This is a genomic window from Psychrobacter sp. K31L (assembly GCF_017942195.1).
GTDB classification, from domain to species: Bacteria; Pseudomonadota; Gammaproteobacteria; order Pseudomonadales; family Moraxellaceae; genus Psychrobacter; species Psychrobacter glaciei.
This window is the reverse complement of sequence record NZ_JAGKSC010000005.1, coordinates 115344-173014: the sequence shown is the minus strand read 5'-3', so window position 1 is coordinate 173014 and position 57671 is coordinate 115344. Positions and strand designations below refer to the sequence as shown.

The 57671-nt window shown below is 44.8% G+C and carries 43 protein-coding genes (1 of these 43 only partly in view); 11 read left to right on the top strand and 32 right to left on the bottom strand.

What is annotated here, in order from left to right; translation table 11 throughout:
• The first annotated feature begins 120 nt into the window (after window positions 1-120).
• The 4 genes from J5X94_RS09865 (at window position 121) to J5X94_RS09850 (ending at window position 5123) form a co-directional block, all read left to right on the top strand.
• Entirely contained in the window at window positions 121-879 is a 759-nt protein-coding gene (locus J5X94_RS09865; RefSeq protein WP_210541139.1) for a hypothetical protein, read from the top strand.
• Between the two features lie 274 nt (window positions 880-1153).
• Entirely contained in the window at window positions 1154-3583 is a 2430-nt protein-coding gene (locus J5X94_RS09860) for a YgiQ family radical SAM protein (RefSeq protein WP_210541138.1), read from the top strand.
• Between the two features lie 335 nt (window positions 3584-3918).
• Window positions 3919-4329: a hypothetical protein gene (locus J5X94_RS09855; RefSeq protein ID WP_210541137.1), complete on the top strand. Its 411-nt coding sequence runs from the start codon at window positions 3919-3921 to the stop codon at window positions 4327-4329.
• Between the two features lie 236 nt (window positions 4330-4565).
• Complete coding sequence (locus J5X94_RS09850; protein WP_210541136.1) at window positions 4566-5123, top strand: hypothetical protein; 558 nt, start codon at window positions 4566-4568, stop codon at window positions 5121-5123.
• 154 nt (window positions 5124-5277) lie between these two features.
• Here the strand turns inward: J5X94_RS09850 and J5X94_RS09845 are convergent, their stop codons facing one another.
• From J5X94_RS09845 to J5X94_RS09815, 7 genes are all read right to left on the bottom strand, one after another.
• On the bottom strand, window positions 5278-6903 hold the full coding sequence (locus tag J5X94_RS09845) for an RNA-directed DNA polymerase (RefSeq protein ID WP_210541135.1): 1626 nt from the start codon (window positions 6901-6903) through the stop codon (window positions 5278-5280).
• Between the two features lie 106 nt (window positions 6904-7009).
• Window positions 7010-9088 carry an NAD-dependent DNA ligase LigA gene (ligA, locus tag J5X94_RS09840; RefSeq protein WP_210541134.1) on the bottom strand — a complete coding sequence of 693 codons (2079 nt, stop codon included), beginning with the start codon at window positions 9086-9088 and terminating at the stop codon, window positions 7010-7012.
• A 281-nt stretch (window positions 9089-9369) separates the two neighbouring features.
• Window positions 9370-10386 (bottom strand): cell division protein ZipA C-terminal FtsZ-binding domain-containing protein, encoded by a 1017-nt coding sequence (locus J5X94_RS09835; RefSeq protein ID WP_010201808.1) that lies wholly within the window; start codon window positions 10384-10386, stop codon window positions 9370-9372.
• Window positions 10387-10601: 215 nt separating this feature from the next.
• Window positions 10602-14591 (bottom strand): AAA family ATPase, encoded by a 3990-nt coding sequence (locus tag J5X94_RS09830; RefSeq protein ID WP_210541133.1) that lies wholly within the window; start codon window positions 14589-14591, stop codon window positions 10602-10604.
• Between the two features lie 66 nt (window positions 14592-14657).
• A complete protein-coding gene (locus J5X94_RS09825; RefSeq protein WP_210541132.1) occupies window positions 14658-15599 on the bottom strand; it encodes a hypothetical protein in 942 nt (313 codons plus the stop codon).
• A gap of 378 nt (window positions 15600-15977) precedes the next feature.
• Window positions 15978-16454 (bottom strand): hypothetical protein, encoded by a 477-nt coding sequence (locus tag J5X94_RS09820; protein WP_210541131.1) that lies wholly within the window; start codon window positions 16452-16454, stop codon window positions 15978-15980.
• Between the two features lie 45 nt (window positions 16455-16499).
• Window positions 16500-17303: a sulfite exporter TauE/SafE family protein gene (locus tag J5X94_RS09815; protein ID WP_210541191.1), complete on the bottom strand. Its 804-nt coding sequence runs from the start codon at window positions 17301-17303 to the stop codon at window positions 16500-16502.
• A 157-nt stretch (window positions 17304-17460) separates the two neighbouring features.
• Between J5X94_RS09815 and J5X94_RS09810 the strand changes: the two genes are divergently transcribed.
• Window positions 17461-18474 carry a biotin--[acetyl-CoA-carboxylase] ligase gene (locus J5X94_RS09810; RefSeq protein WP_210541130.1) on the top strand — a complete coding sequence of 338 codons (1014 nt, stop codon included), beginning with the start codon at window positions 17461-17463 and terminating at the stop codon, window positions 18472-18474.
• 83 nt (window positions 18475-18557) lie between these two features.
• Window positions 18558-19286, top strand: coding sequence for a pantothenate kinase (locus J5X94_RS09805; RefSeq protein WP_210541129.1), 729 nt, complete (start codon window positions 18558-18560; stop codon window positions 19284-19286).
• Between the two features lie 81 nt (window positions 19287-19367).
• Here J5X94_RS09805 and J5X94_RS09800 read toward each other — a convergent pair whose 3' ends face one another.
• The 13 genes from J5X94_RS09800 to J5X94_RS09740 all read right to left on the bottom strand — a co-directional run bounded on the left by J5X94_RS09800 (window position 19368) and on the right by J5X94_RS09740 (window position 36787).
• Window positions 19368-19904 carry an energy transducer TonB gene (locus J5X94_RS09800; RefSeq protein WP_210541128.1) on the bottom strand — a complete coding sequence of 179 codons (537 nt, stop codon included), beginning with the start codon at window positions 19902-19904 and terminating at the stop codon, window positions 19368-19370.
• 121 nt (window positions 19905-20025) lie between these two features.
• Entirely contained in the window at window positions 20026-21213 is a 1188-nt protein-coding gene (locus tag J5X94_RS09795) for an isovaleryl-CoA dehydrogenase (RefSeq protein WP_210541127.1), read from the bottom strand.
• A gap of 204 nt (window positions 21214-21417) precedes the next feature.
• Complete coding sequence (locus tag J5X94_RS09790; RefSeq protein WP_210541126.1) at window positions 21418-22338, bottom strand: hydroxymethylglutaryl-CoA lyase; 921 nt, start codon at window positions 22336-22338, stop codon at window positions 21418-21420.
• Between the two features lie 192 nt (window positions 22339-22530).
• Complete coding sequence (locus J5X94_RS09785) at window positions 22531-24648, bottom strand: acetyl/propionyl/methylcrotonyl-CoA carboxylase subunit alpha (RefSeq protein ID WP_210541125.1); 2118 nt, start codon at window positions 24646-24648, stop codon at window positions 22531-22533.
• A 60-nt stretch (window positions 24649-24708) separates the two neighbouring features.
• The gene (locus J5X94_RS09780) at window positions 24709-25518 is read right to left on the bottom strand and encodes an enoyl-CoA hydratase/isomerase family protein (RefSeq protein ID WP_210541124.1); all 810 of its coding nucleotides are present in this window, start codon (window positions 25516-25518) and stop codon (window positions 24709-24711) included.
• A gap of 152 nt (window positions 25519-25670) precedes the next feature.
• Complete coding sequence (locus tag J5X94_RS09775; RefSeq protein ID WP_210541123.1) at window positions 25671-27281, bottom strand: carboxyl transferase domain-containing protein; 1611 nt, start codon at window positions 27279-27281, stop codon at window positions 25671-25673.
• Between the two features lie 276 nt (window positions 27282-27557).
• The gene (locus J5X94_RS09770) at window positions 27558-29333 is read right to left on the bottom strand and encodes an AMP-binding protein (protein WP_210541122.1); all 1776 of its coding nucleotides are present in this window, start codon (window positions 29331-29333) and stop codon (window positions 27558-27560) included.
• Between the two features lie 351 nt (window positions 29334-29684).
• Complete coding sequence (locus tag J5X94_RS09765; protein WP_210541121.1) at window positions 29685-31457, bottom strand: AMP-binding protein; 1773 nt, start codon at window positions 31455-31457, stop codon at window positions 29685-29687.
• Window positions 31458-31889: 432 nt separating this feature from the next.
• Complete coding sequence (locus J5X94_RS09760; RefSeq protein WP_201592742.1) at window positions 31890-33110, bottom strand: FAD-dependent oxidoreductase; 1221 nt, start codon at window positions 33108-33110, stop codon at window positions 31890-31892.
• A gap of 224 nt (window positions 33111-33334) precedes the next feature.
• Complete coding sequence (locus J5X94_RS09755) at window positions 33335-34066, bottom strand: amino acid ABC transporter ATP-binding protein (protein ID WP_037033768.1); 732 nt, start codon at window positions 34064-34066, stop codon at window positions 33335-33337.
• A 239-nt stretch (window positions 34067-34305) separates the two neighbouring features.
• Entirely contained in the window at window positions 34306-34977 is a 672-nt protein-coding gene (locus J5X94_RS09750) for an ABC transporter permease subunit (protein ID WP_194620797.1), read from the bottom strand.
• Complete coding sequence (locus J5X94_RS09745) at window positions 34974-35720, bottom strand: amino acid ABC transporter permease (protein ID WP_201592744.1); 747 nt, start codon at window positions 35718-35720, stop codon at window positions 34974-34976. The genes J5X94_RS09750 and J5X94_RS09745 overlap by 4 nt, the downstream gene beginning before the upstream one ends.
• A 95-nt stretch (window positions 35721-35815) precedes the next feature.
• Complete coding sequence (locus tag J5X94_RS09740; protein ID WP_194620796.1) at window positions 35816-36787, bottom strand: glutamate/aspartate ABC transporter substrate-binding protein; 972 nt, start codon at window positions 36785-36787, stop codon at window positions 35816-35818.
• Between the two features lie 376 nt (window positions 36788-37163).
• Here J5X94_RS09740 and J5X94_RS09735 point away from each other — a divergent pair, with 376 nt between their 5' ends.
• Window positions 37164-38144 (top strand): Hsp33 family molecular chaperone HslO, encoded by a 981-nt coding sequence (locus tag J5X94_RS09735; protein WP_210541120.1) that lies wholly within the window; start codon window positions 37164-37166, stop codon window positions 38142-38144.
• Between the two features lie 124 nt (window positions 38145-38268).
• On the opposite strand, the gene J5X94_RS09730 is transcribed toward J5X94_RS09735, so the two are convergent.
• From J5X94_RS09730 to J5X94_RS09685, 10 genes are all read right to left on the bottom strand, one after another.
• On the bottom strand, window positions 38269-39753 hold the full coding sequence (locus tag J5X94_RS09730) for a hypothetical protein (RefSeq protein ID WP_210541119.1): 1485 nt from the start codon (window positions 39751-39753) through the stop codon (window positions 38269-38271).
• 235 nt (window positions 39754-39988) lie between these two features.
• Window positions 39989-42193 carry a PhoX family protein gene (locus J5X94_RS09725; RefSeq protein ID WP_210541118.1) on the bottom strand — a complete coding sequence of 735 codons (2205 nt, stop codon included), beginning with the start codon at window positions 42191-42193 and terminating at the stop codon, window positions 39989-39991.
• A 259-nt stretch (window positions 42194-42452) separates the two neighbouring features.
• The gene (locus J5X94_RS09720) at window positions 42453-43169 is read right to left on the bottom strand and encodes a fumarylacetoacetate hydrolase family protein (RefSeq protein ID WP_228293222.1); all 717 of its coding nucleotides are present in this window, start codon (window positions 43167-43169) and stop codon (window positions 42453-42455) included.
• Window positions 43170-43446: 277 nt separating this feature from the next.
• Entirely contained in the window at window positions 43447-44172 is a 726-nt protein-coding gene (locus J5X94_RS09715; RefSeq protein ID WP_189582836.1) for an ABC transporter permease, read from the bottom strand.
• A 12-nt stretch (window positions 44173-44184) separates the two neighbouring features.
• Entirely contained in the window at window positions 44185-44919 is a 735-nt protein-coding gene (locus J5X94_RS09710; protein WP_010201853.1) for an ABC transporter permease, read from the bottom strand.
• A 476-nt stretch (window positions 44920-45395) separates the two neighbouring features.
• Complete coding sequence (locus J5X94_RS09705) at window positions 45396-46235, bottom strand: ABC transporter substrate-binding protein (protein ID WP_373299637.1); 840 nt, start codon at window positions 46233-46235, stop codon at window positions 45396-45398.
• 166 nt (window positions 46236-46401) lie between these two features.
• Window positions 46402-47340, bottom strand: coding sequence for a transporter substrate-binding domain-containing protein (locus tag J5X94_RS09700; protein WP_210541116.1), 939 nt, complete (start codon window positions 47338-47340; stop codon window positions 46402-46404).
• 103 nt (window positions 47341-47443) lie between these two features.
• Entirely contained in the window at window positions 47444-48244 is an 801-nt protein-coding gene (locus tag J5X94_RS09695) for a transporter substrate-binding domain-containing protein (RefSeq protein ID WP_189582843.1), read from the bottom strand.
• Window positions 48245-48560: 316 nt separating this feature from the next.
• Window positions 48561-49361, bottom strand: coding sequence for an ABC transporter ATP-binding protein (locus J5X94_RS09690; RefSeq protein ID WP_210541115.1), 801 nt, complete (start codon window positions 49359-49361; stop codon window positions 48561-48563).
• Window positions 49362-49713: 352 nt separating this feature from the next.
• Entirely contained in the window at window positions 49714-50010 is a 297-nt protein-coding gene (locus J5X94_RS09685; protein WP_010201863.1) for a hypothetical protein, read from the bottom strand.
• A gap of 392 nt (window positions 50011-50402) precedes the next feature.
• Here J5X94_RS09685 and J5X94_RS09680 point away from each other — a divergent pair, with 392 nt between their 5' ends.
• The 4 genes from J5X94_RS09680 to gltS all read left to right on the top strand — a co-directional run bounded on the left by J5X94_RS09680 (window position 50403) and on the right by gltS (window position 54394).
• A complete protein-coding gene (locus J5X94_RS09680; protein ID WP_210541114.1) occupies window positions 50403-51704 on the top strand; it encodes a glutamate-5-semialdehyde dehydrogenase in 1302 nt (433 codons plus the stop codon).
• Window positions 51705-51860: 156 nt separating this feature from the next.
• Window positions 51861-52640 carry a ribonuclease domain-containing protein gene (locus J5X94_RS09675; RefSeq protein ID WP_210541113.1) on the top strand — a complete coding sequence of 260 codons (780 nt, stop codon included), beginning with the start codon at window positions 51861-51863 and terminating at the stop codon, window positions 52638-52640.
• Window position 52641: 1 nt separating this feature from the next.
• Window positions 52642-53001, top strand: a complete 360-nt coding sequence (locus J5X94_RS09670; RefSeq protein ID WP_210541112.1) for a barstar family protein — start codon at window positions 52642-52644, stop codon at window positions 52999-53001.
• Window positions 53002-53119: 118 nt separating this feature from the next.
• Entirely contained in the window at window positions 53120-54394 is a 1275-nt protein-coding gene (gltS, locus tag J5X94_RS09665) for a sodium/glutamate symporter (RefSeq protein ID WP_210541111.1), read from the top strand.
• 135 nt (window positions 54395-54529) lie between these two features.
• Here gltS and J5X94_RS09660 read toward each other — a convergent pair whose 3' ends face one another.
• Window positions 54530-56068 carry an alanine/glycine:cation symporter family protein gene (locus J5X94_RS09660; RefSeq protein WP_194620785.1) on the bottom strand — a complete coding sequence of 513 codons (1539 nt, stop codon included), beginning with the start codon at window positions 56066-56068 and terminating at the stop codon, window positions 54530-54532.
• 401 nt (window positions 56069-56469) lie between these two features.
• Window positions 56470-57671, bottom strand: the 3' portion of a protein-coding gene (gene glyA, locus J5X94_RS09655; RefSeq protein WP_210541110.1) for a serine hydroxymethyltransferase. Its footprint extends 55 nt past the window's final position; only the last 1202 of its 1257 coding nucleotides appear in the window; the start codon falls outside the window, past its right edge — the gene reads right to left on this strand; the stop codon is at window positions 56470-56472.

Below are 57671 nucleotides of genomic sequence, written 5' to 3'. Positions count from 1 at the left end.
TTGAGTTAATTAAAAGTAGCTAAGTCGCGGTCAAACAAGTTACGATACCAACGAAAGTTTGGCAATAAATAATAGATACCACCTCAATAGTCCGTCGGTAGTAGACAAGGAAGCCTTAGCATGATTAAAAACACCCGTGCCATTAAAAAAGAAGAAAGTAATAATCCAGCATTAAAAGCATTAAGCTTCAAAACAGTGATAACAGGAGCGTCACTCGCGGCATTGCTCGTCAGCTCAGGCTGTGCAACCAGTTCATTGTTAGGAGACAACAAACATATCAGCACCATAACGACTAAGAGTGTGTTGTCTGAAGATCAAATTGTGGCTTTTGGTCGTCCTGCACAGACATTACCAAAAACGCCAAATGCGACAATGGTAATCGTCGGTGAAAAGAACAGCTATGTGCTGACCCAAGGCGGGACGGAAATGGTCAATTTACTCACCAATCTGACGCCAAAGAACATTCAAGTCGATAATGACATGAGCTTTTCTGTGCCCAATAATGACGGCTATTTTCAAGGAGAAATGAAGCTTTCTTACGCCAAACTAAAAGATGAGTTTAAACGTTCTGATTACCAGTTCTTTTTACAAAATAATGGTCGCGAATGCACCTCCGCCAGTGATCAGCGTATCCAAGCTCAGCGCTTTTGCTTTAGCGTTCCTGTCAAAGGCGCTATCTATCCGCAGGTCAGTAATTTAAGCCTGATACAGTCGAACTATCGCGCCTTAACCAAGCCTTATATGGTTAGCTTTCATACAGAAACACAGCAAGACCAAGTCATTCGTAGTGGCGCAAATACGGCGCAAAAATTGGTCTTATTACCCTTTGCCCTAGCCTTTGATGTTGTGACTTTCCCACTGCAATTGTTAGACAATTAAAAAACTTGTCAGCCAATGCATTGATTACTTCCTGACTCATACTGAAACATAATCTAGAGCAAGAATGGTTCTGCATTTCCCAAAACCATTCTTGTTGATAGGCTGATAGATTGTCTTACACTATCAATAACTTATCGCCAATCGCCCATCATAGAATAGGTCGCATAGTGAAGGCGATTCATGTTAAAATGAGCGCTTTTAAATTCGCCTTTATTATCAGTGAGTAATAAGGGACGTATTTTTAGTGCCAATTTTCTAATTAACAGGTCCGCCCATGTCTGCCGATACCATTGCCCGCACTGCCTTTAAGCAAGGCACCAAGCCACTTTATAATTATGACAAACATTGGGCGAGCTGCTACGAGCCTGCGCCTTATCTACCGATGAGCCGTAAAGAGATGGACGATCTGGGCTGGGATGCTTGTGACGTCATCATCATCTCAGGTGATGCCTACGTCGATCATCCAAGCTTTGGTATGGCGATTATCGGTCGTCTATTAGAGTCGCAAGGCTTCCGTGTTGGTATCATTGCTCAGCCAGATTGGAAGAGCAAAGACGCCTTTATGGAACTGGGTAAGCCTGTCTATGCCTATGGCGTGACGGCGGGTAACATGGACAGCATGATCAACCGCTACACGGCAGATCGTAAAATCCGTAGCGATGATGCTTACTCACCAGGTAATGTCGCTAATAAACGTCCCGACCGTGCTGCTATCGTTTATAGCCAGCGCTGCCGCGAAGCTTATCCTGATGTGCCGATTATCCTAGGCGGTATTGAAGGCAGCTTACGCCGTATCGCGCATTATGACTATTGGTCAGACAAAGTCCGTCGTAGTATTTTGCTGGATGCCCGTGCTGACGTCTTATTGTATGGTAATGCTGAACGCGCTATCGTCGATGTGGTACATGGTCTGTCTAAAGGCTATAGCTTTGAGCAAATGAGTAAATTGCGTGGTACGTCATATCTATTGACGCCAACACGCCGCCATTGGCAAGCTGGCATGACCGAAGTTGCCAGTAATGATGTCGATACCGTCGGCCGTGTCGATCCTATTATTAATCCATATGTGATGACTGAAGATATCGATAGCTGCTCAATCGAGCAAGACAAACCTAGCGACTCACCCGTTGGTCAAGCCATGACTGGAATGTCTGCTCAGTATCAAGGCTTTGTCGCGGAACCTGTCACCAATAAAGTCATCAACGCTGAACAAGTCGATGAAGAAACGCAAGTGGTACAACTGCGTGGTTTTAATAAGCCCATGACGGCGCGTAAACATAAACTCAAAATGCCACCGCGCGAGCAGACTGTCATCCGTCTGCCTGACTATGAGCACGTCAAATCTGACCCTGTGCTTTATGCCCATGCCAGCCGTATTTTGCATCTGGAAACCAATCCAGGGAACGCTCGTGCGCTGGTACAGCGTCATAGTAGCGGTGCTGGTAACTCGCACACTTCGATTGACGTTTGGCTGAATCCACCACCGATTCCACTCTCAACCGAAGAGATGGATTACGTGTTTGACTTGCCGTATGCCCGCCTGCCACATCCAAGCTATGGCGATGCGCGCATCCCTGCTTATGACATGATTAAGTTTTCGGTCAATATCATGCGCGGTTGCTTTGGTGGTTGTACATTCTGCTCGATCACTGAACACGAAGGCCGCATTATTCAAAGCCGCTCAGAAGACTCTATCTTGCGTGAAGTGGAAGCGATTCGTGATACTGCACCTAACTTTACTGGCGTAATATCTGACCTTGGTGGCCCAACGGCTAATATGTATCGTCTCAGCTGTAAAGATGAAACCATTGAAAAGAACTGCCGCAAGCCTTCTTGCGTCTATCCTGATGTCTGCGAAAACTTGATTACCGATCACAGTAATTTAACCAAGCTGTATCGCAAAGCGCGTGATATCAAAGGCGTGAAAAAAATCCTTATTGCCTCAGGTCTGCGTTATGACTTGGCAGTAAAAGACCCTGAATACGTCAAAGAATTGGTCAGTCATCATGTCGGTGGTTATCTAAAAATCGCCCCTGAGCACTCTGAAGAAGGCGTGCTATCGAAGATGATGAAGCCGGGCATGGGCAGCTATGATAAATTCAAAGCCATGTTTGAGCAGTACAGCCAAGAAGCGGGTAAAGAGCAATATCTGATTCCTTACTTTATTGCCGCGCATCCGGGCACGAAAGATGAAGATATGATGAACCTTGCGCTTTGGCTAAAAAGTCATGGCTACCGTGCTGACCAAGTGCAGGCATTTTATCCAAGCCCGATGGCGACAGCGACCACCATGTATCACACCCATAAAGATCCGCTACATAAGGTCAGTCGTGATGAAGGTGACATGGATATTGTCAAGTCTGGCAAGCAGCGTAAATTACACAAAGCTTTCTTGCGCTTCCATGATCCAAAAAACTGGGTGATGTTGCGTAAAGCATTGCAAGATATGGGTCGTAGCGATTTGATTGGTAAAAATCGTGGTTGCTTAATCCCACCATTTAACGCCAGCTTAGAAGGTCGCGATGCCGCACAAGACAGTTATCAATCGGCGCGCAAAAAGAACAGCCGCTTAGGTAATGATTCGGTGAAGCGCAGCAATGGCTCAACCAATAACAATGTCGTTAGTAAGAATACCAAAAAGAAAGTAAGCAAAGGTAATTTCCAGACACAGCATACGGGTCTGCCACCACGCAAAACTAAGTAATTAATTCCGCTGACCAAACTTATAAAGTAAGCTTGGTCAGCGACAGCTTAGGTATCCTTATCAATAAAAATCGCCCACCGGCTCTCAAGCTGGTGGGCGATTTTTATTTGCCTAGCCAACTGTGAGTATCTAACTCGTCCCATAAATGACTTACTATCCGAATAACGTACCACTTAAATTAGAAATTACATTAGTCATCGGTTAAGCAAGAAAGCTAATAGGTAACAAACAATTTCTAACATTGTGCTGACTGTATTTTCGCTACTATGGCGCCATATGCTTAACGCATTATTAAGAACAGTTAAATGAATCAAGTTAATACTTTGGAGAAAACGATGAAAACGATAACTAAAATTGTCACTGCCCTACCAGCCCTTGCCCTACTGAGTGCTTGCGCCACTACTGCACCGACTACCCCAGATGCCATTGATACACCTGCTCCAGAAAAAGTGACAGCTGCTTATGATCGTATGGCATCAGCGCCTTATACTTGTACTGATGACAGCAAAATCATGGCAAAGCAGTCTATCAATAAAAAACAAGTGATGCTAAACGCAACCTTGCCTAAAGCAAATTGGGCAGATCAACCAATCATCTTAAATGGTGAGGTAAAAGGCGATGTAGCAAGTTACGTCAATGAATCAAATCCAGAAGCTGTCTATGCATGGCACATGAAAGGCGACAAAGGTATTTTTGCCATCAAATGGGCAAATGGTAAAGAATACCAAGTGAACTGCCAAATATAATCAGTAGCCACAAGCAAAAGCTATCACAAGTAGTAAATAAATAAGCGAAAAAACAGTCATCCTATGGTGGCTGTTTTTTTGTGCGCATTTTTTAAGAATATGCCAGTTGCTTCGATATTTTTATATTCAATATTTTTACAACAGGCGCTCGTTTGCTGCATTTCGCTAGAGAACCCTACAGAAAGCTGTCAAACTAGGGCATATTAATCATGATCAATAATAAAAAGGATAACTCGATGGCTAAGCGTCTGATAAGTATGATGGTAATTGCAACGGCAAGTATATGGGCGCTGACAGGCTGCAATAACGCTGCCGATTCTGTTGATGCCACCGACCAAACCCCTGAGGCAGCGGCGACAGCAGCAGATTCATCGACGCCAAAAGGCGAACCATCAGTCGATACGATAGACTGGTCGATCATGGACAGTGGTGAAAAGCCTGCTGACCCTACCAATTACAAATACCCGTTTGCCATCGATAGCCAAAATGTCCGTGATTATGCGGATTACTTCAAAGTGGACGCTGCGACTGCTCAACACAACCTCACAATAAGTATGGCAAGTAACGAGGCACTATCGAAAGCCTTGGATCAGCTGAGTGAGACCTATGTCTCACATGAGGTAACCGATGGCAATGAGATGACGCTTATCATTCATACCACGCCCGATGTCGCTGCCAGCAGCTACGATTATGTGCTGTCTGATGACTTTGCTAAAGGATTGGTATTACCAATTGAGATTAAGCCTGATAGTAAGAAAAGTGATGTGAAGGCGCATGGGGAGATGGTGGAGTAATTTAATTTGTAGGCTCGATTAACATATGCATACTAACGTAAAAAACTTGAGATAGAATTTTTATCTTTTAATAGCATTGGTATTAACCTCTGTTCTAATCGTATATTTCATGGGTTATTACCAATGTTATATTTATTCTAAAATAATATTATTATCAAGATAAAAGTTTACTGGTACAATGCCGAGCTACAACTCTCTCAATAGGATGGTGTACTATACCTTCTAAAAATCTTTTTGATTTACTACATTCTTTTGAGAGATAAACTGCGGAACATATCAAATCAGGTCTATAAGCTTCTGGAGCCAACTCCCAGCTTTTTGCAATTAAGCTAAATGGTAGTTCGCCTAGCTTTGAAAGAATCTTAAATCCTTCAGTTCGCTCTAACCAATGTGAATATTGATTTTCACAATTGCTTAAAATCTTAAGCTTAGTTTCAGGCTTCAAACACTCTACACATTCTAACATTACCCTATATATCCAAGCTTTCTGCCATACTGTTAAAAACAATTCTGAGTTAATAATATCTTCTACCTGCAGAGCAACTCTTTCTGGATAATTAGATTCCAAAGCTAATAGGTAATTACATACTAACTCTGTTTTCTCTGGAAATTTAGCTATTAGAGTTGAACAGTATTCTATTGCTTCTTCTGATTTTCCAGCAGACAGTCTAAGAAGCGACATCTTTATTTGAACATGAAACCTATCTTTTGAGAGAGGTGCATCTCCATCAGGCAAACCTATTATTGTTTCATTAAAAAGATTTCTTGCTACCTCTATTTCATCTGGCTGAAGATGCTCTCTCATTTTTTCTATTACATCTTCTAACGTTATTGATCCATGATAAAATAAGTCCCATTTCATTTGTTCATCTAGCTTGGCATCATCCATTGTTTTTTCGAGAGCTTCGTTATCTTCACTCAATCCCTTGACTTTATCTTCATAGAGTTTTTCTGTTATTTTTTCATATACTTTGCTTATCTCATCTAAATGATTTCTATAGCTTTCAGACTTTTTTATTGTGCATTTAGAAGAGTTTAGAACTAATCCTATTTTTCTAAGTTCATTCTCCGACATTGCAATTGATTGACGAGCTAAAGATAAGTTTTCGACACTCATCCTTATGTCATCCCCATGTCGCCAGTAGTTAAAGCCAGATCTAAGCATTGCTGCATCAACAGACTGAAGATATAGCGTAGCTAAAGTATCAGAAGCGAAAACTCCTTGTGGCAGACCTCTATTCGAATCCATAATTTTATTTAAAAACAACTTTATTGCTAAACCGACCTGTTGTTCACCTGTAATTTCCACTATTTTATCTTCTAGAATAGAATGATCAATTGAATCATAAAATGCTGTAACATCTATATTGACTATGTATTCCTCACCTGATAACAGAGGTGCTTTCTCAAACTCACCCCACCTTTTCTTTACGTACTCTGCCCTAGGCCACTTCACATAATCATCACTTATTAGTTTTTTTTCAATCGAAGATTTTATTGAACTCACTAAAGCTTCATACATTATCCTGTCTGATAGCGTTAATAGTGCAGCAGGTCTTGTAGTAAATCCTGGCTTTGGAACAGGAACAAAAGAGGCAATAGAAGGAGTATAAGTACCATCATCAATTTTCTTCTCAAGATAAGCACCAAATTCCTTAGCTAGCTCTCCTCCAACCTTGTCTTCGAATCTTGATGGTAACAAATCATTAGGTCTAGATGCGTCAGAAACAGCCTCTAATAAATTCAACCTGCTTTTGAGCTCTTTAAATAATGCATTCATACATTTACTCATTCCTATTAATTAGATTTACATACTATTATTCATCAGAGTTTAAAGCTTTTATAGCAGAAAATCTGAATGAAAAGGATATTATTCTCAATTTACCCTACTCCCCAACCAACTCTAAAAACTCTTCCTCACCCACGATTTTCACACCCAGTTTCTCCGCTTTGGTTAGTTTAGAGCCAGCTTTATCCCCTGCCAACAGCGCAGTGGTTTTTGATGAGATACTGCCCGATACTTTTGCGCCTAACGCTTGCAGTTTGGCCTTAGCTTCATCACGTGCCATTTTTTCAAGCGCACCCGTAATCACCCACGTCTGCCCATCAAGTGGTAAGTCTCCAGCAGCTTTTTGCTCGACCTTATTCCAATGGACGCCAGCCTCGCGTAATGCAGTGATGACTTCGATATTGTGTGGCGCACGGAAAAACTCGTAAGCCAGCTCGGCAGTGATGGTGCCAACGTCAGGGGTTTTAATCAGGGTTTCGATACTGGCTGCCATCAGGCTATTGAGGTCACCAAATTGCTGAGCAAAGTTTTGCGCCGTGCCCTCACCCACACCGCGAATACCAAGTGCGTAAATAAAGCGAGACAGTGTTGTGTGCTTGCTAGCTTCGATAGCGCTGAGGATGTTTTGTACCGATTTTTCACCCAATTTTTCTAGTGTGACCAGCTCGTCCGTATGATTGTGCAGTTGATAGATATCAGCGACGGTCTTGACCAATCCATGCTCAAAGAAGCTAATGAGCCAACTCGCGCCAAGCCCATCGATATCCATCGCACGACGCGAGACAAAGTGAATCAACGCTTCTTGCTGCTGTGCGGGACAAAAGAGGCCGCCCGTACAGCGTGCCAAAGCCTCATCTTTTGGCAGGACGACAGGAGAGTCGCAGACAGGACAGGTAGACGGCAGCGTCACTGGCTTTGAGTCTGCTGAGCGCTGGTCCTGCCAAACGCGGGTGACTTTAGGGATGACATCACCAGCACGGTGGACGCTGACCATATCGCCTGCACGCACATCTAAACGCTGAATCTCACCAAAGTTATGTAGAGTGACATTACTAACCGTGACGCCGCCGACTTTGACGGGTTCGAGCTTACCCACTGGGGTAATCGCGCCGGTACGTCCGACTTGCCATTCGATATCGTTTAGACGTGTCATCACCGTTTCGGCAGGGAATTTATAAGCGGTAGCCCAGCGTGGCTCACGTGATAGAAACCCAAGCTGCTGCTGCAATGACAGGTTATTCACCTTAATCACCATGCCATCGATTTCAAACGGCAAACTGGCACGGCTCTCAATCACAGACTCATAGTAAGTCTGTGCCGCGCGTGGGTTTGCGACCACTTCTACCGCACTGACGGTAAAGCCAATGGTTTTTAGCCAAGCCAAGCCTGCTGATTGGGTTTCGATGGTTTCAGGCAATCCCTGATTGATAGAGTAAGCATAGAATGCCAGTGGGCGACTGGCTGCTATAGCTGGATCTAACTGACGTAAGCTACCCGCAGCGGCATTACGTGGATTGGCAAAGGTTTTATTTTCGCTCTCTTCTGCTAAACGATTGAGACGATCAAAACCTGCCTTGGGCATCAGTACTTCACCGCGCACTTCTAACAACTCGATGTCAGCAGCATCCGCGAGCCAAAGTGGCAAGTTGCGAATGGTCTTGGTGTTTTGCGTAATATCCTCGCCCGTTTGCCCATCACCGCGCGTGACGGCTTGCACAAATTTGCCATGCTCGTATTTTAGCGACACGGCCAATCCATCAAGCTTTAGCTCCATTTCATACTCAGGATTTTTTTGCGCGTCATTTAGACGGTCATTGACACGGCGCATAAAGGTATGTAATTCGTCATAGTCAAAAACATTGCCCAGTGACAGCATGGGGATGTCATGAGTGACTTGGGTAAAGGCAGATAGCGGCATATCACCGACTTGATTAATCGGACTGTCTGGCTGTACCAACTCAGGATGCGACTCTTCTAACGTGACCAAGGAACGACGCAACTGATCGTATTCGCTGTCCTCTAAGATGGGATTGTCGAGCACATAATAGGCATAATTGTGCTGCTTAAGAGCATCGATAAACGTGCGCATTTGGATGACGATATTATCGCCAGTATCATGAGCCGCATTTTTATTGGTTTCAGTTTGAGCAGTGATCGGTAAGATAGAGTCAGTCATAGTCGGCGTCTTTTCTTTGCAATTCAAGATGTCGATATAATAACAAGTTTGCAAGATACTCGGTATAGCCAATCCTATATAAATCAGATACTGTGTCAGGCTCGCTCAGTCTACTATGTGTAGTACTTTCACTCACCTTCCTTGTATCTAAATTATCTTGAAGCGACTCTAGCATTTTGCAGAAACTAAAGCCCATTAAAAAAGGCAAATAACGTTAATCGCTATTTGCCTTTTTTAATGCCACTCACTTAATGCTACTCACTCATTGTATGAACTGACGTTTAGCCCTCATAGTCGCGGACTTGGTTGCGTAGTTGCTGTTTGTATTCAGAGGTGATTGGTTCGTTCTCTTCATCCAGCATAATGGCATCCAAATCGCTTGCCATCATATAAGCAATGCTCATCATACTATCGAAGCTGCGCAATGCTTGTGGGTGTGGCAACGATAAAAACACCACCACACCAGTATAGGTATTAGTCGCCACGCTATGCGGATCAAATGGCGCGATACCGCTATCGGTGATACCCATCATGCTAAACCACAGCATACCGGTGCCGTCTTTTTGCTCATAACGATGGAACATATTCATCGCGCCATAGCGCAGACCATATTTGTCAATCAGCGCCAATAAATCACGGCCACGGATAGTCGCCGTTGGACGGTCACGATATTGGTGCGGCAAGATGGTGATATTGATATTGTCTTTGGCATTGATCAATGGACCGTTTTGCGCGTCGTCGCCTGACTCTGATAGATGCTGATCAAGTATCGGGCTGTTGTCATCGAAGCTAGGCTCTTCTGCCGTGTCGATCGATGGCATCAGATTATCCGTTGCCGACATAAGGCTTGAAAACGCATCAGGCTCTTGCTCGATATGCATCTGATCAGCGGCTTCTACAAATTCAGCACTATCGGCACGGCGTTGCTCATCTTGCCAGCGCGCATAGTCAGCTTCATCAATGACGTCATGGTCGTCAGTTACGGTACTGCTATGCTCGGCTGTTAGCTGGGCGTCAACGTTGGTATGCGTTTGCGTCAAAGGCTCTTCTTCAACGACGGCATCTAAGTAGCTACGATCTGGACCGATGCTCGTCTCGCCAGCGACCGTATCATCAAGGTCTGGCTGGTCGACGATATTACGCTCGTGACGCGGTATGATGGGAATACCATTTTTGTCATAATTGACCGCAGCAGCTTCGGTAGCAGCGCGGCGCTTAAAGCTACGAATGACCATAAACAGCCCTGCGAGCACGATAAACGCGGCAATGGCAATCAATATAAACTGAATAACGGTCATGATAAATACATCCTAGTATATATAACAAAAGGGAATACACAAACGAGCATAAATGGCAATATTCTAGCATGGCTGACCTATGTCGTCACCACATTGTGTACTTTATAACCAGTATGCTGGACTGAGGTCAAGCTTATTTGCATTTATGCCAATTGATTGATTATATTTGCATCGCGCTGATTCTCATAGTACTTTTAGTATCAGATTTTTGAGTCTTAGCTCTCTACATAACGTGCAGCTTCATCTAGCGAAACGCTGACTAATGTAGAAATACCTGCGCTTGGCATAGTAATGCCTTTTAGCTCGTCAGCAATCTGCATCGTCAGTTTGTTATGACTGATAAAAATAAACTGTAAATCATCTGCCAGCTCATGAATCAAACTGGTAAAGCGTTCGACGTTGGCATCATCAAGTGGTGCATCGACTTCATCGAGCACACAGAACGGTGCGGGATGCTGCTTAAATATCGCAAAAATCAAGCTCAGCGCGGTGAGGGTTTTTTCACCACCCGACAGTACAGCTAGGCGACTATTACGCTTGCCTTTAGGCTGTGCCATCAAGGTAAGTCCTGCCCGCCACTGCTCTGACTTGTATTTGTCAGCGGGGATATTGGCTGGCATATCGTCTGTGTTCAACGTCAAACTGGCTTGACCACCACCAAAGACTTTGGCAAATAAATTAGCAAGCTCAGTATTAACGGCATCTAGCGTCTGCATAAACAGTGTCTTAGTCGTCTCATCAATAGACTCAATCGCTGCCGTCAACGTCTGCATACTAGCCGCAATATCTGCTGTCTGCTGCGCCAATGGCTCTAAGCGCTCGTTGACTTCAGCCAACTCTGCCACTGCGGCCAAGTTGACGGGGCCGATTTTGCTAAGCTGCTGCTCAAGCGTGGCACGTTCAGACTCCAGCTCTGCGATTTTATCTGGACGCACACGGCGATCATGCGCGATAAAATCTGCCAATAGATTTGAGACACTCATCATTTGTTGCTGATGCTGCGGGTGCTGTGTTGAATGCGACTCCGATTTATATTTATGGCTCACCTTATAGTACGCTTCTAAAGCGTCATGAGTATGAGTACTCGCATCATCCAAACGCGCCATGCTTAGTGCCAACTCGGTGGCATGATTCGCAAGTTTACCCTGCTGAACTTGTAACGTATTTTGCACGCTATCCAACGCTGTCTGCTGCTGAGCATAGTCTTGTTTGAGTGCAGCCAATGCAGTATCACGCTCGGTCAATAGCACCTGCTGCTTATCTCGTGCTGTCTGCGCAGTTTGTAATAATGCTTGCAAGTCTGGTAGCTTATTCTGCTGCTTCTGATGACTTGCTTTTAGCTGCTGCTCACTCTGTAGCGATTGGTCATATTGCACAGTCGCCCGCGCAAGGCTACTGACACTATGCTCTAAGCGCATCTCGCTCTGCTGGATACGCAGCTGCAATGCTTGCCATGCATCATCATCGGCTTGGCGTGTACGATTTAGCTCACTGCGCTCAGCCTGTAGTTGCTGACTGGTCCCACGGGCATCAGATATTTGCGGCGTTAACACTACTATCTGGCTTTGAATATCTTGCTGCTCATGAGTGAGCACTTGTCCCTCTTGTTCTAACTCGTGTTGCTCTTGCTCAAGGGCAGATTTGTCAGCCATAAGACGCTGGCTGTCTGCTTGTAAGCGCTCAGCATTGGCACGCTGAGTCGTTAGCTGCTGCTGATATTTATATTTCTCACGGGTGAGCTGATCTGCTTGTGCACGAGTTTCTTCTAGATTGATTGTTAACGCATCATAGTCCCGTTGATTCTTTGCAATGGTCTTTTGCGTTTCTTGGATTTTGGTTTCAAACTCATCTAGCAAATTTTCTAATGCTTGCAAACGGCTGCGCTGCTGCAAACGCTGTGTTAAAAACTGGCTACTGCTCTCACCTTGACCATCTTGCTCACCTATAAACTTACTCAGATTAATTGTACCCTGACGACTGATGAGCCAACCGTCTGCGGTCAACAAAATAGCTGACGATGGCAACGCTTTTAAGATATTGGCAAAGTCTTCAAGAGTCTGCTGATTGGTCGCTTCTGATTGCGTAATATACAAGTAGCACTGCTGCCAGAGCGCCAATGCAGGCTGCTTAATCAGCTGTGATAACGGCAAGACTTTATCAGCAAAGTGGTCTGGCTGATTACTGGAAAATGGCTTTGTAGTTGACTCATTCTTGGCAGGTAACCACAAGCTATGACCGCTCTCTATTGAAGGTTTTCCTTCTGTATTAGCCTGCTCATTTTGCGTTGTTTGATAAGTAATGATATCCGTTAGATCATGCTCAAGCATGTGCCATAAGCTGTTCGCTTTCTCAATATCACTGCTCACATCATCAACGTTTAATTGATTAGATTGGTTAGAGATTAGTACATGACTATCTAGCCATAACGCCAAGACGCTATCGAGTAGCACGGCGTGCTGTTGCCCTTTTTCACTCAGCTCAATCTGCTCACGTAAGGTGGTAATAGCCAACTCGTTATAGCGATTGACGACATTGCTTTCCGAGCTATCGTCTAGATTATCCGCTGTAGAGACAGAGGCTTGCTGTTGATTCTGCGGTGTAGGTTTTGGATGCAATATCTGATGCAGGGTATCGTATTCACTGGCCAATACCGCGTGACGCTTCTCATGCTCACTCAACCCACGCTGCTGCGTATTCAAGCGCTGCTGTAAATCATGCGCTTGCGGTTGTAGTTCCGACAGACGCTCATCGATGCTGTCTTGTTGGCGCTCAATTTGCTGCAACTGTTTGTTTAGTTCTGCAACTTGCGTCTCTAACGTCTGCTGTAGGTTTTTTGCATCCGTTGGCGCTTGTTCATCAGAGCCCTTATCAAAACCCTTATTATTGCTAGATATTGATAGCGATTGTTGTAGTTGCTGCCATAGATTTTGCCAGTTTTGCTGGCGGCGTTGCCATTTTTCATGGTTCTGCTGATGGCGTTTTTGCGCTTGGCTATTAATGGCTTGCTGCTGCTCAAGCATGCGCGCATTATCTTGTAGACGTGATAGCTGGTTTTGCGCGTCATGCCATGCGCGTTGTAACGGTTGCTCATTACGCTTATGCGTGTCACGTTTATTCGTCAACTCGGTGAGCTGTGGACGTAACGCCTCTAATATATTCTGCTGCTCGGCTTGCTCGGCTTTTAATCGATCAATCTCATCCACTGCTTGCGCGCGCTGCTGATCCAAGCTCGCGAGTTGTTGCTCAATCACGGTCAATTGTGACTTGGCATCGCTCAGCTCGTGCTCAGCTTGTTGATAGCCGAGCTGCTGCTGATAATGAGCGCTTTGAGCATCGTCCTTGAGCCATTGCTCTTGGTTAATGTGCGTGGCGAGCTTATCTTGCTGCGCTTTTAGCGTCTCATAGTTGGCTTGCAATGTGGCGACTTCAGCGGTGCTGCGCTCATGGGAAATTTTCTGTTGCTGCTGCGTATGCTTGGCTTGATACAACTGCTGAATGGCAAGCTGCTGTTTGATATCAGCAAGCGCTAATGCCAGCTCCTCGTAGCGCTCAGCACTGGCGGCTTGCTTCGACAAGCGCTTTTGTTGGCTGACTAACTCGCTTTGCATGTCATGCAGACGTGCTAGGTTCTCTTGTGTTTTCTCTAGCTTTTTTTGCGTTTCTTCGCGGCGCGCCTGATAGCGTGAGACACCTGCTGCCTCTTCGATAAACTCGCGCAGCTGCATAGGACTAGATTCGACAATACGCCCAATCATACCTTGTTCAATTACTGCATAACTACGCGCACCAAGTCCCGTACCCAAAAACACATCGACCACATCACGGCGACGACAACGTGTGCCATTGATAAAGTAATCTGAGCGCCCTTCTTTATTTACCTGACGACGAACAGACAGCTCTTGGTACAAATTAAATTCATGGCGAATGCCCGTATGCTCATCTTGCGTATGCTCAAACGTCAGCTCGACACTGGCGACACTTTTGGCAGCCTTATCTTGCGTACCAGCAAAAATGACATCACTCATCGCGCCACCACGCAACTGCTTGGCAGAGGTCTCACCCAGCACCCAGCGAATGGCATCAATCACGTTAGATTTGCCACAGCCGTTCGGCCCGACAATGGCGGTGATGCCATGACGGAAGGTAAAAGTCGTTGGATTGGCAAAGGATTTGAAGCCTGCCAGCTTTAGAGATTTTAGACGCATGAAGAATCAGTAAACTTAGCAAAAACAGGCGGCTATTCTACCTGAAATTGTGGTGGGTTTTTAGGGTTAAACAGCTAACTGCATAAACGATTTTGATTCAAGGCTCTGGTGAAACCCCTGCAGCAGTTTTTGCTCCACTTGGCAGGTATCATTTTCTGTTAAATAGCGATTATTAAACTCGATAAGAGCGGACCAAGAGATACTTGCCACTTCTAAATGCTCGACTATTTCTAACAGCTCTGTTCTTAGTAGATGCTGATATTTCCTCGGTCTTTTATGACACAGCGCCAGCTCTCGACCTACGAGCGTTTGCTTGTTTTGCTTTAACGCGTCACCACCGATAAATAATAGTAGAAATTTTGTACCCTGCTCAATAAAGCCTTTTTCTAATAAATGCTCATACATCAAACAGTACTTTAGGATTGGGTCGGAATTTTTCTGACCAGCGAGCTTTAACTCATTTGCTACAAGCACGTTCGCTTGATGGTTATAAGCTAAGTTATCCATATACATCGCTTTTAGCTCTGTACTGTTTTCAAATATGCCACTGTTACCATGTGTCGACCATGATCTATTTGGCTCAAAGCTAATAAACTGCTGATAAAATAAGTCGAGATAAACATCACTACACAAGCTCAAAAATATATCGAACTCTTTATTCAGGTAATCTTCAGAAAAGAATTTTACTCGGCGAACGGCTTCTCTTGCATTACAGATGCCTGACGTTTGCGTTGAATAGGTCTCTAGCTGCTCAGATTCACTCATTTTTGTATTGAGCTTTTTGATGATTGATTGCTCAATCTCTTCTATATTTTTGCCCGTAAGCTCAGGATGGGTTGCCCATTCAATGATTTGGCGTACATATTGCTTTTTAGTAATGCCTAAAATACGCTGCGGCTCCCACGCCAAAAACTCTACCATATTAGACAGACCAGTCGTCCATGATAGCTGCTCTTTTAGATGATTCATTGAGCCGAAAACACGGCGGTATTTTTCTGCAGCTTTCATACTAATAATGTCTCACGGTTTACATACTAATTTTATAAAGGTTTGTCATTGCTATAGTCATTCCACTATAAAGTATTACAGCGTTAACCTCGCTTGAAATATCACATATACGTCTACACTCGGTTGCCTTGTACTACTTTGTACTACTTTTAAATTGAATCGACTATACAACATGCCAAGTTTATCTAAGGATTTAAAGCCTTGTTAGCTTTAGAGGTTTTGGGCGTATAAAGGATCAATAAATGCAGCAAAAATAGGCGGCTATTCTACCTGAAATTGTGGTGGGTTTGTGGCTATCATAGACGATACCGAAACTCTCTAAGATCATAATCTTCCGAAAGTAATCAATGGAGAATAGCAAAGGAAATAAGACTATTTCTAAGAAGTGACTATTTGCGTATATTCATCAGCATGTCGTTTAACAACTTTTAATAGGTTTTCAGCTTCTCTATCAAATGCTTCTTTAATAACCTCACACTGTCCGAAACTACCAGAAAATAATTCGATATATAATTTAACGAGTTGTTTAGAAAATTTTTCGTAGTCCTCTTCTAACAAAGGGAAATGAAGCATGACTAAAGTATCAACTTCAGCCATTAACATCATGAATGTCTCCATCGTAAAATTTAGGTTTTCATTTCTTGAACGATAATATACGCCTTCATAAGCCATATAAGCTAGGCGATACAGCTTAATAATTAATTGCTCATACTTTTCACGTGTGAAGACTTTCACTTCCTTATTATGCTCTAACTTTAATTTATCAATATCATGCTTATGTATTTGTTTATTCGTTATATAAGGAAGTAATCCACCAATAAGAACACCTAAGAGACTAGCTATTACTGTAAACATTTTTAACTCCTTATATGATAATAAAAATTAAAAACGATTGGTTTCTTACAACACCCCAATCCCACTCAACAATAACTGCCCACCAGCAAACACTAACAACACGCCAAACGCACGTTTAAGCATCAGCGCAGGCAATACATGAGCGAGCTTGGCACCGACTTTTGCCATTGCAAAGCTAGCCACTGAGATGCATAAAAATCCCGTGATATGCACAAATCCTATGGTACCCTCAGGCAGATTGACCACGTCTTGACCGAACCATGCAAAACCTGCCGCGCCAGCCAATGCGATTGGTAGACCGCACGCTGCTGAGGTGCCGACCGATTGTTTCATCGGTAATCCTGCCCAGTTTAAAAACGGCACCGTCAAACTACCACCGCCAATTCCAAAGATAGACGACGCCATACCAATGCCTGTACCAGCACCGAACTGGATACCAGCAGATGGCAACGGCTTGCCCAACTGCTCTTTATTAGAGAAAAACAGCATTTTTATCGCTACTAAGAGCGCGCCGACACCGATAATGGCTTGTAGTACCTTGCCGTCAATCATATCTGCAATACCAGCACCGACCAAGCTACCAATGACCAATCCAAGCGCCATTTTGCGCCATACTTCCCAGCGCACGCCGCCGCGCTTGTTATGTGCAGTCAGTGAGCTGATCGAGGTCACTACAATGGTTGCAAGTGAGGTACCGATGGCCAAATGGGTGATTACTTCTGGCGAAAAGTCATAAGCGGTAAAAATCCACACCAATGCTGGCACGATAATCATGCCGCCGCCCACGCCAAACAAGCCCGCGCTGACACCTGCGAACGCCCCTGCAATCACAAACCACACATATAACATCATAGAACGAACCTTTTATAATACTGACTGACGCTATAATACTCACTGGCGCTTAGGCCTGCTCAATTGTATTTGCCAAATCTCAACGTGACCTTTATGCTGTCATTGACAATCGCCCAGTATATCAAAATTTCCTTTAACCACATCGACTAAACTTATGCTGCCACTCACGAATTCCTCTGCCTACTTATCTGAGCTCAATCACCGTCACGTTGTCAGCAGCGCCTCGACCAATAGCGAGCTGATAGAGCAAATCCAAAACGGCACATTGGATGCCACGGTAGTGCAGCTGTTGACCGCTGAAACCCAGAGCGCCGGACGTGGACAGCACGGCCGTTCATGGCAGTCGCCACGCGGCAATATCTATCTGTCGTTATATCATCCTGTGCACATGCCAATCAGTGGTGTATTGTCACTCATCATCGGCGTTGAGCTGGCAAACATGCCTATCATTCAAACATTGAATGAGCAGTTGCAAGCGCAAGAGTTGACGCCAATTGGCGTTAAATGGGCAAATGATCTAGGATTCTATCAGCAGCACACTCAGACCGGAGATGAAGATCAATCTGTCGCGGTTGACTCGGTATCAGATGCCCCAGTATCGGAATCAGATAGCGTAGCGTCGATGAATAGTGCCGTATCAACTCAGCGTACGCTACCCTTTAGTAAACTGGCTGGCATTCTGATAGAGCCTGTCACTCAGTCTGGCAGGGTGGTCGGTGTGGTATTAGGTATCGGCCTCAATGTACAAGCTGCGCCAAAACTAACTGCGCAAACCTCTGAAGGCATGAGTTATCAGGCCATTAGCTTACAAGATATTGCTGAGACGCTACAGCCAAAAGCGCAGGCTGCCAGTCTACCGAGCTTACGTGTGCTTTATCAGCAAATGAGTAAAGCATTAATGGCTGCTATGACGCGCTTCGAGCACCTAAGTATAGAAAAGCCAACGGGACATAGTTATTATCTGGACAGCTTTTTAAAACAGTTTGACTCGATGGATGCACTGAGCGAGCTGCGATTACGTGTGACCCAAGAGCATAACGGTCAAACCAATATACTCACGGGTTACGCTTGTGGTATCGATACACATGGATGTTTGCAATTGCGCCAAGATAACGGTAAGATTTCTGCACTTTTCACCGGACGCATTGACGTTATTCAAACGACTTAATCGTTTAATCAACGAGCACTAAAGTGCAGTAGCTATCAGGATAGGATGTTGATAATTGCTCCACTGTACATAAAGGGAATTTTATGCTCTGGCTTGATCTTGGAAATACCCGCCTGAAATACTGGCTCACCGATGATATCGGTCAGATAGTCACACATGATGCCAAACAACATTTGCAGGCACCAGCCGAATTGCTGATGGGTTTGACGGATCGCTTTGAGCGTTTTGCCCCTGACTTTATTGGTATCTCGTCCGTACTAGGTGACGAGCTGAATGCCAAGGTATCAGAGACCTTAAGCCGTCTTAATATTCCGTTTGAATTCGTCCATGTCGATGCCGCTCACACACTCATGAAGAGTCAATATAATGATGAGCAGCTCGGCTGTGATCGTTGGCTACAAATGCTGGGCGCGGTCGATAAGAAAAAGCGTCAATGTGTGATTGGTTGCGGTACAGCTGTGACCATTGATTTGATCGATCATGCTGAGCATTTGGGCGGTTATATTTTCCCCAGTATCTATCTGCAACGTGAGTCGTTGTTTTCTGGTACTAAGCAAATCACCATCTCTAACGGGACTTTCGATAGTGTCGGCCAAGGTGTGACCACACAAGATGCGGTACATCGCGGCATACTATTATCAATCGTCGGTGCGATTAATGAGATTAGCCACCGTCATCCCAACTTTGAAGTCATCATGACGGGTGGTGATGCAGCCATTATCTCACAGCACGTCAACCGTCCTGTACGTCTGCGTGATGATTTATTATTAAATGGTCTGGCACGATATTTTGATCATAGTAAACAGATATAGTGTTTTGAAAGTATCTAGAAAATAGACACAAAAAAGCAATACGTTTTAAGCGTACTGCTTTTTTTGCTTTAAATACGACGGTTATGGTGCTGTAAATACAATCGGTACATTAACGTTTCCCATTACTGCTTGCCCTTTTATCAAAAAAGGCTTAAGTCGAGCTTTGTACAATTCCCTAATAGTCATTTTATCTATACTTTCCACACCGCTACTCTCAATCACTTTTATATTTTTAATACTGCCTTGCTTATCAACGCGTAATGACAAAACTATTTTTAAATCCGTTCTATCACAAGGCTTGATAGCAGCCCCATTTTCATCATAGGAACAATGAATTAAATATCTACCTATGGGGTTATGACGAATTGCACGATCGAATGTCGGCGGTTTCAGCCAGCTTGCCTCTCGACTAGCAAACTGAATAACAGGTTCAGGATTCGATAAATCAACCAGCTCTGCTTGTGCAGGCGTGACACTGGCTGTCATCGTAAAAAATGTAAACAAAGTGGTTAACAGACTGTAAGTACTGATATATTTTATGTTGGTTAGAAAATGAGAAACTGTTTTGTTGGAAGCTATGTGATTAAAGGCTAGCTTGGTATGTGATTTATGGGTCATTGTAGAATTCTTTTATTTCAGTCATTAAAAAGTGCCACGCTATGAGACATAACGTAGCACATTTTTAGATTTTAAAATAAAATTATTCGATAAAAGTTAACTTTTAAACAATTATTACGCTTTATTTGGTCTCGTTAAACAGCTCACGACCAACTAACATACGGCGAATCTCACTGGTACCTGCACCAATTTCATACAGCTTGGCATCGCGCCAGTAGCGCCCAAGTGGATACTCATTGGTGTAGCCATTGCCGCCAAATATTTGAATGCCTTCGCCTGCCATCCAAGTGGCTTTTTCGGCACACCATAGAATCACACTGGCGCAGTCTTTACGCACTTCGCGACTATGGCCAGCACCGCGCGCGTCCAACATATCGAGATTTTTGCCGACGGTGTACAAGAAGCTACGACCTGCTTGCAGTATCGTATACATGTCTGCAACTTTACCTTGGATAAGCTGAAACTCACCAATGGCTTGACCAAACTGCTTACGATCATGGATATAAGGCACGACATTGTCCATCACGGCTTGCATGATGCCGATAGGACCTGCAGCCAATACGGCGCGCTCATAATCTAGGCCACTCATCAATACCTTTACGCCCTCATTGAGCCCGCCTAAGATATTTTCGCTCGGCACGGTCACATTGTTAAAGGTCATCTCACCCGTATGGCTACCACGCATGCCGAGCTTATCGAGCTTTTGCGCCGTACCAAAACCTTCCATACCTTTTTCAACGATAAAGGCTGTCATGCCTTTGCCGCCTAGCTCTGGATTGGTCTTGGCATAGACCACCATCACGTCAGCATCAGGGCCATTGGTAATCCACATTTTGCTACCGTTTAACACATAGCTGCCGTCTTTTTCTTCGGCTCTAAGCTTCATACTGACGACGTCTGAGCCAGCGCCTGTCTCACTCATTGCCAATGCACCGATGAACTCACCGCTGACCAGCTTCGGCAAATACTTTTGTTTTTGTGCCTCAGAGCCGTTACGTTTGATTTGGTTGATACATAAGTTTGAGTGCGCACCATAGCTCAGCGCGACCGATGCAGAAGCACGGCTAATCTCTTCCATCGCAACCATATGTGCGACGTAGCCCATGTTAGAGCCGCCGTATTCTTCAGGAACGGTAATGCCATGCAGACCGATATCACCCATCTTTTGCCACAAATCCATGGGGAACTCATCGCTACTGTCAATCTCGGCAGCGCGTGGGGCGATTTCATTGGCCGCAAACTGCTGTACCATATTACGTAGGGCATCAATATCTTCGCCAAGCTGAAAATTCAATCCAGGTAAACTCATAACTATTCCTTGTATATAAATATTTTTAAACTTCGAATTTTAATCTGTTTTTTAAAACCACTGTAACTGTATTTATAATGTCATTTTTGAAGTCATAGTCAATGCAATGTGAAAGTATGACAAGGCAACCGAGTGTCGATGTATATTGAATACTTCAAGCGAGGTTAACGCTGTCACACTTTTATAGTAGATTGACTATGCTGTTTAAGACTGACGTTTATTGATAATGGCACGTGCCACATTTGAGCCATTTGGACGCTGTAAAAACTCACTGATACGCTCGCCTGCCACGACCAATTTATCCAGATCGATACCTGTGCGGATACCCATGCCATGTAGCATATACACCACATCTTCGGTTGCGACATTACCCGTTGCGCCTTTGGCATAAGGACAGCCGCCCAGCCCAGCCACTGAGGTATCAAACTCACTGACACCCATTTGTAGTGCGGCTAGCGTATTGCTCAATGCTTGACCATAAGTATCATGAAAGTGCCCTGACAACATAGAGATATCAGCATACTCAAGTGCAGCTTGTAACGCACGCTGTACTTTGAGCGGCGTACCAACACCAATCGTATCGGCAATGCCAATCTGCTCTGAACCAATCTCAACCAATCGTTTGGTGACGTAAGCCACTTGGCTTGGATCAATGTCACCTTCATAAGGACAGCCAACCGTACAAGAAATCACGCCGCGTACTTTGATGCCTTGCGCTTTTGCTGCAGCGGCCACTGGCGCAAAACGCTCAATACTCTCATCGATACTACAATTGATGTTTTTTTGGCTAAAGGTTTCACTTGCGGAGCCGAAAATAACGATTTCATCAGGACGGTGCAAAATAGCATTTTCAAAGCCGCGCATATTGGGCACTAGGACTGAATAGCAAATATCCGCATGCCGTGTCGGCGCTAGCGCGTCAAGCAGCGCGCTATTATCACCCATTTGCGGCACCCACTTTGGCGAGACAAAACTTGTTGCTTCTAGCTTTTTGACACCTGCCGCAATCAAATCATTGATAAGCGCTTGCTTAACCTCAGTCGGTACCGTCGTTGACTCGTTTTGCAAGCCATCACGTGGGCTGACATCAACGATGGTGACGTGTTTTGGGTATGCATTTTTCATACTTATCATCCTTTTTAATGCTCGCCTTTCTATAGTCGATTCAATTTAAAAATAATACCGTATTGCTGGTATAGATTTTGCGAAGCCTCTGGAGCGCGAAGCGCATAGCAAGCGAGGAAAATGTATACCAGTAGAAAGCTATTTTGAACGTACTTCTTTTATATTGCACTGACTATATTATTCTTCCGTCAGCTATTCGCTTTCACTATCGATGCGTAATAGCTCGTCACCATCAGCAACCAAGTCACCCGCGCCAAATAACAATTCTGCCACCACACCATCCGTCGGCGCAGTAATGGTATGCTCAATTTTCATGGCTTCGATGACTGCTAACGGCTCGCCTTTTTTCACAGTATCGCCAACCGCTACTTTAAAGGCAACAACCTGCCCTGGCATCGGTGATTTCAAGCTACCGACCGCTGCGGACTCTTCGCCCACGTGCGCCATAATATCAACAAGCGTAATCTCGTCACGACCACTGTCTGTGAACACATAAACGGTCTCATTAAGCACCCAGCTTTGCGCGTTAGTACGGGCACCATCTAACCATAACGTATGATTGTGCTCGTCGCTGCTGGCATAGCTCACTTGACCTTCATAAACCGTTTCTGTCTGAGCAGCTACGTTAATATTGCTATTATCCTGCGTATTAGCGACTTCTTTTTCGATAACGAGCGTAAAGCTACTGAGGTTATCACTGCCCTTTTTACTATCAGAACAATTCGCATTATGCCAATTGCTCAGGCGGGCCGTATAAGCACTCTCATCATAAACCAAGCTGAATGAGCGAGTGTAATCGTTATAAGCACGGAAGCCAGTAGGTTTGCTAAATGGATCGATATCTGACTCTTGCGTCGCCATCTCGCTCGCAAGCTGACGAGTAATGGCGGTCACAACCAGCGTCGATAATGCTAAAGGCTGCTGATTAAAAATCGCATCACGCTCGTGCTCAATCAGAGCAGTATCGAGATTGGCTTTGCTAAAAGATGCCGTATTTAAAATATAGCGTAAAAATGCCGCGTTATTCGGCAAACCGACGATACGCGTTTGTGCCAGTGCCCGATCGAGCTTGGCTAACGCTTGCTCTCGCGTCGGCGCATGAACGATGAGCTTGGCAATCATAGAGTCATAGAACGGGCTAATCACATCGCCTTCGCGCACGCCATCATCGAGACGTACGCCAGTACCGTCTTTATCAATCATAAAGGTGCTGTGTTCAGGTTTTTGATACGTAAATAACGTACCCGTCGCTGGCAAGAAGCTATTGTCAGGGTTTTCGGCACAGATGCGTGCCTCAATTGCATGACCGTTGATTGTCAGATCGTCTTGGTTTTTTGGCAATGGCTGACCTGCCGCGACCAACAGCTGCCACTCGACCAAATCGACACCAGTAATGGCTTCACTGACTGGATGCTCAACCTGCAACCGCGTATTCATCTCCATAAAATAAAAATTCATAGAATCTTCGCGCTGCTCAACGATGAACTCAACTGTGCCTGCGCCAACATAATCGACCGCACGAGCCGCTTCGATGGCAGCGGTTCCCATTGCCTCACGCATCGCAATATCAACACCCGGTGCAGGCGCTTCTTCTAATACTTTTTGATGGCGGCGCTGTACGGAACAATCACGCTCAAATAAATGCACATAGTTGCCATGCGTATCGCCAAATACTTGGATTTCGATATGGCGCGGTTTTAAGGCGTATTTTTCAACCAACACTTTATCATCACCAAAGCTGGTAATGGCTTCACGGCGACATGAGTCTAATAAATCTACAAAGTCACGGCTTTGCTCCACGATACGCATACCTTTACCGCCGCCACCTGCACTGGCTTTGATTAATACTGGATAGCCAATAGAGTCTGCCTGCTGCTGCAAAAATTCTGCATCTTGATTGTCACCATGATATCCCGGTATCAGTGGTACGCCCGCTATCTCCATCAATCGCTTGGATTCAGATTTGCCGCCCATGGCGCGGATAGCATCAGCCGATGGACCGATAAATACCAGTCCAGCATCCTGACAAGCTTGCGCAAAGTCAGCATTTTCACTCAAAAACCCATAACCCGGATGAATCGCTTGTGCGCCAGTCTCCAGCGCTATCGCGATAATCGCATCGCCTTTTAGATAGCTGTCTTTCGGTGCCGAACCGCCCAAATAGACCGCCTCATCACAGACGGCCACATGCTTAGCTTCACGATCCGCATCAGAATAAACAGCGACGGTGCTGACACCCAGACGCTTGGCAGTAGCTGCAACACGGCAGGCAATTTCACCACGGTTGGCGATTAGAATTTTAGAAAACATAACTATCCCTGTGTCTTGTCGTTGTTATTTGACGTCTTGTCTATTTACCCATTTATATCGTTAGTCTGCTGTCAGCCAGTCAGGTTTACGTTTTTGCAAAAACGCTTGTACACCCTCTTTGCCTTGCTTTGATGAGCGGATATCAGCGATACCTTTGACCGTATCAGCAATCAGCTCATCTGTAATAGGTGCACCAGCGACATCGTGTAATAGCTGCTTGCAGGTTTTGACCGCATCAGGGCTGTTTTTGACGATTTTGCTACAAAATATAGCGACCTCATCAGACAGCCACTCTTCGCTAACACGCTCATGGATAAAGCCAAGCTGACGCGCCTTTTTGGCATCAAATACTTCAGCACTTAAGAAATAACGCTGCGACGCTCTAGCACCTAGCGCTCGAATAACATAAGGACTGATAGTGGCAGGCGCCAAACCTAAACGCACTTCACTGAGGCAGAAATTAGCAATTTTGACCGCAATGGCTACGTCGCAAGCAGCGACCAGACCCATGCCACCTGCGTATACATCGCCTTGAATAGCCGCGACTGTTGGCTTAGGACATTCATAAATAGTCTTAAGCATTTGCGCCAATTTATCAGCATCCGCTAAATTTTCTTCATAGCTATAATCCGCCATGGCACGCATCCAATTAAGGTCAGCACCGGCACAAAAGGCCTTGCCAGTAGCTGCTAGCACAATGACACGTACGTCATCATCAGCGCCAAGCGTATTGAATGCATCGGTTAGCTCAGCAATCATTTCATCATTAAAGGCATTACGTATCTCAGGACGATTTAACGTCACTGTCGCCACGTGCTGCTCCACTTTAACCAGTAGGCTTTTATAATTTTTATCACTGTCTTTTTGCATAACTTTCTCTATATTTTTTATGTAAATATTTAAACAAACGCTTGGTCAATCCATAATAATGTTAATACAAGGAAACCGAATGTAGATGTACAAATCGTACTTCAAATGAGGTTGACGCAGTAGTCGCTTATTATGGGAAGGCCTTAAAATTATTACATTCTAAAAACACCAAACGTCGTCTCTTCAATCGGTGCGTTATACGCAGCGCTCAATCCCAATGCCAATACATGTCGCGTATCAGCAGGGTCAATTACGCCATCATCCCACATGCGTGCGGTAGCATAATATGGATGACCTTGCTCTTCATACATTTCACGAATCGGCGCTTTAAATGCTGCTTCGTCTTCGTCGCTCCACGCTTCACCTTTGCGATCAAAGTTATCACGTTTGACCGTTGCCAGTACTGATGCAGCTTGCTCGCCGCCCATGACAGAGATACGGGCATTTGGCCACATCCATAAGAAACGCGGGCTATAAGCGCGGCCACACATACCGTAGTTACCAGCACCGAATGAACCACCGACGATGACCGTGAATTTTGGTACTTTTGCATTGGCGACCGCCATCACCATCTTGGCACCATGGCGCGCAATGCCTTCGTTTTCGTATTTACGACCGACCATAAAGCCAGTGATATTCTGAAGAAATACCAATGGGATTTTGCGTTTACAGCATAGCTCAATAAAGTGTGTTCCTTTTTGCGCTGACTCACTGAACAAGATACCGTTATTAGCGATGATACCAACAGGCATCCCTTCGATATGAGCAAAACCACAAACCAACGTCGTACCAAAGCGCGCTTTAAACTCATCAAACGCACTATCATCAACGACACGTGCAATTATTTCTTTGATATCAAATGGCTTGCGTTTGTCCGTTGGAATCACACCGTACAATTCTTTAGCATCATAACGCGGCGGACGCGGTGTGATTTGATTAGGAATATTTTTCGCAGGGCGATTTAGATGACTAACGATATTACGGGCAATCGATAACGCATGGGTATCGCTCTGTGCTAAGTGATCGACGACCCCTGACAGACGGGTATGCACATCGCCGCCGCCCAAGTCTTCAGCAGTGACCTCTTCGCCAGTCGCTGCTTTGACCAGTGGCGGACCACCCAAAAAGATAGTGCCTTGCTCTTTGACGATAATAGATTCATCGCTCATGGCAGGCACATACGCACCGCCAGCGGTACAGCTGCCCATGACTACAGCAATCTGTGGAATACCCGCGGCACTCAGGTTAGCTTGGTTAAAAAAGATACGACCGAAATGCTCTTTATCAGGGAATACATCATCTTGATTCGGTAAGTTTGCGCCACCTGAATCGACTAGATAAACGCACGGCAGATGATTTTCTTGCGCGATTTCTTGAGCACGTAGATGTTTTTTGACCGTCATTGGGTAATAAGTGCCGCCCTTTACTGTGGCGTCATTACAGACAATCATACACTCAATGCCATTGATACGGCCGATACCCGCAATCACGCCAGCCGCTGGAATCTCTTCGCCATACATATCATGCGCTGCCATCGGTGCCACTTCTAAAAATGGTGTACCCACATCAAGCAAACGCTCGACGCGCTCACGTGGTAGCAACTTACCACGCGCTATATGTTTGGCTCGTGCGCGCTCTGAGCCGCCTTGAGCGACTTTACGCAAGTGTACATACAAGTCATCGACTATCTCTTGCATCGCGGCACTGTTTTGCTGAAAGTCGCTTGAGTTTGGACTCAGTTTACTGGTTATGATAGCGCTCATGATATCCCTTTTTCTTTAATACGTAGATGCAAGTAGCTTTTTATGCAAATGATTCTAGCTACTGGTTATTTTAGTCTGGATTCGTATTCTTATTCGTATAGTCAGCTCGATTTATAATCGATACAGCGAGATTTGGATGAATTTTTTGTAGTCTCTGTCGGCGTAGGCACAGCAAGCTAGAAAAATTAATACAAGTCTCGCGTTATACCATAACGTATTTATTCCACTTGGTATCGACCATAACTTTTAATAAATTAGACATAATAGTCAGATTAACTATAATCCCAGCTCTTCTTTCATCTGCTCAATAATTTTATATTTCTGAATTTTTCCAGTGATGGTCATTGGATATTCAGTCACAAAGCGATAGTAAGCTGGCACTTTATAATGAGCAATATGCTCACTACAGAATTGGCGTACTTCTTCTTCAGTCAAACAGCCAGCTTCCTTGGGAATAATCCATGCAGCCAATACTTCGCCATACTTTTTATCAGGAATTCCGACAATTTGCACATCACGAATCTTTGGATGACGATAAAGGTAGTTTTCGATTTCTACCGGATAGATATTTTCGCCACCGCGGATGACCATGTCTTTACTACGGCCAACGATTTTGACATAGCCATCTTCATCCATGGTTGCCAAATCACCCGTATGCATCCAGCCATCTTGGATGGCTTCGCGCGTTTTAAAGCGACTGCCCCAGTAGCCTTTCATCACTGAATAACCACGTGTGAGTAGCTCGCCTGTCTCGCCCAGCGCCACGATTTCACCCGTTGCTGTATCGATTACTTTGACTTCAAGTGCAGGCTGTACCAACCCCACCGTCGATACTTGCTTATCAAGTGGCGTGTGCTCATTGGTCTGGCAAGACACTGGACTGGTCTCTGTCATACCGTAAGCGATGGTGACTTCGCTCATGTGCATCTTATCAATGACGCGGCGCATGACTTCAATCGGACAGCTAGAGCCTGCCATAATGCCTGTACGTAAGGTCGATAAATCAAAGTTTTCAAACTCAGGATGGTCAAGCTCTGCGATGAACATTGTTGGCACGCCATGCAGACCCGTACATTTCTCTTCTTCGACTGCTTGCAAGACGGTTAATGGCTCAAAGCCATCGTTTGGATAAACGATACAACCGCCATGCGTGAGAATCGCTAAGTTACCAAGCACCATACCGAAGCAATGATACAAGGGCACTGGAATACACAGCTTATCTTCTTCGGTGAGATTCATGGCCTCACCGATAAAGTAACCGTTGTTAAGAATATTGCGATGGCTTAAGGTTGCACCTTTTGGTGTGCCTGTCGTACCACTGGTGAACTGTACATTGATGGCATCCGTATTTTTAAGTTGGGCTTGGCGCTCCGCTACACGTGGATCATCGGCATCACCCTCTGCCATCCATGCAGAGAATTTCTGCATAAAGCCAAACTCTTCATCAGATGCTGGCTCATCAATCCAAATGATACGCTCGATCGTCGGAATCTCAACCAAATCAAGCTGCGTATAATCTTTATGATAAATCTCGGGGCACAGCTCGCGGATTAAACTGGCGTAATCACTGCTTTTAAAGTGACGCATAAGCACGAGCGCCGAGCAGCCTAATTTATTCAGCGCATATTGCAGTTCAAAAGTACGATAGGCGGGATTGATATTGACGAGAATGACGCCGACTTTTGCCGTCGCTAATTGCATGAGCAACCATTCAGCATTGTTGTGTGACCAAATACCGATGCGATCGCCAATCTCAAGTCCCATCTCAATCATGCTACTGGCCAGCTGATTAACATGCTGCTGTAGCTCACGATATGTCCAGCGGATGTTTTGATGGCGCACGACCAGTGCTTCGCGCTCTGGATACTTGGATACGATAGCATCAAAAAAATCACCGATAGTCGCTTCAATCAGCGGCACATCAGGACCTTTGTCATAGCTTTGAGTTAGCGGTGCATTCGCTGAGCGTGCGCCCATGTTGATACTAGGAATATTATTTAAAATAGCATCGAAATCAACGTGAGTCGCATTCAAATCGGAATGTTGAGTCATAACGAGTCCTTTCGTTTTACTTTTTATAGTATTTATAGATAGTGCTTATTGATAGCCTGTGGGCAAGCTTTCTTCCTTGATCAGGTCTTACATAGCATTCAGCTACTATAACGCCATCAATGAAAGCGTGTCAACAATATCAATACAGTATGTATCATTTAATTAGTCATTAAATACTTGCACTTGGTAAAAGGTAGCATAGAATCATGGCAAATATTTGACATAAAAAAACCAACCATACAATTGGTAGTATGGTTGGCCTCTTTAGCAATCAATGGTATCAATGCTTGATAGTTGCACTGCATAAGCCTTTCACACTGGATAACGGCTACTGCCCAAAATGATGCCAAATTACTCTAGACCCAACTCCTCTATCATTTGCTCAACGATTTTGTATTTCTGAATTTTTCCAGTCACGGTCATCGGATATTCATTGACGAAGCGAAAGTAGGTCGGCACTTTATAATGAGCAATATGATCCTGACAGAACTGCTTTACCTCTTCTTCACTTAAGCTATTCGGCTCTTTTGCAATAATCCACGCTGCAAGTACTTCACCGTACTTTTTATCAGGAATGCCAACGATTTGTACATCGCGAATCTTAGGATGACGATAGAGATAGTTCTCGATTTCTACGGGATAGATGTTTTCACCGCCACGAATAACCATATCTTTACTGCGCCCAACCACAGTGATATAGCCATCTTCGTCCATCACTGCTAAATCACCAGTATGCATCCAGCCATTAGAGATCGCGTCGCGTGTTTTAAATCGGCTGCCCCAATAGCCTTTCATGACGGCATAGCCATAGGTCAGTAGCTCGCCCGTCTCGCCAATCGGGACGACATTGCCTGTTTCAGTATCGACGATTTTGACCTCAAGCGCTGGCAACACCATCCCGACGGTAGAGACTCTTTTTTCAAGTGGGGTTTGTGAGCTGGTCTGACAAGACGCTGGACTGGTTTCGGTCATACCATACGCAATAGTGACTTCGCTCATGTGCATCTTATCCATGACACGGCGCATGACTTCTATCGGACAGCTAGAGCCACCCATGACGCCTGTGCGCAAGCTGGTCAAATCAAAACTATCAAAATCTGGATGATCAAGCTCCGCGATAAACATCGTCGGCACACCAAGCAAGGCGGTACATTTCTCCTCTTCGACCGTTTGCAATACGGTCAGCGGATCAAAACCATCATTAGGATAAACGGCGCAACCACCATGGGTTAAAATGGCTAAATTACCACCCACCATGCCAAAGCAATGATAAAGCGGCAATGGAATGCATAGCCTATCATCGCAGGTCAGCTTCATTCCTTCGCCAAGAAAATAGCCATTATTGAGGATATTGCGATGGCTTAAGGTGGCACCTTTTGGCGTACCTGTCGTCCCACTGGTAAACTGCACACTGATAGCATCGGTGTTCTTAAGCTGGGCTTGACGCTCCGCTACACGTGGATCATTGGCATTACCCTCTGCCATCCAAGCAGAGAACTTTTGCATAAAATTAAAGTCCTCATCACTCTCTGGCTCATCAATCCAAATGATGCGTTCAATCGTTGGAATCTCAACCAAATCAAGCTGTTGATAATTCTTATGATAAATTTCAGGACATAGCTCGCGAATCATTTGCGTATAGTCACTGCTTTTAAAATGACGCATCAACACCAATGCCGAGCAGCCCAATTTATTTAGCGCATATTGCAGCTCAAAGGTGCGATAAGCGGGATTGATATTGACAAGGATAACACCGACTTTTGCCGTGGCTAATTGCATCAGTAGCCATTCAGCATTGTTATGCGACCAAATAGCGATACGATCACCGATCTCAAGCCCCATCTCAATCATGGCACTCGCTAACTGATTGACCTTCTGCTGTAGCTCGCGATACGTCCAGCGGATATTTTGATGGCGAGAAACCAAGGCTTCACGCTCAGGATATTTGGAGACAATGGCATCGAAAAAATCACCGATGGTCGCCTCAATCAGTGGCACATCAATGCCTTTATCATGGCTTTGGGTAAGTGGCGCATTTGCAGAGCGTGCGCTTATCTCAACCTTGGGAACATTATTGAGAATACTGTCATTATTAGTACGGTCAAAGTCAGAAACTTGAATCATAACGAATCCTTTCGTTTTGCTGTTTAATATGTTTTATCAGAGCGGTAATAGACTACGAAGGCAAATGCCATATTCTTCCTTAAATACTCTTTGTCACCATAGACTATAATTGAATCACGCCCTAGCCAATATGTAGTCGAAATACCCCAAAAACGCTACGATACTGCTGATATCAATTTTTTGTCGCCTCTGTCTGCACAGGCACAGCAAGCAAGCAAGCAAGCAAGAAAAATTAATATCAGCAGTGTGTGATGTATCGATATTACTTTTTAATGACTATAGCGCCTTAAATGAAAGCCTGTCAATCATATAGATACAGTACGTATCGATTATGATTGAGATAAAAAATAATAAATATAAAAAAACCAGTGCTGCATAGGGATGGCAACACTGGCTATAGTTTGTAATGCTTTTACAGTTATGCTTTATCCTTTAGGCTTTAGGTATTACAGGCGCTTTGATCGTTACCGTTGCGCTGACTGCATCGTTATCATCAAGCAAATCCATAATCAGCTCATCGTCGCTTTCTGTTTTAATTTGCCAATTACCCGCTGCTTGCGGTACACCCGTCACCATCACAGAGATGGCTTTATTTTTTAAGCGAATCATTGGTGGCTTATGCTCATAACCGCTGTGTTCATGACCTAAGATATCATCAGCGATGGTAGCAGCCTGTGCGCGTAATGGAGCCACGTAACGACAAGGCACGCCATCGATAGACATGCAGTCACCAATCGCATAAATATTGGCTGTACTGGTACGCAATGTTGGCGCATCCACCACGATACCAGTGCGACGATTGAACTCGACGCCAGCAGCAGCAGGCAGCTTATCATCGACCGTCAGACCTGTACTGGCAATCACATGATCTACGATGAGCGGTTCAATTGGCTCAACAGTCGTACTGTCTGTCGCTGATGCTAGCGCCTCATAACTGACTTGTAGCTTTCCATCACTGATACGAGTAATAGCAGATACTTGATAACCCCCTAAAAAGTTAATCCCTTGCGACTTGACCGCTTGAGCGATACGAGCCGTCGCTTTTGGCGGTAGCATTTGTGATAGTGGTGCATCGTTTAAATCAATGAGTGTCACCTGATGACCAGCTTTGAGTAAGTCTTCGGCAATTTCTGTCCCAACCATACCCGCACCGACGATGGCAACGTGCTGGCTACCTGTTGCGAGCTTTTCTTGCAACTGTCCAAAGCGCTCAATATGATTGACGTGCCATACCAAATCCTCTGGCAAACTTTTTGGGAAAATAGGATGCGCACCCATCGCCAGTACTAACTTGCCATAACTGATCGTGGCATAATCCGTGTTGGCTGGATCTGAACGCTGTGCAGAGACTAACTGTAATTCTTGAGTTGTCGTATCAACATCCGTTACTTGCGTGTTAGCAAGTAGCTTAACATTTGCAGCCTCTGCCGCATCAACACCAGTGGCTCTGACCAAATCTGCCGCACTTTTCTTTTGGCTAATCGCCATGGTCAGCATTGGCTTGTGATAACGGTCGCCACTATCAGCTGTCACCAAAGTAATCGGAATGTCTTTGTCTTTCGCACGAATCGCATCGATGACATGCCAGCCTGCCAAACCTGCACCAATAATAACGATACCATTGTTTGATACTTCTGAGTTTTCAGCGCTCATATTAGCTCCAATATAAATAAGAGATTATTTTAGTTGTTAGAATATTGACCGCTATTGTATCAGTAAACAGCCATTCACTCATCTACTCACTTGTGTAGGCCTACATGCCAACATCACCGCCGAATATATAAATGGACTAATATTCCACTGGTACAAAAAAGCGCCTATTCGTTAATAGACGCTTGATATTTCATAGAGCTACATAATAAGAGCTGCATAAATGGTTAGTGATTCAGAATTTTCGATAAGAACTGCTGCGCACGCTCACTTTTCGCGCCTTCAAAGAATTCATCCTTACTACAGTTCTCAACGATATGACCTTCATCCATAAAGATGATACGATTGGCTACCTGACTGGCAAAACCCATTTCATGCGTCACACACATCATCGTCATACCATCACGAGTCAGCTCTACCATCACATCGAGCACTTCTTGAATCATTTCAGGATCGAGTGCTGAGGTTGGCTCATCGAACAACATCGCTATGGGATCCATCGCGAGCGCACGAGCAATAGCGACACGCTGCTGTTGACCACCTGATAGCTCAGCAGGATATTTATTGGCTTGAACGGTTAGCCCTACGCGATCTAGATACGCCATCGCCTTTTTCTTGGCCTCGCTCTCTTTACGACCCAATACTTTAATTTGTGCGACCATTAAATTATCGATGATGGTCAAGTGAGGAAATAGCTCAAAATGCTGAAACACCATACCGACACGGCTACGTAGCTTCGGTAAGTTGGTTTTTGGATCACCGACAGAGATACCGTTGACCATGATATTACCTTTTTGAAATGGCTCTAGTCCATTTACCGTCTTGATCAAGGTGGATTTTCCGCTACCCGATGGACCACAGACCACGACGACATCGCCTTTGTGGACATGAGCGGTACAGTCAGTCAGTACCTGAAAGTCGCCGTACCACTTGCTAACGCTATCTATCTCAACGACCATCTCACTGCTAGCATGACCACTATTTGTGACCAGTCCACCAAAGTCATTTGTAAACGTTTTAGCATCATTCATCATTGGCTCCTAGCCTTATTCTTACTCTTGCCCAATTGCAGTCGTGCAAAATATATTAATAATCAACGCAGTTAAATTTTGAAAGAGTTAGAGTCTACCCAATGAGATCAGATAACCATGTTCAGATAACCATGCATTGATCGGCTCTAACGCTTCACAGTCCTTTATTAAAACCTTAACCTTTTCTGTACGCGTTGTACGCCGACTGAAGCTGCCAAGCTTAGGACAAAGTACACAGCACCAGCTCCTAAGATATAAGGCGTCAATAGTCCCATTAGCTCACCACGTACATAAGCCGCTCGGAAGAAGTCGGTCAGACCAATAGCGAACACTAAAGTCGTATCTTGGAATAAGATAATACATTGCTGCAAAATCAATGGCAGCATTTTGCGAAAAGCTTGTGGCAAAATGACCAAACGCATCGTCTGACCATAAGTCATGCCTAACGCTTTAGCCGCATTAACCTGACCACTACCGATAGACTGAATACCCGCACGGACGACTTCTGAGAAGTAAGCCGCTTCGAACATCATAAAGGCGACCACACAAGAGGCAAAGGCCGCATCTAGTTGTAGATACTTACCCGCCACCCAAAAATAAATCATCGGTACGGCAAAGTAGAACCACAGTAGCACCAACAGTAACGGTACGGATCTAAAATAATTAACATATAACTTAGCGGGGATCTCTAATGCTTTGATACCTGATAAGCGCATGAGCGCCAATACGGTACCTAAGCTGATACCACCGATAATAGCCAAAAACAGGACTTTTAGCGTGGTAATCATGCCACCCATTAAGCCTGGATACGCGGTCGCAAGTTCGGTCATCATACTCATTTCTGACTCCCTGCGATAAGCCCTGGTACTCTTAATTTACGCTCGATCAGACCCATAATAGCGATGAGTGAGAGATTAAAGACGAGATAAATAATCGTCGCATAAGTATAAATCTCGAGGCTATTCTGTGTGTATTCGCTGATGGTTTTGGTTTGACTGATGAGCTCCATGACACCAACCAATGAAGCGACAGAGGCATTCTTAAAACAGTTGGTCAGCTCAGAGCTAAGCGGCGGTAAGATAATACGGAATGCTTGTGGTAGCAGTACTTGCTTGTAAGCTTGTGGAATAGTGAAACCTAGCGCATACGCTGCATTTATCTGTCCTTTTGGTAGCGACTCGATACCCGTACGTACTTGCTCGACGATACGAGCTGCTGTAAACAGTCCTAAACCAATACTGGCTGAGAGCATCGCGGATGTATTCGGCGATAAATCTCTAAACCACCATTCTTGTAGCGCTGGCGTCAACCAACCAGGTGCCACATAAAACCAAAAAAATAGCTGCACAAGCAGCGGAATATTACGAAAAAAGGTCACATAAGCGGTGCCAATGCGACGAGCTGTTTTGTTAGGTAAGGTACGCATGATACCGAAGATAGTACCGACGACCATCGCGATGGTCCAAGCAATACTACCAATCAGTAATAACCAGCCAAGACCAGTAATCATCCAGTGGATATACAGCTCGTTGCCAATACCCGTATGCTCAAAGAGCACACCCCAGTTCCAGCTATAATTCATGATTGTCTCTCCGAACAGCGATTGAAAAACTTACGTGTCAGATGAACGATGAGTCCGATCTGAACACGTAAGCAAGCTAGATTGAAGGACAAATACTACTGTGCAACTGCTACTTTAGGCTGATCGCTATCATGTGGATTGGCGATAAGTGCTTTTAGGTTGTCTGACATCTCAAAGTTCAAGTTGACATTCTTTGGTGGAATTGGGTTTAGGAACCACTTGTCATAGATGCTATTGATTTCGCCTGAGCTAAAGGTTTTGTTCAGCGCGTCGTTTACGACTGTTTTGAATTCAGGATCGTCTTTACGCATCATACAACCATAAATTTCAAACGATTGCGGCGTACCAACGATGACCCACTCATCAGGATTTTTAGCTTTGGCTTTTTCGCCTGCTAGCAATACATCATCCATCATAAACGCATCAGCACGGCCGCTCTCTAACATCAAGAAACCTTCGCCATGATCTTTAGCAGAGATGATATCGGTATCCATCTTTTTCTCGTCATTGTACTGACGAATATAACGCTCTGACGTCGTTCCAGCGGTAGTCACCAGTCGCTTACCTTTTAGGTCTTCAAAGTCTTTGATACCAGAGTCTGCTTTGGTCAATAGACGGGTGCCAATCTCAAAGAAACCATTAGAGAAAGCCACTTGCTCTTGACGCTCGACGTTATTGGTTGTTGAGCCACACTCGAAGTCGACCGTGCCGTTTTGAACCAAAGGAATACGAGTTTGTGAGGTGATGAGGTTATAACGAACTTCTAGATCTGGCATGTTGAGTTTTTCTTTAATACCCTCAACCACTTTCATCTCTAGATCATGCGCATAGCCCATAGGCTGGTTAGGATCATCGGCAACATATGAAAAAGGAATAGAAGAGTCACGATAGCCGACCACGATGGTGCCAGAGTCTTTGATTTTTTGTAGCGTACCGTTCATAGTCTCTGAAGTCGCTGCATCATCTGCTGGCGCGTCAGTGCTGGTTTGGCTGCTGTTATTACAGCCTGTTAGGCCCAATGCCATTAACACAGCTAAAGTCAACGGTTTGGAAAATGAGTAGGTCATGAAATACATCCTTTTATCACAAGATTAAATGAGTGCTTGGACGACATAGGTCTGGCTGACCTGACTGCCCCGCATCCGTACGGTTGTTGCTATTGTTTAACACAATGCAACTTAATGTTACTGTACAACAAATTCACGGTAGAGGGTGATTTTTTTTTGAGGGAAGTGTTATTTTGGAATCTATTTATTTTTTGGTTAAAGTTCGATGGCTCACAGCTATTACACCACCACAGAGGTTCACAGATATCTGACGAACCTATAAGGGCACTTATCGATCACTATTACCCATAAGTGATAAAACAGTATGGTAACTATGATTGATAAATCAGCAGTAATCCCCATAAAGCTAACAACTTCTTAATACTATAAATGACTTATGACACAAGATACTCAAGTCCCAAATACGGACAGCCAAACTGCTGGCAATCATGGTGACAACGACGTACGCCAACGTTTTTTTATTGAAGATTCGCCTGTACGCGGTGATGTGGTACGCCTATCACGCAGCTATGCGAGCACGATTGCCCAAAAGCCCTACCCTGAAGCCATTAAACGCCTATTGGGCGAGATGTTGACGGCAGCGAGTTTGCTGATCAGTACGGTTAAAATAAACGGTCGCCTGTCTATTCAGTTGCAATCATCAGACAGCGATAGCTTGCTGAATTGGGCGATGGCAGAATGCGATCAAGACGGTATCATCCGTGCGCTTGCCAGCTGGAAGGGCGAGACTGATGAGCAAGTGCAAGCTTGGAATGATATGACCCATGCCAAAGAAGCGTTTGCTGAGCTAGGCGCACCTGGACAAGGCGTGTTGTTTATCAACATTCAGCCTGAGGGCGGCGAGCCATATCAAGGTATCGTCGAGCGTAGCCATGACAATTTGGCAGACTGCTTGGCACATTATCAAAAGCAATCTGCACAGATTCCGACGTTGATTAACCTCGCATCTGACGGCTTGCAAGCGGGCGGTATATTGGTACAAATGCTACCGCGTACGGCTGAAGAAACGGCTGAAGTCGAGCAAAATGAAGATGCTGGTATTGATGATGATTTATGGACGCGTTTGTCTGTATTGACGCGTACGGTCAAGCCAGAAGAGCTGACGACGCTGGATGCCAACGAGATTCTTTATCGCTTGTATCATGAAGAAAACATCGTCGCACCCGACCCTGCTCCCCTAGCATTTGGTTGCACCTGCTCGCGCGAAAAGTGTGAAACAGCCATTGAACAAATCGGCGAAGCAGAAGCTTTAGACATCGTCGAAGAGCAAAACGGTACGTTTGAGATGGATTGCGGATTTTGCGGTGAAGTCTATAAGTTCAATAAAGATGATGTAGCAGCGATATTCGCTGAGTAGTTTTTCATCACTATGAATTAGCCTTTATAAAAACCCCTCAAGTGTGATGCTTGAGGGGTTTTGTTTTTGAGAGGCCGTATATTTTATAACCTCAAATGCTGTAAAAATTTGAGGTTATAATCCTCTACACTGCCACATCTAAACTTCTAGGGTAAGAATATATGCGCGTTCTACCAGCATAGTCACTTCGTCCATTATCTAGCAACCATTCAACGACTTGCTCGCGCACCCGTCTACTATGAATCAGGTTCATATGATTGACGCCATAAAATATTGCTTTGTGACCATCTGGTACAAATAGCGCATGCTCAGCATCATCCTCGCCCAGCGCTGATGCGACCGACACTAGACTGTCCCCTAGCAAATCTGTCACTTTAGACTCGTAATGCGTCTCGATCAAAGCACTGGCGACAAAATAGGTTTTGATACCACTTGGCAACCGTGCAGGGTGACGAAAGTCTTGCGGCAGCACATTACGACCTTCTAGAGAATTCCAGTCAGCATCACGAATACTGCCGTGACGCAGATCAATGATACCCGCACTACGCATATCACCAAGCTTGGCAAGCGAACCTGCAAATGGCAGCTTGGCGATGATGTCTTGCACATAATTACCGATACGCTCCAGCACGGCACCATGATGCGGCGAGCCTAGCGTGATGAGATTGCCCACTCGTTTTATCCAGTCTAGGCGCTCTTGCTCGCCATAAAACAGCGCGCTACGAGAGACCAAGCCGCCCATACTATGACCGATCAAATCTATCTGACTGATATTGGGGTTATTGTCGACCAACTCTTGCAGCAATTGAGAGAACTTGCGACCACTGCGCGAGATACGTCGACCTGTATTGTAATCCAAGTACAGCACTGTCGTATCAGGCTGACTGGTATGAATGGCCGCGCCTAGGTCGTTATTTTCTTGGGCTTGCCAGCTTAAGTGACTCATACATAGACCATGGCACAAAATAGCGACACGCCCTGATAGCGTTTCGCGTTGTAGATTGCCGTCTCTGTCGTATAGCACCATCGGAACAGCAAGCGCATTGTCATTATTAACGAGGTGATCACCCATGACGCCATTGATGACATTGACCAATTTCTTTAAAGAATCTGGCAATGGTCGTGAGCTTTTTTGATCGATCGCCCTTTTATAGATGCGTAGCACTGATGCGAGATTATTACCAACCATCAGCATAATATGGCGTATCGTCCCATAAATGCGTCCAGTGATACCACGTTGCCAATTGTTAACATTGCCTTCGTTAAAACGCCCTAGAGGACGCAAAATAACCTCACGGTGGATGGCTTCTACAATGTCAGTGACTTCAACCACCCCCATCGTCGCCAGTTGGGCTAAGCCCTCAAAAAAATCAGCCAGAGAGACAGGCTCACGCAGCGTCGTCACATTATTATCATCTGCCAACAATTTGACCAGCTCATCGACATCGATGGCTTCAAGTTGATCTATTTGCTCGTACAAATCACCGTGCAGCGGCGGCATGTTATCGTCTGAGACGAAATGCGCCTCAAGTTCATGACGGCTGCGGGCATTACTGTAAGCGCTATCAGGGATAACACTATCAGCATAAGATAAATTTGGACGATTCATAATATTGAAACATTCAGCAAAGGGGATAGTTTTACATACTATCCTTTAAATGAGACAAATAGAAGGGAAATGATTTGACTTTCGGGTACGTTTCTTAGCAAATAACTTAATAATTTTATAGAGATAAGCCTTAGATGATGTCATTGATCTTATAAAACAAAAAAATCCCAAGCCATTACTTGGGATTTTTTAGACTGATTAATTTTTTATAAATCTGCTATATAGTGTTAATTGTCTATATAAATGACTCGGCCAGTATGACATCGCCATCCTCGCGCGTAATCATAACCGTAGCTGAGCGTGGCGTCTTGCCGCCAGCGATAGCACCCCACGTATTACCAGGATGTTGAATATTAATAAATAACGTTTTGAAGTCTGGGGTCATGGTGATACCCGTCACTTCGCAGCCTTCGGGACCAACGAAAAAACGTTTGATATTGTTATCACTAGCAAGCATGCCAACTGGCGTTTGTTGCCCAGCCGAAGTGGTGGTAAGCGCACCATCACTCACCTTGCCCGGTAGCGCCGCCAGTAACATGCAGTTCGTGGTATCGGTATAAGCACCATCATCGGTCTGAATCCACAACACGCCACGTGGGTCAAAGTACAGGCCATCTGGCGAAGACAAATCATTGCTGGCATTTAACTGCGATAAGTTTTCTGCGGACAAACCACTAGGCGCAGCAAACAGATAAATATCCCATTCAAAGGTCGTTGCCGCATGATCGCCGCCCGCTTCTGCCCAGCGGATGATATGCCCATTGTCATTGCCACGCGCTTTGCCACCTGCTTCATAGCTGCGCGGATTGGACGCTGAAACGGGCTGGTCGTCACGCTCGCCGCGATATTTATTATTGGTCAAGGTCACGTACACTTCGCCAGTCATGGGGCTGACTGACACCCATTCAGGTCGATCCATCTTGGTTGCCCCTAGCGCGTCAGCAGCAGCACGGGCAAAGATTAAAACCTCATCCTGTCCATTGAAAGGCAAGTCGCGATTAGAAGCGTCCAGTCCGTTTTGACCATGAATCAGTGCTTTCCATTCGCCTCGACCATTTTCATTAAAGGTCGCGACGTACAGCGTGCCTTCATTCATATACTTGTCACCAGCTTTTAGGCCGCCACCGATATCCGAATTTGACCATGTGGCTTTGGATACAAACTTATAAATATATTCACCGCGAGCATCATCACCCATATAAAAGACCACGGGCTTGCCTTGCTCAACAGGTGCATAGGCACAGTTTTCATGAGCAAAACGCCCCAGTGCGGTACGTTTCTGAGGTACAGATTTTGGGTCAAACGGGTCGATTTCTGTGATATAGCCAAAAGTATTAAAACCATTTCGGTAATCATCGGCAGCGCTTGCCCCAACAGCGGTCATGTCCCAACGTGAGAATTCGTCAGGGATTTTGGCGTCTTTGGCCTCAGGTGTGTGCCACAGATACTCCCAACCCGGAAAATTCTCCATAGCCCCGTAGCGTTCGCGTCCGTAGTTGTACCCAGCGCTCAATTGACTGGCATCTTGTCCACGCGCAAATACGCCTAGGAAGTTCTCTTCGGTGGTCAGATACGTGCCCCAAGGCGACAATCCTGCACCGCAGTTATTATTGATGCCACGCGTCTGAAGGCCTGTCGGATCAAATTTGGTCTTGACCAAATCAGAACCAGCGACAGGACCGGCTAACTGCGCGGTCGTACTGCTGGTAATACGGCGATTGTATTTTGAATCAGCCACCATCTCATAGCCCGCACCGTCAGCACGTCTGCTCATCTCGACCACCGCAACGCCATGGCAATTGACCTCTCGGCGCACATCGCTAGCAAGGCGACGATTTTGAAATATCGGGGCGGCAGTATCATCTTGGGTCACATAATAGCCAAACGGACTCAATTCGCTACTATTCACATATTCATGATTCATGACCAGCAGACCATTGTCTGACGCTTTAGCATCATACGCGCCGCCTTTTTTACCAAAGAACCACATGCCATCATGGTTGTCACCCATGCGCCATTCGAACGACTCGGCAGACTGCTCACGATTGTCTTTCCACTCATCGATACCAGAAATCAGTGGTGTACCCAGTGGCAATATCATCTCCGCTTTGTAGCCTTCAGCGACGCTCATCGTTTCGGCAGTGGAGTGTGCCACTGCGGTAAACTTCAAAGCTTCCGGACGCTTGAGATCACCCTGTGCAGGAATAGCAGCATTGTTGCCTGCGCTATTATTGACAGTATTACCGTCATCGTCGTCACTACAGCCGACCAACGGTAACGCGCCAAAAAAAGCAGCTGCCGTCAATCCTGTGCCACCTTTTAAAATACTGCGGCGGTTCAAGCGGCGGCTAATAATGGTTTGAAAGTCGATATTATCGCTAGGGTTAGAGTCCTCAACGACTTCGTGGGCAAGCAGTTGCTTATTATTCAATGCTGTCATTATCAGTCACCTTGCTGTTAGGCTGGATTGGCGTAAAAAGGCTCGTTGCGGCTGTATTTTGTCTGCCACAACAATACGAATTACGCTTAAGTCTACCGAGCATTTATGACAGTACGTTGAAAGCTAGATGACAATTTGATGACAAGCTTTCTGATGATAAAATTTTATGGCAACAGATAAAACAAAAAATCCCAAGCGTTAACTTGGGATTTTTGATACTTGATACTAGGGTCTGTTGAACATTCAAATATTAGCAAGTTTATTGAACTTGCGCCTGCCATTCATGCGCGCCCAACTTTAGCATGAGCTTATCGCCTGCGTGCAATATACCAACGCCACTTGGCGTACCCGTCATAATCACATCGCCTGCTTGTAAGCTAAAGGCATGACTGATATTTGCCAATAATTCATAAACTGGAAACAACATCAAAGCGCTATCGCCGTCTTGCTTCAGCGTATCATTAATGGTCAACTGATAATGCACCTCAGTAAAATCCCCGAACGCTTGCGGATCGATCCAGTCGGCGAGTACACAAGCACCGTCGAAACACTTGGCACGCTCCCATGGATGACCTTTTTCTTTTAGCTCAGTTTGCAAGTCACGCAAGGTCAAATCCAGTCCCAATGTCACACCGCCGATCGCTTGCTGTGCTTGCTCAATCGTCGCGGCTGATAGGTCTGCCGATAGCTGAACACATAGTTCCGCTTCATAATGCGTATCGCCAAATACTTCTGGATTTGGGCGGATAACGCCTTGACGAATAGAAACCACCGCAGAGGCTGGCTTCATAAATAGCATGGGCGCGGCTGGCACTTCGTTGCCCAATTCGTGAGCATGAGCGGCGTAGTTACGACCAACGCAGACGACCTTTCCGATGGGCGCGCGTAAGCTTTGATTGGCATTTTCAGCGCTGTCATCATCATTGACACTTGCGGCAATGGCATTGACTAAAGACATATGTGGTGATTGGCTCATAATAGGGCAGGTCCTCAATTCAAGTGATTGTATCTAAATGGGCTAAAAATGGCTAAATTTTGTCAAACATCGTCAAATAGCTGATTAATATCCCGATATTATTTGCGCTATTTTCCTCGTTTGACTGCAACTTATCTCATTTTTGTGACCATTTTTAAAATGAGGACACGCCCTAGGCTTTCACAGCAAAATTATCAAATTTTATTAGCAAATTCAGCACTATCTAGCATAACGTTGACGATAAATCGTTTCAATAATAAGCCATCTGGACAAATAACTAAGGAATCGTATTGGTCATCACATCTGGTGGCACATAGCTGGCATGACGGTTCATTCTTTTTTCAAACAGTCTAAAGCTAAATAAGATCACCCATGACAATAACAAGTAGACGATACCAGCCGCAAAGAACAACTCCATTAAGGTATAAGTACGCGCACTAATCGTACGAGCAACACCCGTGATATCCATCAAGGCAATGGTGGATGCAAGCGCACTACCCTTTAGCATAAAGATGACTTCGTTACTGTAGGCTGGAATCACAATACCAAAAGCACGCGGCAAGGTAACACGTGTCAGTTTTTGCCATTTTGACATGCCAATCGCATCGGCCGCTTCTAGCTCACCAATAGGAATATTTTGAATCGCACCGCGAATGATTTCTGCCAAATAGGCACTGGTGTTGAGCGTAAAGGCGATAATAGCGCACCAATAGGCTTTGCTCAGTACCGGCTCCCACAAGAACGAATCACGTACCGCTTCGAACTGACCAAGACCATAATAAATCAAAAATATCTGCACCAGCAGCGGTGTGCCACGGAAAAAGAAAATATACAGAAAAGGAATTATCTGTACCACCCAGCTTTTAGACAGTCTTAACAAAGCTAAAACCAAACCAAAGAGCAGCCCGATAACACCTGATATTATCACTAGTTGAACGGTCAAAACCGCGCCGCCTAGTAAGTCAGGGATATGCTCAAAAATAACCTGCCAATTCCAATCCATAGTATCTCTCCTCTACCCTATGGTCGATTGACGTTGAACGGATTGACGGCTCAGCTTTTTGGCATAGCGCGCCGCTGGATTGGCACGCCATTCAAGCCACATCATAAAGCCCGTAATCAGCATGGTTAAACCCAAATAGATAATCGCCGCCGCCATATAAAAAGTAAACGGCTGCTGTGTTGACTGCGCTGCGCGCGAGGACTGATACATGATATCTTTGAGACCAACCACCGATACCAATGCCGTGTCTTTAAGCAATACCAAAAATAGATTGCCCAATCCTGGCAAAGCAATTTGCCAGACTTGCGGCAAGGTAATGCGATAAAAAGTCTGAAAAGGACGCATGCCAATCGCTTGCGCCGCTTCACGTTGCCCTATCGGAATCTCTTGAATCGACATGCGAAAAATTTCAGTCGCATAGGCACCAAAAGCAATCGACAACGCCATGACACCGCCCCAAAACGCACTAATCTCGACATAGTCGTTATAGCCGAACTTTTTGAGAATGCTCATCAGCAGTATAGAACCGCCATAATAGATAAACAGTACCAAAAGTAGCTCAGGAATCCCGCGCATCGTGGCGGTATAGACAGTCGCAAGCTTACGTAGCAGCCAAATATTCGACAGCTTCGCTGTGGCACCGAGCAGACCAAAAAACATACCGATGACCAAACTGGTCATGGCAAGTTGTATGGTGACGGTAGCGCCGCTTAATAAAAGCGCACCAAATCCTTGTAAATCAAACACAATTATCCACTCAGTCTCTTTATATTAGCAATGTTAGCAAAATATGAGTTAAAAGGATCAGCATCAATAGCTGAGCGCGGCCTAAAACCGTATCTTATATCAAATTGATACGGACAACCTAGTTAATAGAACAAAAAAATATTTACACGATTATAGACGCGGTAATTGACACAGTAAAAATGAGCGCTGATTTTATCATACTCGCTGGACGCTATGTTAATACTGACACGTAAAAGCGCGCTCTAAATAGCTACTTATCCCTGCAAGAAGAAGAAAAATAAGCGAGATTTGACCAAAGTTGACAGTCGATAACCATTTAAACAACAGGAGGTCTTAATAACACTCAAATAACGGTATAAAAAACATAAGGCACTTCGCCAGTAAATAAAGCCAGCAAATAAAAAAGGACATTGCCATGATGGCGATGTCCTCGTTATTCATACTGCAATAGCGAATAGCACCATGATAGCAAATGGTTATTGCGCTGTGCTATCTGCTGCTGGTTGCTCAGTGTTTTCTACTGTCGCTGCACTGGTGCTGGCGGCTGATACAGTAAAGTATTTTTGATTGATTTTGTCGTAAGTACCATTGGCTTTTAGATTGGCTAATGATTCATTGAACTTCGCTTGTAGCGGATCGCCTGGGCGTACGGCTATGGCAAAATTATCATTGATATCAATCTCTTCACCTTTTAGCACATAGTTACTGCCTGATGGTGAGCTGAGCCATTCTATGGCTGGCAGTTTGTCAGATATCATCGCATCGACGCGACCTGAACCCAAGTCTAAGAACGCATTACTCAAGGTATCATAGAGCTTCATATTGGCTTTTGGATAGGTGTCCTCTAACCACTGTGATGAGATGGTCGAGCGCTGCGCGGCAATAGAGTGCGCATTGATATCATCGCTATTGCTCGGATTAAAGCTACTGTCTTTTTTAGCCAAAAAAACCAAGGCATTGCTAAAATAAGAATCCGTAAAACTCACTTGCTGCTCGCGTTCAGGTGTCACCGACATCGCCGCGACGATGGCATCATATTTACCAGCCTTGAGGCCAGGAATAATACCATCCCAATCTTGAGCGACAATCTCGCAAGTGACTTTCATATCGTCGCAGATAGCATTTGCTATATCTACATCGAAACCACCCAGTGTGCCATCTGCATTGGTATAGTTAAAAGGGGCATACGCACCTTCAGTACCAATACGTAATACTTCTTTTGTATCAGCAGCGGTGGCCTCGGTAGCTTCTGAACTGCTATCGTCAGCACTATCTTGACTATTGCTACAACCCGCTAGCATAAAGACCGATACCATGCCCAGTAGCGACATTGACCAGCGGCTGGTCGTTACCAGTTTTTTGACTGAGGCACAAGTCATACTGCTGGCTGGAACAAGATAGTTGCTCATGATCATCCTTGATTTTTATATTAGAGAAACAACTTCGTAAAACAAGGCTTGCCTGATACAGGCAAGCCTCGTATTAGTTGGTCGCGGCTTCTGTTTGCTCTTCTTCAGCAATCATCGCATTGGCATCGACATTACCTTCGTCAACAACGACTACTTGCTCAACACTGCCAGTAGCAGTCGCTTTTTGCGCGGCAGCCGTAGTGCTGGTGCCAAAATAACTGCCAGTGATTTGATCATAGGTGCCATTGGCTTTTAGCTCGGCCAACGCTGCGTTAAACTTGGCGACTAATGGATCGCCTTTACGGAAGGCAATACCCATGGCATCATCGTTGGTGCTGATTTCTTGACCTTTGACTTCGTAGTCTTTACCTGCTTCAGTTTTCAACCAGTCGATACCCGTTACTTTATCCGACATCATCGCGCGCACACGACCTGAGGTCAGATCCAGATAGGCATTGTCTTGAGTGTCATAAAGCTTTATATCAGCATTATCATGCTCATCTTGCAGATATTGCGAAGCAACCGTTGAGCGCTGTGAAGCGACTGGCTGACCTTCGAGACCTTCTACGCTGATATCATCACCTTTTTTACCGATTAAGATGATACCACTGTGAAAATAAGGGTCGCTAAATTCTACAACTTCTTTGCGTTCAGGGGTGATTGACATACCAGCGATGGTCGCATCAAACTTCTGTGCGTTCAGTCCTGGAATCAGGCCATCCCAATCTTGCGAGATAACTTCGCACTCTGCTTTCATTTGTGCACATAATGCGTCAACCAACTCAATCTCATAGCCAATCAGTTTGCCATCGGCATCTGTGTAACTAAAAGGCTTATAGCTTGATTCGGTCGCGATTTTGATATTCAAAGGCGTATCGCTCGCTGCATCCGCTTCGGCACTGTCTGCTGGTGCTGAGCTGTTATTACACCCCGCCAGCATTAGCATTGCTGCGCTTAGCGGCGCAAGCCACAAAGCTTTCTTAGTCATTGATGATGTCATTGAAATTGTCATACCTATTGTTCCTTAATATATTTACCAGCCGTGTATTAACCCACTACTCGTTGATCGATACTGATTGATCAACGCACTTTCTTGCAAGCTCATTTATCAACGCTTACTGACCGAAGTTGATTTGCTCAAGACGTGCCAGCTCACCGTTACTACGGATTTCACTAAGCGCTTTGTTGAAGTCGTCTCTGAGTGGGTCGTCCTTACGGACGGCAATGGCAATATTATCGTCATTGTCAATTTCGTCACCAACAACACCGAAACCTTCTGGATTGTCTGCTAACCATGATTTGGCTGAGACTTTTTCAGCCAATACTGCATCACTACGTCCAGATTTTAGATCCAAATAGGCATTGTCATAATTATCATAAAGCTTAACGGTGTTGCCATCTTTGCCTTCATAATTATCTTGTAGATATGCACCAGGCGTCGTTGAACGTTGACCGCCCAGCGTTAGGCTTTTGATCGACGTAGGATCAAAGCTGCCTTTGGTATCGGTTAGCCATACCATGGTATTGGCGAAGTAAGGCTCACTGAAATCAACTTTTTCTTGACGCTCAGCAGTGATAGACATACCAGCGACCACAGCATCATATTTTTGTGCCAATAGACCCGGAATAATACCGTCCCAATCTTGGGCGACGATTTCGCATTTGGCCTGCATTTGGTCACATAAGGCATTAGCAACGTCGATATCAAAACCTGCCAACGTGCCATCGGCATTGGTATAGTTAAAAGGAGGGTAAGCGCCTTCAGTTGCGATACGAATGGTCTTGCCAGCCGTTTCTGCCGCGGGTGCATCAGCGTTGGCACCAGCTGTTTCATCGGCAGGCTGACTACAAGCACTCAGCATTAATGCTGCAGTGACGGTCATCGATGACCATAATAGGCGAGAATTAGACATCATACATTCCTTAAATTCTAATGGGTTTTAATGTAGGGCTCTGATATTTTGTTCTCTGACTTCCCTGCCAGACAAGAAATATAGATAGCAGAAGATACAAGCAGCCGTCATTATTGACCGCCTGTAAGCCTTTTGATAATACCTGAGTAAAATATCAAAAACAAACGTTTTGCATACCGACTGTTATTATTGGGCAATAAGTAGGCAACGATAATTACCAATCAGCAATTCGATCGGCATAAGTTATGTATAATGAAGGTTCAGACAAAGTGAGTTACGATGCATAAGTACAGAATGCATCGTAATTCACTATCAGTGGTTAACCGTTTTGACGATGCGATGCCATAAAGTCTTTGACACGCTCAGAGGTAGGATTGTCAAAGATTTGTTCGGGCGTGCCCATCTCTTCAACGACTCCTTGATGTAAGAATACGACTTGGCTAGACACTTCGCGGGCAAAACGCATCTCATGAGTGACAATCAGCATCGTGCGCCCTTCTTCTGCCAATTCACGCATGACTGCCAGCACTTCATTCACCAGCTCAGGGTCTAAGGCAGACGTTGGCTCATCAAATAACAATACCCGTGGCTGCATAGCAAGCGCACGGGCAATGGCGACACGTTGACGCTGACCACCAGATAGATTGGCAGGGTAAGCATCTTTTTTGTCAAGTAAACCCACTTTATCAAGCAGCTGCTCGGCATCACTGATCGCTTGATCTTTTTTAATCTTTAAAACTTGCGTTGGCCCTTCGATGATGTTTTGCAAAATCGTTTTGTGCGGCCACAAGTTGAAGTTCTGAAAGACGAAGCCCACACGCGCACGCAAACTCTCCAGTTGCTTGATATCTGAGGCTTGTAGCTCACCTGATTTGCCAGGCTTTAACATCAGCTCTTCATTACCGATGATAATACGACCTTGATTGGGCTTTTCAAGCAAATTAATACAGCGCAATAAAGTGGATTTTCCAGAGCCAGAAGAGCCCAAAATAGAGATCACATCACCATCATAGGCAGTGAGCGACACCCCTTTTAGCACTGCCAATGAGCCATAACTTTTATGGACGTCTTGTAAATCTAAGGCGATAGGACGAGTCGGATTTTTTGCAGTATCAAGCATGGTTCAGCAGGCTTCCAATATATATATGAGTGAGAACGAAAATAAAAAACAGCATCGTATAGAGTATAAAGCAATGCCTTACATACCACCTTAATAGGATAGCGCGATGGCTAAGACACCATAAGAGAGGTATTGTCTCCTATAATGCAGAGAAAACGCAAACTTTGCGCAGCATTAGCTCATGAATCATCCAATGGACTGCTGGCACAAAAAAAGCCCAGACTGCATTTAGGTGCTGAGCTTTATTTTATCACTTTAGTGTACTAGGCGTTGTTTTATCTGATGGTAACATCGCGTCTTTAATAGTGTCTATTAATAGTGTCTATTGATAGTGTTTATTGATAGCCTGCGATTAGTACGTTGAAACATGCTCTGAGCTTTCAGTACCATCCAATACTTCTGCATCATCTGCGGTTGCTACTGCCACATCATCATTTGCACCAACAGCCATGCCATCATCGGCACTTGCAATGGCAATATCGTCAGAGCTACTTGCAGTCGCGCTCTCCTCTACTGCTGTTTGTGCATCTACTGCCGGTTCAGTTTCCATTGGTGACTCATCTTTTTTGCCGCAAGCACTCAACGCCAGTGCCCCTGCGACCAGCCCAACCGTCAGCCAGTTTTTATATGCATATTGTTTAGTAGCCATGTCAATTCTCCATTACCTATGGTCTTTTGATTCAACACTATCTATCGATAGCGTTACTGTCTTAGTGCTTACTATACTGACGATACATCACGGCTACCTTAGTATTTACAGCGCAGTTCTGTTAAAGACACGTAAAGATAGAGTGGTGTATTGATAACAGTTATCTAATAAGAAACGCAGAATAAGACAAACAAAACAGCACCAGATAAGCCCTCATAAGCGCTTTGTAAAGCAGGCTCTGTTCACAAAATCATCTTTACTATCGCCTCAATCTCCTCTATGTTAAATAGCATAATGCCATATGGGCATCCAAAGCTGCTTTTTTTGCTAAATTTTCGCCTCTTTAGGCGCTTTTATCTATTTAGAACATGTATCACTATAAGGAAAAATTTATGACTCAATCAAACATCACAGACGTTACCACCTATATGCAATCTGTTGGTAAGCAAGCACGCGCGGCATCACGTGCCCTCGCAGCAGCCAATACGAGCGACAAAAACACCGCCCTTATGTCAATCTATGATGTATTGCTAGAGGCGAAAAAAGATATTTTGTCTGCCAATAAAATCGATATGGATAACGGTCGAAAGAACGACTTAGACGCCGCCCTACTTGATCGTCTAGAGCTAAACGATGTGCGCTTCGATGGTATGCTACAAGGTCTAAAAGACGTATCGGCGCTACCTGATCCTATCGGCGAAGTCACTGACATGACTTACCAACCATCAGGTATTCATTTGGGCAAAATGCGAGTACCGCTCGGCGTGGTCGGTATGATTTATGAGTCGCGTCCTAACGTAACATTGGAAGCCGCCTCTTTAGCCTTAAAATCAGGCAATGCGATTATCTTGCGCGGTGGCTCTGAAGCTTTTGAATCCAACCAAGCAATCGCCAAATGTATCTTAGAAGGTCTAAAAAAAGTCGGACTGTCTGAGCACAGTGTGCAAGTATTACAAACGACCGATCGTGCTGCTGTCGGCGAGCTGATTACGATGACAGAATATGTCGATGTCATTGTCCCACGCGGCGGTAAAGGACTGATTGAGCGTATCAGCCGTGATGCCAAAGTCCCTGTGATTAAGCATTTAGACGGTAACTGCCACACCTTTATTGACAGTGATGCCGATCCTGAGATTGCTATCAAAGTCAGCGTCAATGCCAAAACACATCGCTATGGCACTTGTAATACCATGGAGACACTATTGGTCGATGAATCAGTCGCGGCTGAGCTATTACCAAAAATTGCTGAAGCCATCGTTCAAGCCGATGATGCCATGCAACTACGCCTCGATGACAAGTCGCAAGCAATCTTGAATGATAATGCTGTGCTCAAAGGTCATCTATCTGCCGCAACTGCTGAAGACTGGGATACCGAATATTTAGCGCCCATCTTGGCGGTAAAAGTATTGTCAGGTATTGACGAAGCGATTGAGCATATTAATACTCATGGCAGTCATCATACCGATGTCATCATTACCGATAACTATACCAAGTCACAGCGCTTTATCCGTGAAGTTGATTCGGCCAGCGTGATGATTAACGCCTCTAGCCGCTTTGCTGATGGTTTTGAATATGGTCTGGGTGCTGAGATTGGTATCTCAACGGACAAAATCCATGCGCGTGGCCCTGTCGGTCTCGAAGGTCTGACTTCACAAAAATGGATCGTTTATGGTCATGGTGAGACACGCGCTTAGCTCATTGCGTCCCACCCTATCATCTACCGTTTAACTTAACGTATAACCCAAAAAAACGTCAGCTTAATTGCTGGCGTTTTTTTATGAATGACAATATGTTATATATGCTGCATACCTGTTATTTTGTATAAAAATAATCTATAGGAAAGCCGACCCATGCAAAGTGGCAAGATTAAGCACTGGAACCAAGATAAAGGCTATGGCTTTATCGATGTGGACGATCAAAATGAGGATGTGTTTTTTCATGTCAGTAAAGTTCGATTGTCACAGCCGATAACCGTCGGTCAAAGCGTCTATTTCAATAGTGTACGTAATGATAAGAACCAATTACGAGCCACTGAAGTCACGTCATCTTCACTGAGCATTGAACCAGACACTGACAATGACACTGCGTCAAATGTGCCCAAGCACAGGCCTAATAATGCCAAACGAAATAGCCAGCACAGTAGTCGTAGCTCAAATCACAGCAGTCGCGTCTCAAATCGCAGTAATCAAAGCGGTAATCAAAATAGGAGAAGCTTAGGCTCTACCCTATTTAGCCTCATCGCTATTATCGCCGTCGCGTTTTATTTCTTTGGTGACTTAAAATCCACTTTCTTTGCTGATGGTGTTGAGTCGACGACGATATCGGCATCTAAAAGCTCAAGCCCAGCAACCAACTCTGGCATAACGGGTGATGCTCAGATAGATAGGACGGTAGCGCTCATTCAGCAAGGTGGGCCTTTTCCTTATCCAAATAAAGATGGCACGACGTTTTATAATCGTGAGGGCAGATTACCCGCGCAGTCGCAAGGCTATTACCGTGAATACACCGTACCTACCCCTAATGTGTCACATCGCGGCGCGCGGCGTATCGTTACCGGAGGCTATCCACCTACCGTTTATTACTTGACGGTCGACCATTATGATAGCTTTAGAAAATTGGAGGTGAATTAAAATGAGTGAAGCCATCCACTATGTTAATCAAAACCACATTAACCAAAACGGTACAGCACTACATGCGGTCATTCCTATTGAGGCTGTTACCATACCCGTGGGTGACGCACTGGATAAAACCACGCTATTGACGAGTCTAGCCCACGCCTGTGACTTCCCCAGTTATTTTTCGCACAACTGGGACAGCGCGTGGGACTGCTTGACAGATAGCGAGGTGGTGCATTTAACGCTTGATTTGACGGTAATAAAAAGGATAAATACCGAAGATTTCAATGTCTTTAAGAGCATCATTGAGGATGCCTATAGAGAATTTGGCAAACCACAACTGTGGCTCATTGTGCCATCTGAGGGCGAAGTCTAATCACTGAGCGTAGCTGATAGTCACCGATAATTAGTCGTAATCATAGAAACCTGAATTCGAGATAAAGCCATATTTATCCCGAATTCAGGTTAATTTATTTTATAGAAAGGATTAACCTATGGAGATTACCTTAAACGGTTATTACACATTGATATTAGCCACCTTGGTGCTGCTACTTGGCCGATTTTTGGTGAAGAGAGTCAAGTTTTTAGAAGATTTTAATATTCCCGAACCGGTTGCCGGTGGTTTGGTCGCTGCTATTATCGTCTATATTCTCAATATGGTTTGGGGGTATAGTTTTAATTTTCACCAAGGATTACAAACGGCGACCATGCTGATGTTCTTTGCATCTATTGGCTTAAGTGCTGATTTTGGCAGGCTAAAAGCCGGTGGTACGCCCTTATTAATTTTCACTGTCGTAGTCTCCGTCTTCATCATTTTACAAGATATCGTTGGCGTGGCGATGGCAAGTGCCTTGGGGCTTGATCCTCTGCTCGGTCTAGTGACCGGCTCTATCGCCTTGACTGGCGGGCATGGTACGGCAGGTGCTTGGGGCATTACTTTAGAAGAAGACTACGGCGTGGTCGGTGCGACAACACTTGGTATTGCTGTTGCTACTTATGGTTTGGTCGCAGGTGGTATCGTCGGTGGCCCTGTTGCCCGTCGTTTAATTAATCGACTGGGACTAAATCCCACACCTGCCAACCCACACCCTAGTGATATTGAAAAAGTCGCGGGCGCGCAGTCGTTATATAGTACCAAGCATGACGAGGATAACGCGCACAGTGATAAAGAAATCTTTGAGAGACCAGATAGCATGCGCTTTATCACTGCGTCTTCTACTATCGAAACATTAGCGCTCTTTGCTGCGGCATTGGCTTTTGCAGAAGTGATGACACTGGTAGCAGAGGGTACATGGTTTGAGTTGCCTACTTTCGTATGGGCATTGGCAGGCGGCGTTATCATTCGAAATGTGCTAACGATGGTTTTCAATTTTGATATGTTTGACCGTTCGATTGATGTGTTCGGTAACGCCTCTTTGAGTCTATTTTTAGCCATGGCGCTGCTGTCTTTGAAGCTATGGCAATTGACTGATCTAGCCGGCCCTGTATTGATTATCTTGTTGGTGCAGACAGTCATCATGATTATTTATGTCTATTTTATTACCTTTAAAGTCATGGGTAAAAACTATGATGCGGCTGTTTTGTCAGCGGGACATTGCGGTTTTGGTATGGGTGCAACACCCACAGCTATTGCCAATATGCAAGCAGTAACTGACCGCTATCTGCCTTCGCCCAAGGCCTTTTTGATTGTGCCAATGGTTGGTGCTTTCTTTGTGGATATCGTCAATGCGACAGTCTTGCAGATATTTACGAAGTTACCGTTTATGTAGGCTGATGCTGTCACAGATCAAAATTTAATAGCTATCTAGCAAACAACGAATGCTAGACATCGAAAAGCCCGCCAAAACTAATCTTGGCGGGCTTTTTTAATTATCAAGTTATAATAGAGTGTTCAATCAAACCCATTATTTATACTTTTTAATTTCACCACTTTTCACACGAGCTATGAAAGAATTAACCTCTCTTTTCACAATTGGCATCAAGAAATATAGACCGATGATGTTAAAGATCGCCATAGCGAACAGAGCCGCATCTGAGAAGTCGATAACGAAGCTAAACTGTACGATGGTACCGATAACAACGAAGACTAAGAAGATAAGTTTGTATATCATCTCGCCGCCTTTACCTTCACCGAAGAGGTAAGTCCAAGCTTTTAGACCATAATATGACCATGAGATCATCGTTGAGAAAGCAAACAATAATACCGCGACAGCTAGGAAATACTGGAAGATAGGCGCCGTTTCCATAAAGGCAGCACGGGTTAGATCCACACCAGTGAGCGCTTGGGTTTGCAAGTTTGCAACAGTGTTCACCCCAGAGATAGTAATAACGAGCGCCGTCATAGTACAGATAACAACCGTATCAATGAAAGGCTCTAACAGCGCTACTAAACCTTCAGTAGCAGGTTCTTTGGTTTTTACCGCTGAGTGAGCAATAGCGGCTGAACCAACACCCGCTTCGTTAGAGAAAGTCGCACGTTTTAACCCTTGGATTAACGCACCAATAAAACCACCAGCCACGCCAGCACCAGTGAAGGCACCTGTGAAAATCTCGCCAAATGCGGCGCCGATATGATTAAAGTTTGCAACCAGTACGATGACACTCATTGTGATATACAATAAAGCCATAAAGGGTACGACTTTTTCGGTAACGGTTGCAATGCGTGGCATACCACCAATGATAACCATACCGACTAAAAACGCTAAGCCAATACCAAAGAATATACTGTAATCCGTTGGAATGCTAAAAGTAGAGCTCATGACTGCAAAGGCTTGGTTACCCTGAAACATGTTACCAGCACCAAAAGTGGCCAATATACACATAAGGGCAAAACCGACGGCTAACACCTTACCCAATCCACCCATACCACGTTCAGCCATACCGCGGCTTAGGTAGTACATAGGTCCGCCTGATACGGCACCAGAAGGCAGGATCGTACGGTATTTAACACCTAACGTACACTCTACAAACTTGGTCGCCATACCGAACAGACCAACCATAATCATCCAAAAGGTAGCACCAGGTCCACCAATAGCGAGTGCTGCACCGACACCTGCAATATTACCAAGACCGACTGTACCTGACAAAGCAGTGGCTAGTGCTTGAAAATGGCTAACCTCGCCTTCTTCTTTGACAGCAGGGTTTGGGTCAGTATATTTGCCTCTGACAATATCTAAAGACAAGCCTATATGACGAAACTGAATAAAGCCAAAATAAAAAGTAAAGACTAATGCGGCAACTAATAACCAACCTACAATTAGCGGAAAGCTTACTTCCCCAAGAGGTACTGAAAAGAAAATAAGATCGACGAACCAGCCAAATATACTGGCCATAAAGCCATCGAGACCTGCTCCAAATGCTGCTAGACCTGATTGTTGTTCTGCTGCTTGCGCAAGAGTAGTGCTAAGTAATAGCATCGTTGCGACTAAATATTGTTTTTTCATGTAAATCCCTTTAGTGAAAATAATATTTATACAGTTATTTACAGCGATACTGGTACAAAGTGTAATTATTTATTGTACTTTGTATCAGTATTATTACTAAATGTTCAATGCCGACTATATACTAATACTTTTGTATAAACAAAAACATTTACACATTTTTCTCAATTAAACATCAACTTAGCACTTTAAAGCTGATAGCCGAACTCAGTCAAGATCACTATAATTATCGAAAAATGTCGGTAGTACTTTTTAGTATAAATAACAGACTTAAATATAATTAAAAGGGCGAAATGACAATATCAACACAGGTTTGCGTTAAATGATCTAAGACTTGTAGAGAGTAATAACAAAAAAACCGCTAAGCAAAAGCTTAGCGGTTTTTCTTATTACCATTCTAAAGTTTACTGATTTTTAGCATAGACTGGCAATTCTGCACAGATCGCTTCTACTTTACCGCGTACTTCAGTAGCAACCGCTTCATCACCACGGCTGTCTAGTACGTCGCAAATCCAACCTGCCAAGTCACCCGCTTGTGCTTCGTTGAAGCCGCGAGTAGTAATCGCTGGCGTACCGATACGAATACCAGACGTCACGAATGGTGATTTTGGATCGTTTGGTACAGCGTTTTTGTTCACAGTGATGTGAGCTTCGCCAAGCCATTTATCGGCTTCTTTACCCGTCATTTCTTGCTTAACCAAGCTGATCAGCATGAGATGATTTTCAGTACCACCAGAGATGATTTCATAGCCACGCTCTTGGATGACTTTTGCCATTGCTTGTGCGTTTTTAACGACTTGCTGCTGATAGGTTTTGAAGTTGTCTTCTAACGCTTCTTTAAAACAAACTGCTTTTGCCGCGATGACATGCATCAACGGGCCACCTTGGTTGCCTGGGAATACGGCTGAGTTTAGTTTCTTAGCAAGCACTTCATCACGAGCCAAAATCATACCTGAACGTGGGCCACGTAGGGTTTTGTGCGTGGTGGTCGTCACGACATCAGCGAACGGTACTGGGCTTGGGTAAACACCACCAGCGATAAGACCAGCGACGTGCGCCATATCGACCAATAAGTAAGCGCCGACTTCATCAGCGATTTCGCGGAAACGTGCCCAATCGACCACTTGTGAATACGCTGAAAAACCAGCGATGATCATTTTTGGCTTGTGCTCACGCGCTAAGCTCTCTACTTGGTCATAATCGATAAGGCCAGTACCGTCTACCAATCCGTACTGTACGGCATTGTAGTTCAGACCTGAGAAGTTAATGTGTGCGCCATGAGTCAAGTGACCACCAGCGTCTAAGCTCATGCCCAATACCGTGTCATTGGCTTCTAGCAATGCTAAAAATACGGCAGAGTTTGCTTGACTACCTGAGTGTGGCTGGACGTTGACGTATTCAGCGCCGAACAACTCTTTTGCACGATCAATAGCCAATTGTTCAACGACATCGACATGCTCACAACCACCGTAGTAACGCTTGCCAGGATAGCCTTCTGCGTACTTGTTAGTAAGGTCAGTACCTTGCGCTTCCATCACTGCTTGTGAGCAGTAGTTTTCAGACGCAATCAATTCGATATGATTTTCTTGACGAACGCTTTCTGCAG

Excerpts from the sequence above, each read along its gene's own strand:
- J5X94_RS09735 (WP_210541120.1), top strand. The coding sequence starts at position 37,164 with ATGACACAAGATACTCAAGTCCCAAATACGGACAGCCAAACTGCTGGC.
- J5X94_RS09680 (WP_210541114.1), top strand. The coding sequence starts at position 50,403 with ATGACTCAATCAAACATCACAGACGTTACCACCTATATGCAATCTGTT.
- J5X94_RS09795 (WP_210541127.1), bottom strand. The coding sequence starts at position 21,213 with ATGAGTTTACCTGGATTGAATTTTCAGCTTGGCGAAGATATTGATGCC.
- J5X94_RS09835 (WP_010201808.1), bottom strand. The coding sequence starts at position 10,386 with ATGACCGTTATTCAGTTTATATTGATTGCCATTGCCGCGTTTATCGTG.
- J5X94_RS09865 (WP_210541139.1), top strand. The coding sequence starts at position 121 with ATGATTAAAAACACCCGTGCCATTAAAAAAGAAGAAAGTAATAATCCA.
- J5X94_RS09675 (WP_210541113.1), top strand. The coding sequence starts at position 51,861 with ATGCAAAGTGGCAAGATTAAGCACTGGAACCAAGATAAAGGCTATGGC.
- J5X94_RS09860 (WP_210541138.1), top strand. The coding sequence starts at position 1,154 with ATGTCTGCCGATACCATTGCCCGCACTGCCTTTAAGCAAGGCACCAAG.
- J5X94_RS09785 (WP_210541125.1), bottom strand. The coding sequence starts at position 24,648 with ATGTTTTCTAAAATTCTAATCGCCAACCGTGGTGAAATTGCCTGCCGT.
- J5X94_RS09775 (WP_210541123.1), bottom strand. The coding sequence starts at position 27,281 with ATGAGCGCTATCATAACCAGTAAACTGAGTCCAAACTCAAGCGACTTT.
- J5X94_RS09770 (WP_210541122.1), bottom strand. The coding sequence starts at position 29,333 with ATGACTCAACATTCCGATTTGAATGCGACTCACGTTGATTTCGATGCT.
- J5X94_RS09820 (WP_210541131.1), bottom strand. The coding sequence starts at position 16,454 with ATGTTTACAGTAATAGCTAGTCTCTTAGGTGTTCTTATTGGTGGATTA.
- J5X94_RS09730 (WP_210541119.1), bottom strand. The coding sequence starts at position 39,753 with ATGAATCGTCCAAATTTATCTTATGCTGATAGTGTTATCCCTGATAGC.
- J5X94_RS09845 (WP_210541135.1), bottom strand. The coding sequence starts at position 6,903 with ATGAATGCATTATTTAAAGAGCTCAAAAGCAGGTTGAATTTATTAGAG.
- J5X94_RS09740 (WP_194620796.1), bottom strand. The coding sequence starts at position 36,787 with ATGACCTACTCATTTTCCAAACCGTTGACTTTAGCTGTGTTAATGGCA.
- J5X94_RS09725 (WP_210541118.1), bottom strand. The coding sequence starts at position 42,193 with ATGACAGCATTGAATAATAAGCAACTGCTTGCCCACGAAGTCGTTGAG.
- J5X94_RS09825 (WP_210541132.1), bottom strand. The coding sequence starts at position 15,599 with ATGAAAGCTGCAGAAAAATACCGCCGTGTTTTCGGCTCAATGAATCAT.
- J5X94_RS09810 (WP_210541130.1), top strand. The coding sequence starts at position 17,461 with ATGCTGCCACTCACGAATTCCTCTGCCTACTTATCTGAGCTCAATCAC.
- J5X94_RS09670 (WP_210541112.1), top strand. The coding sequence starts at position 52,642 with ATGAGTGAAGCCATCCACTATGTTAATCAAAACCACATTAACCAAAAC.
- J5X94_RS09745 (WP_201592744.1), bottom strand. The coding sequence starts at position 35,720 with ATGAATTATAGCTGGAACTGGGGTGTGCTCTTTGAGCATACGGGTATT.
- J5X94_RS09720 (WP_228293222.1), bottom strand. The coding sequence starts at position 43,169 with ATGAGCCAATCACCACATATGTCTTTAGTCAATGCCATTGCCGCAAGT.
- gltS (WP_210541111.1), top strand. The coding sequence starts at position 53,120 with ATGGAGATTACCTTAAACGGTTATTACACATTGATATTAGCCACCTTG.
- J5X94_RS09660 (WP_194620785.1), bottom strand. The coding sequence starts at position 56,068 with ATGAAAAAACAATATTTAGTCGCAACGATGCTATTACTTAGCACTACT.
- J5X94_RS09815 (WP_210541191.1), bottom strand. The coding sequence starts at position 17,303 with ATGTTATATGTGTGGTTTGTGATTGCAGGGGCGTTCGCAGGTGTCAGC.
- J5X94_RS09705 (WP_373299637.1), bottom strand. The coding sequence starts at position 46,235 with ATGGTATCGGTCTTTATGCTAGCGGGTTGTAGCAATAGTCAAGATAGT.
- J5X94_RS09805 (WP_210541129.1), top strand. The coding sequence starts at position 18,558 with ATGCTCTGGCTTGATCTTGGAAATACCCGCCTGAAATACTGGCTCACC.
- J5X94_RS09700 (WP_210541116.1), bottom strand. The coding sequence starts at position 47,340 with ATGACAATTTCAATGACATCATCAATGACTAAGAAAGCTTTGTGGCTT.
- J5X94_RS09855 (WP_210541137.1), top strand. The coding sequence starts at position 3,919 with ATGAAAACGATAACTAAAATTGTCACTGCCCTACCAGCCCTTGCCCTA.
- J5X94_RS09780 (WP_210541124.1), bottom strand. The coding sequence starts at position 25,518 with ATGCAAAAAGACAGTGATAAAAATTATAAAAGCCTACTGGTTAAAGTG.
- J5X94_RS09695 (WP_189582843.1), bottom strand. The coding sequence starts at position 48,244 with ATGATGTCTAATTCTCGCCTATTATGGTCATCGATGACCGTCACTGCA.
- J5X94_RS09790 (WP_210541126.1), bottom strand. The coding sequence starts at position 22,338 with ATGAAAAATGCATACCCAAAACACGTCACCATCGTTGATGTCAGCCCA.
- J5X94_RS09760 (WP_201592742.1), bottom strand. The coding sequence starts at position 33,110 with ATGAGCGCTGAAAACTCAGAAGTATCAAACAATGGTATCGTTATTATT.
- J5X94_RS09690 (WP_210541115.1), bottom strand. The coding sequence starts at position 49,361 with ATGCTTGATACTGCAAAAAATCCGACTCGTCCTATCGCCTTAGATTTA.
- J5X94_RS09715 (WP_189582836.1), bottom strand. The coding sequence starts at position 44,172 with ATGGATTGGAATTGGCAGGTTATTTTTGAGCATATCCCTGACTTACTA.
- J5X94_RS09750 (WP_194620797.1), bottom strand. The coding sequence starts at position 34,977 with ATGAGTATGATGACCGAACTTGCGACCGCGTATCCAGGCTTAATGGGT.
- J5X94_RS09800 (WP_210541128.1), bottom strand. The coding sequence starts at position 19,904 with ATGACCCATAAATCACATACCAAGCTAGCCTTTAATCACATAGCTTCC.
- J5X94_RS09850 (WP_210541136.1), top strand. The coding sequence starts at position 4,566 with ATGGCTAAGCGTCTGATAAGTATGATGGTAATTGCAACGGCAAGTATA.
- ligA (WP_210541134.1), bottom strand. The coding sequence starts at position 9,088 with ATGACTGACTCTATCTTACCGATCACTGCTCAAACTGAAACCAATAAA.
- J5X94_RS09830 (WP_210541133.1), bottom strand. The coding sequence starts at position 14,591 with ATGCGTCTAAAATCTCTAAAGCTGGCAGGCTTCAAATCCTTTGCCAAT.
- J5X94_RS09685 (WP_010201863.1), bottom strand. The coding sequence starts at position 50,010 with ATGGCTACTAAACAATATGCATATAAAAACTGGCTGACGGTTGGGCTG.
- J5X94_RS09755 (WP_037033768.1), bottom strand. The coding sequence starts at position 34,066 with ATGGTCGTTGAGATAGATAGCGTTAGCAAGTGGTACGGCGACTTTCAG.
- J5X94_RS09765 (WP_210541121.1), bottom strand. The coding sequence starts at position 31,457 with ATGATTCAAGTTTCTGACTTTGACCGTACTAATAATGACAGTATTCTC.